Source organism: Mesorhizobium sp. M1227 (assembly GCF_040318315.1).
In the GTDB taxonomy this organism is placed as follows: Bacteria; Pseudomonadota; Alphaproteobacteria; order Rhizobiales; family Rhizobiaceae; genus Mesorhizobium.
This window is the reverse complement of record NZ_JAMYLZ010000002.1, coordinates 168893-223971: the sequence shown is the minus strand read 5'-3', so window position 1 is coordinate 223971 and position 55079 is coordinate 168893. Positions and strand designations below refer to the sequence as shown.

Sequence of the window (55079 nt, the reverse complement as noted above, 5' to 3'; positions counted from 1 at the left end):
ACGGGCGGCGATTTCGAGGAACGGCTGTTCGAACAGATGAAAGGCAGCCTGGCGCTCGGCATTCACCGCACCCCGATGCAGCGTCATGTCGGGCCAGGCGATCTCGCCTCGGCCCGGCGCACCTACAGGATCATAAAAGAATTGCGGCCGGACGTGCTGCACGGGCATGGCGCCAAAGGTGGCGCCTATGCCCGTCTGTTTGGCTCATTGTTGCGGGTATCCAGGTCTCGCGTAGCCCGCCTTTATTCGCCGCATGGCGGCTCGCTTCACTATGACGAGACCACCGCCATGGGGAAGCTGTTCTTCGCGCTCGAGCGCTTCATGGCTCGCTTCACCGATTGCCTGCTGTTTGTTTCCGATTATGAGCGGCGGACTTATCGCAGGAAGGTCGGCGAGCCGCCCATTCCGAACGCTCTCGTCCACAACGGCCTGCGCGCCGCCGAGTTCGAGCCGGTGCGGACCGAGCACAATGCGGTTGACCTCCTCTATATCGGCATGATGCGAGACCTCAAAGGCCCGGACATCTTCATCGATGCGCTGGGGCTAGCCGCGACACGGCTCGGCCGCCCATTGAAAGCGCTGATGGTCGGCGACGGCGACGACCTGGCGCGCTATCGCGCCCAGGTGAATCAGCTCGGCCTCGAGGTCAGCTTCCTGGCGCCGATGCCGGCCAGGCTCGCCTTCACGCTGGCCGAACTGGTCGTCGTTCCCTCGCGCGCGGAAGCCATGCCCTATATAGTTCTGGAAGCGCTCGCCGCCGGCAAGCCGATCATCGCGACGGCGGTCGGCGGCATACCGGAAATCTTCGACACCGGCTCACCTGTCCTGATCCGGCCCGACCCGCGCGAACTTGGCGACAAGATAAGCGCCGCATTGGCCGATCTCGACACCTACAAAGGCCTGATGCCCGGCCTCGCCGACCTCAAGGCACGCTTCGGCGCCGATGTAATGGCCGCCGAAATCGAAAAGGCCTATTTCGCCGCGCTCAAAAAATAGAACAACGGGTTTCCACCGGGCTGCTCCTGGTGAAAGCGTCTCCAAAGCCATCCGTTGTTTCAAGGGTTTCTTAGCTCTCTTTTGCTATTCACCTGAGGGAAACCTGCGGACGCCCCATGAACGAAATCGACCCAGCGCGCCGTTTTTCGCTAGACGCGGTGCGCAAATTCGACGCCCCTGCCGAGAACAATACGGCCGGCGGCATGAACGATGTTGCCCGCCAGGTCGCCTCGCAATACCGGCGCGATACGATGTCGCCGATCATGGTGAGCGGCGTCCTGCGCATGGTGGAATTCGCGTTGCTGTTGGTGTCAGGTCTTGCCGTCTATTTCTATTATGTCGGCTTTTTCAACTATCTTGCCTGGCAATACTCACTGACGATCGCCGCCACCTCGTTCCTCGCGGTCGTTCTGTTCGACGTCACCGACCGCTACCAGATCGTCGCGCTGATGCGGCCGATCGCCAATTTCGGCCGTCTCCTGCTGGTCTGGGCCGGAACATTCGCCTTGATGGCGCTCACCGCCTTCACCATGAAAATGTCGGAAGACTATTCGCGCCTGCTCTTCGGCACGTGGTTCGTCGTCGGTTTCGTGCTGATCCTGGGTCTCCGCCTGGTGATGTCGAAGCTGATCCGGCGCTGGGCGCGCGACGGGCGGATGGAGCGCCGGGCCGTCATCGTCGGCGGCGGCAAGGCGGCGGAGGTATTGATCCGCTCGGTCGAAAGGCAGCCCTACAACGACATCCGCATCTGCGGCATCTTCGACGACCGCGGCGACAAGCGGTCGCCGCCGGTTGTCGCCGGTTATCCCAAGCTCGGCACAATTTCCGAACTCATCGAATTTGCCCGCATCGCGCGCATCGACATGCTGATCGTATCGCTGCCGCTAACCGCTGAATCGCGCGTGCTGCAGTTATTGAAGAAGCTGTGGGTGCTGCCGGTCGACATCCGGCTATCGGCGCATTCGAACGCGCTGCAGTTCAGGCCGCGCGCCTATTCCTACATCGGCTCGGTGCCGATGCTCGATATCTTCGACAAGCCGATCAACGACTGGGATTCGGTCGCCAAGCGCGCCTTCGACATCGTCTTTTCGATCATCGGCATCATCGTGTTCTCGCCGGTGATGCTGGCGACCGCAATCGCGATCAAACTCGACAGCAAGGGGCCGGTGCTGTTCCATCAGAAGCGGCACGGCTTCAACAACGAGATCATCGACGTCTACAAGTTCCGTTCGATGTATACCGACAAGGCGGACCCGACGGCCAAACAGACCGTGACCAAGAACGATCCGCGCGTCACCCGCGTCGGCCGCTTCATCCGCAAGACCTCGGTCGACGAACTGCCGCAGTTCTTCAATTCGCTGTTCGGTTCGCTGTCGCTGGTCGGGCCGCGCCCGCACGCCATTGCCGCGCAGTCGCACAACCTCCTCTACAATGAAGTGGTCGACGGCTATTTCGCTCGCCACAAGGTCAAACCCGGTGTGACCGGCTGGGCGCAGATCAATGGCTGGCGCGGCGAGATGGACACCAACGAGAAGATTCGCATGCGGACGGAATACGACCTCTATTATATCGAGAACTGGTCGCTCTTGTTCGACCTCAAAATCCTGTTCCTGACGCCGATCCGACTGCTCAACACGGAAAACGCATATTGAGCGCGACGGCCTATGTATTGCCGGCGGCGGCGGTCAACGCCAAGCTGATTGCACTGATTGCGTCGGGGGCGGTTTTCCTCGGCGTTTTCCTGTCCGGTTTCGTCATTGCCGAGCCCGCGCCGTACGATCTCTACATGATCGGGCTGATCGTGGTGTGGCCCTTGTTCGGCATGCGTATACAGCGCGCGGCGGTGCCGCTGCTGGTGCTGCTGGTTATCGTGAACATCGGCGGCATGATCTCGATGACGCAGATGTCGGACCTCGCCGGCACGCCGCTCTATCTCGCCGTCTCGCTGTTCCTGGCCTTAACCGCGGTTTTTTTCGCTTCGGTAACGGCCGTCAGGCCCAGTCTCTACCGGGTGATCTTCGTCGCCTATGTGGTGTCGGCGGTGCTGACTTCGCTGGTCGGCATAGCCGGCTATTTCCATGCCTTTCCAGGAGCGGAGATCTTCACCAAATACGACCGTGCCGCCGGCGCCTTCCAGGACCCGAACGTGTTCGGTCCGTTCCTGGTGCTGCCGGGCATCTACCTGCTCTATCTGCTGCTTACCGGCTCGGTCGCGCGCATGCCTCTATTGGCTATGCCGCTGCTGATCATCACCGCCGGCATCTTCTTTTCCTTTTCGCGCGGCGCCTGGGGCATGTTCGCCGTTTCGGCGATCCTTTTGACCGGTGCCTTGTTCCTGCAGAGCGCCAGCGGCAAGTTCAAGCTGCGCGTCGTCGTCATGACCATCGCCGCCGTCGGACTGCTGGTCATCGCAATGATCGTCATCCTGCAACTGCCAGGCGTCGCCGAGATGTTCTCGAACCGCGCACAGCTCGAACAAAGCTACGACACCGCCCGGCTCGGCCGCTTCGCCCGCTATACGATCGGCTTTCAGATGGCACTGGAGCATCCTTTCGGCATCGGCCCGCTCGTCTTCGGCAAGATCTTCGGCGAGGACACGCACGACATCTGGCTGAAGATGCTGATGGATTACGGCTGGCTCGGCTTCGTGTCGTTCCTGACGCTGACGTGCTGGACGATCGCCGCCGGCTTCCGCATTCTGCTGCGCGACCGGCCGTGGCAGCCTTATCTTCTATGCGCCTACGTCGCCTTCATCGGCAATATCGGGCTCGGCACCTTCATCGACATCGACCACTGGCGCCATGTCTACCTGCTGCTCGGCTTGATCTGGGGTGCCATCGCGCTCGAATACCGCCACCAGTGGCAGCTGCGGGCGACGCAGCGACCGGCAATCCCCGTCGCGGTTGCTTCAGGCAAGACAGCAACCGAATTCGGTTGACCGGACCCGGTCTATCACGATACATCGCGACCGGTCCGGAGTGTAGCGCAGCCCGGTAGCGCACTTGACTGGGGGTCAAGGGGTCGTCGGTTCGAATCCGGCCACTCCGACCATTAAAATCCAAAGGCTTAGCCAGTTTTCCCCCAAAACTGGCTGTACAGACGATAGCCGCACTGCAGCAGCGCAACATACGCAGGCGTGATCTCATCGAGGGAACCGATCACGCATCACTCGTGCGCGAGGCACGGAGGCTGGCGTCTAGCCAGAAGCCCACCGAGAAACCGCGCGGTAATGGCTAGGTAAGCTTTGCTGCGTACGCCAACCTTTATCGTGAGAAAAGGTCCCGCCGCACATGCCAGAACGGCGGGACTCGATCAGGCGCCTTGCATCAGGCAGGGGTGACTCGGGGGTTGGGCATGCCCGGTGCGCGCGGATCGTACTGAACCCTAGGCGCATCAGCTGCAATGCGTCCACCAACCATCGGTTGGAAAGAACTAATTCAATCCCGACGGCTGGCCTGGCCTGAACAGGCGCGCGCTCAAGGCTCAGTTTCTTCCCGGGGAGGAGCTTTTTGGTCAGGACAATCAGGATAGGGCAATTCTTCACACGGAGAGGGCCTGTCGCCAACGCTGCGATAATGTTCCGCGAGTTTTGCGAAACCGTAGGCGAAGGCGAAAAGAAGCGCGAGGACAACCGCTATTCGGACGGCCATACCGTATTGTAGCAGGATCCTCGCATTGGAGCGCGCGGCGTTTTGGTACGTTTGAATGTTGAGTTCGAAAAAGGTTGGCTCTAGTTGAATTGCCGTCGTCCGCAGTTGTAAGGGCGAGCGGACGCTACGAAGATGCCACGCGCTTTCGCCCTTTTCGGGAGAGATGCAATGTCGCTTCAAGGAGTTGCCTGTCCTGCCGAGCTGACCATGTTGACCAAGGCACTTGATGCCCGATGCCGTGAACTAGGCCTCGCTGATGGAGATCCAGGCAGAGAAGTGCTCGGCCGCAGAGTGATGGATTTATTTGAAAGTGGTCAGCTCAGCGCCGAAGATTTGAGACTGGCTCTGAGCGGCGAGATCTTTAACGCCAAAAATCCTCCGGCCGGAGCCAGTGGGCCTTGATACGGCAAGCGGCTATCCGCGCAGCCATTTGAATCACTGGCCCAGCGTCGGCTTCCGTGTGCGCAGGAGCGCGTGTGAACAAATGTGATTTTGCGGTCGGTGCCAGACGGGCTAACTTTACCCATCGAACGAAAGAGGAGAATGATCATGAAGACATTCCTCGCAATAGCCGCGGCACTGACCATGTCCATATCAGCTGCCTCTGCGGATTGCCCCGCGCATTCCAAGGTTCAGGCATCGGTCGACACGCAGACGAAGACAGCAAGCGTCGAGAAGGCCGATATGTCGACTGTCACGGACGCTCAGACGATCAAGAAAGAAGAGCCACAGAAGACCGAGTAGCGGTTACGCTCAGCGGATTCCACGACCCGGATAAATCGCTACTGGCACACATCCACCCACTCGGCGTCGACGAGTTCGGCCAGGCGTTGCGGGCTGAGCCGCACGGCGGCATTCGTCGCGCCTGCCGCCGGGACGACCTCGTCAAAGGCGCGCAGCGAGATGTCGCAGTAGACCGGGAGCGGCGCCGGTAGGCCGAACGGGCACACCCCACCGACGGGATGGTTGGTCGCGGCGAGCACCTGGTCGGCGTCCAGCATTCGCGCCTTGCCACCAAACCGGTCCTTGAATTTGCGATTGTCCAGCCTGGAGATCCCGCTGGCCACGATCAGCATCGTCTGGTCGCCGGCGCGCAAGCAGATCGTCTTGGCAATCTGCGCCGGCGCTACGCCATGCGCTTCGGCGGCCAGAGCCACCGTCGCCGAGCTTGCCTCCGTGACGATGACGTCAATGTCGGCCGCGTGTGCGGCGAAGAAGGCGCGAACGGATTCGAGGCTCATCTCCAGCAATTTCCGTCTGGCGTCGCCGTGGCGGCCGGCAAGTCCACTACGTGGCCGAAAAAACGAAGCCCGCCAGGGCGACCCATGGCGAGCTCGTGGAATAAAAGCATGACACGTCACTACGACACGGATCGCCTTTTGGCAGGCAACACGGCTTCGTCAAACAGAGCGCTTTCCGGAAGTTGAAGCGCGGAGGCAATACGCCGACGTTTCGAGGGATCGGCATCCTTGCCGCTTTCAACGTCGGCAATCTCATAGGCTGCCAGCCCGCACGCCAGGGACAGCTCTTCGATGCTGTATCCACGGGCTTCCCGGGCGGTTCGGACGGCACTGCGTTCAGGCGTAACCGCGCTCGCCGCCAGTTCGGAATAAGGTTCGCGTTTTGCTATTTGGGGCATTGGCAACTCCGTGGGATGAAAGAGTTAGATCAAATCATGTTGTTGCCTGAGACGATCGGGAGAATGCCCGCTCGCCGGTGATTTGCCAAGCATCAAAGATAGCGTCACGGCATCGTGAACCGACGCCGGAATGGATGGCGGATGCCGGCGAGCTGACATCTGGCCGGATCCTCAGCAGACACAGTTCGGAAACAAAATTCTACAGGCCGGAGAAACTGCCGAAAAACTCCAAGGCGATAGTCCCAACCGCAGCGCTCGAGTCACCGACCTGAATCAGTGACGCTCAAATTCCGCCTGCGCAAAAAGGAAACGATGTCATGAAGAAGCCTCTTCTCTCCGCTCTTGGACTTGCAATCGCACTTGCCCTCTCGATGCCGATCATCGGCGCAAGCAGCGCGAATGCGACGACGATGCACACCATCGTCAAGAAGCATCACCGCCATCACTACCATCACCGCGTCCACCACTACCGCCACCATCACAAGAAGGTTGTCGCGAAGAAGTACTGAAAACACCCTCGGGCGAACAACCCGCAGTCAGCCGTTCTGGTCCTGGATCAAGGGCGGCGCGCTTGCCGGGTTTGCCGTGTCGGCGAAAAATGGCGGCGGTCCGCTGACCACCGCCATTTGCTTTTCTTAACGTGCCGACCTTGAACGCGCTCGCGGCGCGTTTTGCTGTCGGCCGCCGAGGAATAGACTGGCGACGAGCCCGACCAGAACCAGCCCGACAGCGGCCGCCGTCGCCGGGTGATCTCGGGCGGTCTTCTCGATCGCCCGGCCTTGCCTTCTGATTGCCGGCAAGGCGTTGCCGAGCCGCTCAGTGATATCCGAATAGTAATCCGACGCGGTATCGCGCCCGTCTTCGTAAAAGGCGCCGCCCTGCTTCAACACGGCTTTCTTCAAGGTGGCCAGTTCCCTGGCCAAGGCCGCGACCTGCTTGTTGAGATCGGTGTCGGAGATGCTCGAAAGCGATGCCATGACGTGCTTCCTTCATCTGCAGAAGGAAGCCTAACGCATGACCCTGAAGACCGTTCCGGTCAACCCGGCGGGCTCTAGCGAACCTGATCGAGCAGGCGCTTGCATTCCAGGAGGTCGAACAGCGCCTCCTGCAGCAACGCGCGATTGTCACGGGAAAGTTTTGACGTGTCCGGCGGAACCGGACCTTCCTCGTCGGTCTTGCCCATACCGAAAAAACGACGGCTGGGTTTCACCCTCGGCTGGCCAACCAGCATTTCGTCGTCCGGGCCGCGCGGCTGCGCCGCTTGCGTCAGCGGTACCGTGTCGGCCTGTCGGCGCTGCGAGATCGCCTCGACCGCCGCCATGTCGCCACTGCCGACGGCGATCAGAAACTGGTTGCCGTTCTCGCGCAACAGCTTCTGCACGCCCTTGATCGTATAGCCCTGGTCGTAGAGCATATGACGAATACCCTTGATCAGTTCGACGTCCTGCGGACGGTAGTAGCGGCGGCCGCCGCCGCGCTTCATCGGCTTGATCTGGTTGAAACGCGTCTCCCAGAAACGCAGCACGTGCTGCGGCAAATCCAGATCCTCCGCGACCTCGCTGATGGTGCGGAAAGCATCAGGGCTCTTGTCCATGGACGAATCCTCACGCTAGAGCATGATCGCGAAAGGCGGGAACCGGGTTCGGGCGACATCACGCTTAACAAAGAGAGCAGCTTTCCGTCCCGGCGGAACGGATCACACCCAATACCGATCCGGCCTACCGAATCGCATCTTATTTCAGCGGTTTATGAAACAATATTCAAGCCCGGCGCAAAAGCCGGGTTCATTTTTCAACCGAAGCCTGGAGCATGATTCTTGGCAAAGGGGGATTGGGCGGCTACTTGCTGCCCTTGGCTTTGCTGTTTTGATGGGAGCGCAGGATACGGTTCTTCAGTACGTTCGACGACTTGAAGGTCATCACCCGGCGCGGCAGGATCGGCACTTCCTCACCGGTCTTGGGATTGCGCCCGATGCGCTCGTTCTTGGAGCGGACGTGGAAAGTCGCGAAGGACGACAGCTTCACCGTCTCGCCGCGAACGATCGCCTCGCAGATCTCATTCAGCACCGCCTCGACAAGCTCGGCCGATTCAGTACGTGACAGCCCAACCTTGCGGTAAACGGCTTCGGCGAGGTCGGCGCGCGTAAGTGTCTTTCCCCCCATACGAACCGTCCCATCAGCTCAAAAACATAAATCGATACAAGCAACGGCAGAACCTAAGTAATTGATCCGTCAAGGTCAAGGACCCGAACCCGATAGTTCGGCACTTACCAGCGGAGCAGGACGGCACCCCAGGTGAAGCCGCCGCCCATCGCCTCGAGCAGTACCAGGTCACCCTTTCTGATGCGACCGTCGGCGACGGCTGCGGACAGTGCCAGCGGCACGGAAGCCGCCGAGGTATTACCGTGCAAATCGACGGTCACCACCACCTTCCGCTCCTCTATCCCGAGCTTTTTGGCCGAAGCGTCAATAATTCGTTTATTGGCTTGATGCGGCACGAACCAGTCGAGATCGGCGGCGCCGATGCCGGCCTGTGCGAACGTCGCCTCGATGACGTCGGTGATCATGCCGACCGCATGCTTGAACACTTCGCGGCCTTCCATCCTGAGGTGCCCGACCGTTCCGGTGGTCGACGGCCCACCGTCGACAAAAAGCTTGTCCTTGTGGATGCCGTCGGAGCGCAGGCTGGCCGCCAGAACGCCTCGGTCGGCGATGCCGCCTGCCCCCGTGCCTGCTTCCAGCACCATCGCGCCGGCGCCGTCGCCGAACAAAACGCAGGTCGAGCGGTCGTTCCAGTCGAGAATACGCGAAAATGTTTCCGAGCCGATCACCAGTACCCGTCTGGCCAAGCCGCCGCGGATATAGAGGTCGGCGGTCGTCACTGCATAGACGAAGCCGGAGCAGACCGCCTGCAGGTCGAAGGCAAAACCGTGGTGCATGCCGAGCCGGTTCTGGATCTCGACCGCGGTCGCGGGAAAGGTGTTGTTCGGCGTCGAGGTCGCCAGCACGATCAGGTCGATATCGTCAGCCGTCAGGCCGGCGCTGTCGAGGGCCGCGCGCGCTGCCGCCTCGCCCAGCGAGGCCGTCGTCTCGTCGTCGGCCGCAATGTGGCGCTGGCGAATGCCGGTGCGCTGGACGATCCACTCGTCCGACGTCTCGACCATGCCTTCGAAATCGGCATTCTTCATAATGCGGCGGGGCAGCGCGGCGCCCGTGCCACGCACGACGGATCTGATCAATGCTCTTTCCTATTCCTTTGCGTCGATGACGACGTCGGATTTCCGGATTGTCTGGGCATTCGGATTGCGGGCATGGAACAGGTCGAGATCGGCTTCGATGCGGTCAAGCAGATTGTTGCGCACCATGTCGTAGCCAAGCTCGATCGCCGCCGCGAAGCCATCCGAATCAGCCCCGCCATGGCTCTTCACCACGATGCCGTTCAATCCGAGGAAGACGCCGCCATTGGAGCGGCCGACATCCATCTTCTCGCGCAGGCGATCGAAGGCGGTCTTGGCGAAGATATAGCCGATCCTGGCCATCAGCGTCCGGTTCATCGCCGCGCGCAGATAGCCGGCGATCTGCCTAACGGTGCCTTCCGCCGTCTTCAGCGCGATGTTGCCGGCAAATCCCTCGGTAACGACGACGTCGACACTGCCCTTGCCGATGTCGTCACCCTCGACAAAGCCATGGTAGTTCATCGAGGCCATGTTGGCCTCGCGCAACATACGACCCGCCTCCTTGACCTCTTCCTGACCCTTGATCTCCTCGACGCCGACATTGAGCAGCCCGACGCTCGGCCGTTCGATGCCGAAAACCGAGCGCGCCATGCCGGTGCCCAGAATGGCAAAGTCAACCAGTTGATGCGCATCCGCGCCAATGGTGGCGCCGACGTCCAGCACCACGCTCTCGCCGCGCAATGTCGGCCAGAGCGCCGCGATTGCCGGGCGATCGATGGTCGCCATGGTGCGAAGGCAGAATCTGGACATTGCCATCAGCGCGCCGGTATTGCCGGCCGAGATGCAGGCGTCGGCAGTGCCTGCCTTGACCGCCTCGACGGCCTTCCACATCGATGACTTCCAGCGGCCATGGCGCAGCGCCTGGCTCGGCTTGTCGTCCATCCGCACTGCGATCTCGCAGTGCACGAACTCACTCACTTCCGCCAGCTTGGGGAATTTGGCGAGTTCGGGCCGTACCACTTCTTCGCGCCCATAAATGACGAAGCGTATATCCGGACGGCGGGTGGCGACAGTCATGAGCGCCGGGATCACCACGCTTGGCCCGTGATCGCCGCCCATGGCATCGATGGAAATCCTGATCACGCGGTGTTCATCTCACGGTTGATTGGCCAGCGGGCTTGCCAAGGTGCGGGGCTCGCGAAGGTTCGGCGAAAATAACGGTTTTGGGCTGCCGCACAACCAACTTTTCTCAAATTGGGTCAGCCATCAGGATTTTCCCAACAGTGATCTGAGCTTTTGCTGGAATTCATTCTCCACAGGCTCGGCATCGCCGGCGGCCTCCAGCGATACACCCGGCTTGCGCGGATATGGATCGATCGCCAAGCCAAAGAACTGCTCGGCAAGCGCCCCGACGTCGATCGCATCGCCGGAAAAGGTTTCCGGGCTGTCCGGGCCTTCGGCGTCGAGCAGGATCTCACCGCCGCCGTCGAAACCTTGCCGCCCGAGCTTGGATTGCTCCGGCAGGAACAGCGCTTCGACCGGCTCGTCGATATGCGCCTCGACCGGGTCGAGGGTGACGATGCAGGCCTGCGTTATATCGGCCTCAACATGGCCGCTGACTTTCACCCCGTTGCGTTTCCAGGGCTCGACCAGGAGTTCGGCGCGATAGTTCTCGACCGAAAGCAGCTCGTGCTCGACGGCCAGCAGGGCGCGCTGGCCAGCGTCGGCATCGATCACCACCGGCAGCCCCTTTTGCGGCAGCCGGGCGACATTTGCCAGGAATGACACTGGGCTGTGGGTATCAGGGTATTTCATCTTCGCCTCCACTTCGCCACCTTCATCGGCCTGCCGTCGCTCAAGCGTTGGCCACGGGAAATGACACCGTTCCGGAAACGATCGATTCGGTCGGCTGTTCCGCGAGTTGCCTTGATGCATCGGCGGCATAGAGTGCCAGTTGCGACGCTTGCGGCCAGGCGCCGGCATCCGGCCTGACATTGCGGGCAAGGGCGACGGCGAGTGCATCATGGTCATTTCTTTGCAGCGCATCATCATAGGCGGCGGTACGGCCATAGAACATTTTCGCCAGTTTCCGCATTCGCTTCGGCACGCCGACGTCGCCAATGCCCAATTCACGCAACGAATGTTCGACATCCATGAAGAACTCGTCGATCAGCACCTGCGCAACCTCTGCCGCAGCACCGCCCTCGCCTCGCAACCGGTGCTGAAACAGGAACATGTGCAACGACAGCATCTCGAAGCGGCCGAGCGGCGTGTCCGGTACGTTCCAGGCGGAATAAAACACCGTTTGCCGCGCCGCCGCCACGATTTGTGCGTAAAGCGCCTCGGTGATGGCGCGGTTGGCATGTCGTTCGCGGCCAAAGAGGCGCTGGAACATTTGAGGGTGGTCTCCCGGGACCGTTTGTTGAAGTGGCCTTGTTGCATCGGCAAGCAAGCTGGTTTACCGGTTTTGCGGCCCAGCGCAAGTTGCGGCCAGCTTATGGAGTTGTAGTTGCGCGCGCTGAAATTCAAGTCGACTTTCCTGCCCAAGCCCGGCGGTGCGGTTTCGCTGCTGGTGATCGCTGCGGCACTTTCCGCCTGCAATTCGTCCAAGATGATCGGCGATCTCAATCCGAGCGAGACGCTGACGCAAGGCTACGTCATAGACCAGCAGGCGATCGACCTGGTGCCGGTCGGCTCAAGCCGCGAACAGGTGCTGCTGGCGCTCGGCACTCCCTCGACGAAGGCGACCTTCGATAACGAGGCCTTTTATTACATTTCGCAGACGCGCAAGCGCTATGTCGCCTTCGACAAGCCGCGGCTGGTCGACCAGCATGTGCTGGCGGTCTATTTTGGCGATGACGGGCGCGTCACCCAGATCGCCAATTACGGCTTGAAAGACGGCAAGGTGTTCGACTTCATCTCGCGCACCACGCCGACCGGCGGCAAGGACCAGAACTTCCTCAGCCAGATCATCAGTGGCGCCAGCAAGCTGGCGCCTGGTATTCCCGGCGCCAGCGGCGGCAGCACGCTCGGCGGCAGCTGATCCACCCGAGGGTGTCGGCTTCCTTCCATTCCTTTCGCTTCCCTGTAAGCGGCATATCTCAGGCAATGAAGAACCCGCGGGAGCGATCCCGCGGGTTTTGTTTTAAGGCCATAGCGGCCGAGCTTAGCCGTGCGCGAGAACGGCCAGCAACAGCAGCGCGACGATGTTGGTGATCTTGATCGCCGGGTTGACCGCTGGGCCGGCAGTATCCTTGTAGGGATCGCCGACCGTGTCGCCGGTCACCGAAGCCTTGTGCGCTTCGGAGCCCTTGATGTGCTTGAGGCCGTCCTTGTCGACGAAACCATCTTCGAACGACTTCTTGGCGTTGTCCCAGGCGCCGCCGCCGGAGGTCATCGAGATGGCGACGAACAGGCCGTTGACGATGACGCCGAGCAGCGAGGCGCCGAGCGCGGCAAAGGCGGATGCCTTCGAACCGGAGATCAGGAGGACGCCGAAATAGACCACCAGCGGCGCCAGCACCGGCAGCAATGACGGAACGATCATCTCCCGGATCGCTGCCTTGGTCAGAAGGTCGACGGCTCGCGCATAGTTCGGCTTCGAGGTGCCTGCCATGATGCCCGGATCCTCCCGGAACTGCTTGCGCACCTCCTGGACGATAGCACCCGCGGCGCGGCCGACGGCGGTCATGGCGATGCCGCCGAACAGATACGGGATCAGGCCACCGAAGATCAGGCCGGCGACGACGTAAGGATTGGAGAGGTCGAAGGAGACGTCGCCCATACCCTGGAAGTAGGGGTATTTGTCGCCATTGGCGGCAAAGAACTTCAGGTCGTTAGAGTAGGCCGCGAACAGCACCAGCGCGCCGAGGCCGGCCGAACCGATGGCGTAGCCCTTGGTTACCGCCTTGGTGGTGTTGCCGACAGCGTCGAGCGCGTCGGTTGACTGGCGCACTTCCTTGGGCAGGCCGGCCATTTCGGCAATGCCGCCGGCATTGTCGGTGACCGGGCCGAAGGCATCGAGCGCGACGATCATGCCGGCGAGGCCAAGCATCGTCGTCACCGCGATCGCCGTGCCGTAGAGGCCGGCGAGCTGGTATGTCGAGATGATGCCGCCGACGATGACGATCGCCGGTAACGCCGTCGCTTCCAGCGAGACCGCGAGGCCCTGGATGACATTGGTGCCGTGACCGGTGACCGAGGCCTGGGCGATGGAGTTCACCGGACGCTTGTTGGTGCCGGTATAATATTCGGTGATCACCACGATGAGTCCGGTCACCGCAAGGCCGACAAGGCCGCAGATGAACAGGTTCGTGCCGGTGATGGTCATGCCGGCGACGGTGCCGATCTCACCCCAGCCGATGCATGCCGAGGTGGCCACGGCAAGGCCGACAATTGACAGCAGGCCGGTGACGATCAGGCCCTTGTAGAGCGCGCCCATGATCGAGCCGCTGGAACCGAGCTTGACGAAGAAAGTGCCGACGATCGAGGTGAGAATGCAGGCGCCGCAGATGGCCAGCGGATAGAGCATGGCCGCGCCGAGAACGTCGGTGCCACCGAAGAAGATGGCGGCGAGGACCATGGTGGCGACCACGGTCACCGCATAGGTCTCGAACAGGTCGGCGGCCATGCCGGCGCAATCGCCGACATTGTCGCCGACGTTGTCGGCAATGGTGGCCGGATTGCGTGGATCGTCCTCGGGAATGCCGGCTTCAACCTTGCCGACAAGATCGCCGCCGACGTCGGCGCCCTTGGTGAAGATGCCGCCGCCGAGACGGGCGAAGATCGAGATCAGCGAGGCGCCGAAGCCGAGCGAAACAAGCGAGTCGATGACGACGCGATCGTTTGGCTGCAGACCCATGAACTGGGTCAGGATCAGGTAGTAGATCGAGACGCCGAGCAGGGCCAGGCCAGCAACCAGCATGCCAGTGATGGCGCCCGACTTGAAGGCGATCTCGAGGCCGGCAGCGAGGCTGTTGGAAGCCGCCTGCGCGGTACGCACATTAGCGCGCACCGAGACGTGCATGCCGATGAAGCCAGCGGCACCCGATAGAACGGCGCCGATCAGGAAGCCGATGGCGGCGGTGATCGAAAGCAGCCACCAGGCAAGCAGCAGGACCACGACGCCGACGATGGCGATGGTGGTGTACTGGCGCGCCAGATAAGCCTGAGCGCCTTCGCGGATGGCCGCGGAAATTTCCTGCATGCGTGCATTGCCCTGATCGGCCGCGAGGACCGAACGTGTCGCCCAGATGGCGTAAAGGACTGAAAGCAGACCGCAGGCGATGACAGCTGAAATTATGGTCATTGCCGAATTTTCCTCGATTGGTGGCCCAAAAGAACCCCTCCCCGGGCCGTTGAGACAGGGGACGAATTTTCCGCAACCGGAATCCGTCCCTTCGCAGCGGCTTATGCGAAACAGGGCTCGGAACGTCAAGATATTGTTCCGTTCCTGTCCGGCTTTCGCCCAAAAGATCCCGGGTTTCGCCCAAAAGGCTGGACGGCAGCGCCTGTCGACACTGCCATCCGGTTAGATCGGTTGAAATCGGCGAACAGTGGTCAGGCTTTACGCGGGTCGCCGTCCGGCTGGACGACGAAGACCAGCACCAGCAGCATGGTGATGTAGAATTTGAACGCCGCCTCCTGACCATTCCAAGTCGAAGACTGCCACATGGCGAACCACTCGCCGCCAACGACCATGAAGCCGAAATACCAAACGAGGAAGCCCATTGTGGCGGCAATGATGGCGAACTTCTTGGCATCGTTGAAAGCCTGTCCGCTGGCGTTGCGCGCCTGCCAGAGTTGCCAGGCGGCGATTAGGTAAAGCAGGCAGGTCAGCGCCTCGCCAATGATGATCAGCCAGTAGCCAGCCGTCCACAGCGACGGGTTGGTGATCGAGCGGTACATCAGTGCATTGCCGGGAAAGGTCGTGTCCATGCTCAGCACATGCTGGACAAAGGCGAAGTTTGAGCCGTAATCGGTGATGTTGCCGAAGGCGACGAGGAAGGCGAAAGCCGCCAGACACAAACACATGACGATCTTGGAGAAACGCGCGGTCATGGCAAGAACTCCTGCTGAAAGATCGGGGCATCGCACTCATCAATCGCCGAGTCCCGAAGATCGCGCAACGGGTGGGCCAGTGATCATCGTGCTCACAGCCATCGCGAGACATTATGCCGGCAAGCAAGACATTGCCGAGACTGTCGAAGCCCTCGATCTCGACAGTGATTGCGCGGTGGGCGACTTGGTCTCTGTGGTTAGAGCCGACACACAGCACGATTTCGCCATCATCCGCCGCCGCTGGATCACCGGCGAGACTGGCACAACGCTGGAACTGACGCTCGATCATCCGACGCGGTCGACCGGCCACTGAAAAAAGAGCGAACTTCGCCCCGAGACGCTACTCGGGCTCGCGTCCCATGCGCCGGGCGGTGTAGCGCTCGACCGCCGACAGCCCGTCATAGATCAGCACGGCAAGGGCGGCGACGATCAGGCCACCCTGCAGGATGAAGGCGAGGTTGTTCGACAGCAGGCCTGCGATGATCACCTCGCCCAGTGTCCTCGCCGCTACCGTCGAGCCGATGGTCGCGGTGGCGAGGCTGATCACCACCGACAGCCGGATACCACCGAGAATGATCGGCGCGCTGAGCGGCAGCTCGACCTTGACCAGTCTTTGCCAGCCGGTCATGCCGGCGCCACGCGCCGCCTCGACTACGTTGGCCGGCAGCGTCGTCAGGCCGGTCAGCGCATTCTCGAAGATCGGCAGCAGTCCGTAGAGAAACAGCGCAATCAGCGTCGGCTTTTCGCCGAAGCCGACGGCCGGCACGGCAAGCGCCAGCACCGCCACCGGCGGAAAGGTCTGGCCGATATTGACCAGGCTGCGCGACAGCGGCAGGAATTCGGCGCCGGCTGGCCTGGTGACCAGAATGGCGAGCGCGACCGCAACGACCGTCGCGGCAACGGTCGCGATCAGCACGGTCCGCAGATGCAGCAGCGTCAACGTCAAAAGGCTGCCCTGATTGTAGATTACCGGCGCGTTGTTCTCTGTCAGCGGCTTCAGCAGCGGTTCGAACCAGCCGGGATTGGTGACGAAGGCAATAAGCACCACCACCAGGGCAAGCCTGAGCAGCAAGGGAGGCCAGGCTTTCATGCAGGCCTCGCCGCGCGCTTAACCAGCCCGTCCACAGTGACGCGGCCAAGCGGCTTGCCGTCGGCATCTTTCACCGGAAGTGCCGGGCGGCCCGACCACAGGAGTTCGGCGAGCGCGTCGCGTTGGCTGGCGTCACCGGGGATCGCCTCGCCTTCGGCCGTGCCTTTTTCCACCGCGTCGCGCACCCGGCCAAGCGACAACAGCCGGAACGGTTTTTCACTGGCGCCAACCAGGGTCTCGACAAACGCGCTGGCCGGTTTCGCCAGTATCTCGGCCGGCGCGGCATATTGCACTACTTTGCCGCCATCCATCACCGCGATCTTGTCGCCCATGTGAACGGCCTCTTCCATGTCATGGGTGACGAGGATGATGGTGGTGCCGAAGCGTTTCTGGATCGCCAGCAGATCCTCCTGCGCCTTGTTGCGGATGATCGGATCGAGCGCGCCGAAGGGCTCATCCATCAACAGCACGTTGGGTTCCGCGGCAAGCGCCCGGGCGACGCCGACGCGCTGCTGCTGACCGCCGGAAAGCTCATGCGGATAGCGTGGCCCGTAGGCTTGCGGGTCGAGCTGGTATAGCGTCATCAGCTCGTCGACGCGGGCCTTGATGCGGTTGGCGTCCCAGCCGAGCAATACCGGCACAGTGGCGATGTTCTGCGCCACCGTGCGATGCGGAAACAGGCCGTGGCCCTGGATGGCATAGCCGATGCTGCGACGCAGCTCATAATCCGGGACCGAGCGGTTATCGACGCCGTCGAGCTTGATCACGCCCGATGTCGGCTCGACCAGCCGGTTGATCATGCGAAGCAGCGTCGTCTTGCCGGAGCCGGAGGTGCCGACGATGACGGCGATGCTGCGCGGCTCGATTACTATCGACACGTCGTCGACGACTGTCGTCTCGCCGTAGCGCTTGTTGATGCCTTCGATCTCGATCATGCCGTTTCAACCCTGCGCTTGCTGGCGCTCATTTCGATCACTGCATCGAGGATGATGGCAGCGGCGAAGGCCAGCACCACCGTGGGAACAGCACCGAGCAGCACCAGGTCCATCGCCGTCTGGCCGACCCCCTGGAATACGAACACGCCAAAGCCGCCGCCGCCGATCAACGCGGCAATTGTGGCGAGGCCGATATTCTGCACCAGCACGATGCGGATGCCGGTGAGGATCACCGGGAAAGCCAGCGGAAACTCGACGCCGAACAGCCGCTGGCGGTCGGTCATGCCCATGCCGCGCGCTGCGTCGTTGGCGGCACGCGGCACACCGGCGAGGCCGACCACGGTGTTGGCCACCACCGGCAGCAGCGAATAGAGGAACAGGGCGACGAAAGCCGGCGCCGTGCCGATGCCGCGAATACCGAGCGCGGCAGCTCCCGGCACATGCGAAGCGACCCAGCCGAGCGGTGCGATCAAGAGGCCGAACAGCGCGATCGAAGGAATGGTCTGGATGATGTTCAGCACGTTGAGCACGCCGGCCCGCAATTTCTCGACGCGATGGCAGAGGATGCCGAGCGGCAGGCCGATAATCACCGCAGCCGCCAGCGAACCCAGCGCCAGCGTCACGTGCTTGGAGCCTTCCGCCCAAAAACTATCAGCGCGATTGAAATATTCCTTGAGGATCGACAGGCTGTTCCAGCTTCCCGAGACGAGCAGCAGCCCGATCGCCGCGGCGGCGACAACAAGCACGCCGATGCGTGCCTGCGGCGACAGGTTCAGCCGCGTAAGCACGTCGGCGAGCAGAAGCGTGAAGGCGAAGATAAGCAGCCAAAAGCCCGAAGCCGGCGAGATACGGGCGAAGGTGTTGCCGGCGGGTGTCAGGAAACTGCCGGCGACGCCGATCAGCAGCGCCAGCGCTGCAAGCGCAACCACACTGGCGGCGAGGCGCAGAGCAAGCGGCGTTTTCAGCAGCGCAATGAGCGCCGCTGCGACGACAATCGCCATCAACAGCGGACCGACCGTCGCAGGCAAAGATTCGAGGATCGAGCGCGCCTCGCCGGGTACGATGCGATTGGCGCGGAAGGTGGCGAATGGCGCCGCAAAAGCCGCATAGGCCGATATCGCCGCGATGACCACGCCGAGCTTGTCGAACCGGATGCGCACGCCCTCCCCCATCGGCCGATCCGGCGCACCTCGAAAGCGGAGCGCCGGAATCGCCTTACTTCAGGAAGCCGTTCTTTTTCAAAAAGTCCTCGGCGACGCCCTTGACCGGCTCGCCGCCAACCTGCACGCGACCATTCAACTCCTGCAACGTGACGAGATCGAGCTTGGCGAACACCGGCTTCAGCAGCGTCTCGATCTCCGGATGCTCCTTCAGCACCGCCTCGCGGATGATCGGCGCCGGCTGGTAGACCGGCTGCACACCCTTGTCGTCCTCAAGCACGACGAGGCCGGAGGGCGCGATGCCGCCGTCGGTGCCATAGACCATGGCGGCGTTGGCGCCGTTGGTCTGGTTGGCTGCGGCGGCAATTGTCGCCGCCGTGTCGCCGCCCGACAGCGTGATCAACTGGTCTGGCTTCAGCGTGAAGCCATAGGTCTTCTGGAAAGCGGGCAGCGCGGCCGCCGAATTGACGAACTCGGCGGAGGCCGCCAGCACCACCTTGCCGCCGCCCGAGACATATTTGCCGAAGTCGGAAAGGGTGACGAGCTTATTGGTATCGGCGACCTCCTTGCGCAGGGCGATCGCCCAGGTATTGTTCGCCGGTGACGGTGACAGCCAGACGATCTTGTTGGCGTCGTAGTCGAGCTTCTTGGCAGTCTCGTAGGCCTTGGCGGCGTCTTTCCACACCGGATCATCGGCCTTCTCGAAGAAGAAGGCGGCGTTGCCGGTGTATTCCGGATAGATGTCTATCTCGCCGGCTGTAATCGCCTTGCGCACCACAGGTGTGCCGCCGAGTTGGATGCGGTCGGTGGTCTGGATATCGTTGGCGTTCAGCACCAGTTGGATGATATTGCCGAGCACGCCGCCCTCGGTGTCGATCTTCGACGACACCACCACCTGGGCACTCGCCGAGGCCAACGCAACTCCGAGCGCCAGTACAGCGCCGGCCAGAACCTTGATTGAAAACATCTCACAAATCCCTTGCTGTGAACCGGAATACGGCTGCCGCATATGAGCATGGCTTCGATGCCCCGTCGGGGTACACGGTTTCATAAGAAAGGGGATGGGCGCAATAATTTTGTTCGGATGCGAGTGACTCCGCCGTTGCCTCGTCCCGACAGCGTGACGTCAGCTGGCCGCGCGCAAGCCCGTCATCTTCAACACGCCCAGTGCCACGAAGCACAGCACGACGACCGGGAAAATCATCCAGTTCAACATCTCCCAGCCCCAGGCATTGTAGACCGCCCCCGACATCAGCGAGGCGAAGGCGACGGAGCCGAACAGGACGAAATCGTGAAACCCCTGGACCTTGCCTTTTTCGGATGACTGGTAGCTGTCGGCCACCATGGCGGTGGCACCGATGAAGCTGAAGTTCCAGCCAAGGCCGAGCAGGATCAGCGCCGTCCAGAACTGCCACAGTGCCAACCCTGACAGCGCCACTGTGGCGCAGCCAATCAGCAGCACCAGGCCGATCGCCACGATCCGCTCAGCGCCGAAGCGATAGATCAGCGACCCCGTGAAGAAGCTCGGCGCGAACATCGCCATCACATGCCAGGAAATGCCGAGCGTGGCGTCGTCGGTCGAAAGGCCGCAGCCGACCATGGCCAGCGGCGCGCCCGTCATGACGAAGCTCATCAGCGCGTAGCTGCCGACGGCGCAAAACAGCGCTGCGACGAAGCGCGGCCTGGTGACGATTTCCGAGAGCGGCCGGGCGTCGCTGTCGGCGATTTCCACCTTGTCGGTTGCCTTGGCCGGGATGCGCAACAAAGAGAGAATGGCGGCGCCGACCGCCGCCAGCACCAGGATGGACGCAAACGAGCCGGCAAACTTCACCGGCGAGAACAGGTCGCCGGTGAAGATGACGATCTGCGGTCCAAGGATGGCGGTGACGATGCCGCCGGCCAGCACGAAGGAGATGGCGCGCGCCTTGAATTCAGGCGGCGCATTGTCGGCGGCGGCAAAGCGGAACTGCTGGACGAAGGCGCCTCCGATGCCGATCACGGCCAAGCCGAAAGCGAATAGCCAGAAGCTGGCATGAAACAGCGCCAGCGTGGCGACCAGCCCGCCAAGCGCCGTGACCGCTGTGCCGGTCATGAAGCCGTCGCGCTGGCCGAGCCGGCGGATGATCGCCGCGGCCGGCAAGGAACCGAGCGCCACGCCGACATTGAAACCGGTGATCGGCGCGGTTGCCAGCGACTTGTCAGCATCGAGCAGGTACTGCCCCGCCAATCCGCCCATGGAAATGGCGATGGGTGCGGCCGAGCCGATGATCGCCTGCGAGGCTGCGAGGATGAAGGCGGTGCGACGCGCTTCCTTGCCCGCCCCAACGGCGACGATAGCAGTCATGAGGCGTCCTTGCCGCGGCCCTCGCCACGCACCCGGCGCGACACGCGATCAAGCACCGCATTGACCAGTTTCGGCTCGTCTTCCTCGTAAAATGCCTTGGCGATGTCGACATATTCGGAGACGATAACCGCCACCGGCACGTCCTCGCGCTGCATCAGCTCGTAGACGCCGGCGCGCAATATGGCGCGCAATGTGGAATCGAGCCTCGACAGAGGCCAGTCCTCGGTCAGCGCCTGTCGGATGACTGGATCGATGGTCTTCTGGTGCTCGACAACGCCGGCAAGAATGGCGCGAAACCATTGCGCGTCGGCCTCGCGATAGAGCGCGCCGTCGACTTCCTTGCCGAGCCTGAACGCCTCGTACTCGGCGGTGATCTCGAAGACGCCGCTGCCGGCGACATCCATCTGGTAGAGCGCCTGCACGGCGGCCAGACGGGCAGCACCGCGCTTGTTGGCGTGGCGCACCGTGGGCTGGCCGGGCGAAGCGGGTTCGCTCACGAGGGCGCTCCCAGCTGTTCCTTTAGAGCGATCATGGTCAGCGCCGCACGCGCCGCAAAGCCGCCCTTGTCGCCTTCCGAACGCCTGGCCCGTGTCCAGGCCTGTTCGTCGTTTTCGGTGGTCAGGATGCCGTTGCCGATGCAGACCGCATCCTGCACGGACAGGTCCATCAGGGCACGGCTGGATTCATTGGCGACGATATCGAAATGATAGGTGTCGCCGCGGACCACCGTGCCGAGGGCGACGAAGCCGTCATAGTTCGTCCCGCCTTCGGAGGCACCGTCGAGCGCGAAGGAAATCACCGCCGGGATTTCGAGCGAGCCCGGAACGGTGACGACATCGTATGTCGCGCCCGCTTCCTCGAGGGCCTTTGTCGCGCCTTCGAGCAACGCGTCGGCAAGGTCGTCGTGAAAGCGCGCCTCGATGACAAGAAGGTGGGCCTTCTTCTTCGGACGGATGAACGCTTTGCCGTGTTGGGATGTGCCTGCCATAGATGTCTCCGGGGATCGCCGGTGACTTAGGCCGAAGCCGGTTTGATCGCAAGCGGAAGATTGCCGAAGGAACTTTCAAGGCCAACTCGGCGGCGGTCGCATCAGGGAATGGGCTTTATGGACGAGCGCCTCAAAGCCCCTCTTTAGCCGCCTCCACCAGTCGCGCCGCATAGCGGGCCATGGTGTCGATCTCGAGATTGACGCGATCGCCGACCTGGCGTTCGCCCCAGGTGGTGACCGTCAGTGAGTGGTGGATCAACAGCACGTCGAAGCGGCTGCCTTCGACCTTGTTGACGGTCAGCGAAGTGCCGTCGAGTGCGACGGAGCCCTTGGGCGCGATGAATTTGGCCAGCTCTCGCGGTGCATCCAGGGTGAAGCGAACGGCGTCGCCTTCCTCCTTGCGCCCCACGATCTCGGCCATGCCGTCTACATGGCCTGAAACGATATGGCCGCCAAGCTCGTCGCCGATCTTCAGCGCCCGCTCCAGGTTGATGCGCGTGCCGGATTTCCAGCCCATCGCGGTCGTCAGCCTGAGTGCTTCTTCCCAGGCCTCGACCTCGAACCAGCGTGCGTTGGCGCCGTCTTCCGGCAATCCCGTCACCGTCAGGCAGACGCCGCCACAGGAAATCGAGGCACCGATGGCAATGGTCTGCGGATCGTAAGCGGTGTCGATACGCAAACCGACGCCTTCCCTGAGCGGCTTCACGGCAGCGACGGTGCCGACATCGGTGACGATTCCAGTGAACATTAGTTTGGCCCCGTGAACATCAGGTCGGTCCTAGATGTCTCTTATCCATTCCGCATATGTATCTTCGCCGAAACGCATGTTGCGCAATTTGCGAAATCCCGGCGGGATATTGTTGGCATCGATCGGCGATACAATGCCGCCCTCGCCGATCGCGTCCGGCCCCTGAAACAGCACGATACGATCGACCAGTTGTTCGTCGAGGAACGCCTTGGCCACCCTCGCGCCGCCCTCGACCAGGACGCTTGCCATGCCGAGCGCCGCCAGATCCTCGAGCAGTTCCGGCAGCGCAATATCGCCTTCATACGTCTCAGTACCGATGAAGCGAACGCCGGCACGTTCGAGCGCGGCGCGCCGGTGCGGATCGGCCTCGGCGCAGGCAGCGACATAGAGCGGCACACGATCGACGCCGGCGACCAGTTTCGAGGTCTCGGGTAGCCTGATCTGACGGTCGAGTACGATGCGCGCCGGCGAACGGCTCTCCAGTCCCGGAAGCCGAACCGTCAGCGCCGGATCGTCCTCCAGTGCCGTGCCGATGCCGATCAATATGCCATCGGCTCCGGCGCGCATCAGATAGACTTCGCGTCGGGCGATATCGCCGGTGATGGAGACCTGTCCCTCGCCTTTCACGCCGATCTTGTTGTCGCTCGAAAGCGCAAGTTTCAGGATCACTTCCGGGCGTTTTTTCAGAGATCGAATCAAATAGCCGGCCATCTGCTCCGCAGCCTCGGCCGCCAACACTTTTTCCACCACTTCGACGCCGGCGGCACGCAAGATTGCATAGCCCTTGCCGGAAACACGCGGGTCAGGATCGCTGGCAGCGCCGACCACACGCGCCACGCCGACACTGACCAGCGCATTGGCGCAAGGCGGCGTGCGGCCGTGATGGGCGCAGGGCTCCAGCGTTACATAGGCGGTGGCGCCGCGCGCCAGTTCGCCGGCCTCTGCCAAAGCCTCGGTCTCGGCATGCGGCCGGCCGCCGACGGCGGTGACGCCGCTGCCGACGATCATCGGCCCGTCGCCGTCATCGCGCACGATCAGCGTGCCGACGGAAGGGTTGGTCGAGGTCCGCCCGGCATTCTTGCGCGACAGCCTGAGGGCTGCCGCCATATAGCGGCGATCGAGGACCTCTTGTTCAGCCGTGCTGCGTCCGGACCCTGCCATGCTCAGCTGGCGTCCTCTTCGCTCTTCAGCTCTTCGCCCCTGGGCTCGTCGGCTTTGAGCTCGTCGCCTTTGAGTTCGCCCAACACGTCGTGGAAATCCTTGGCCTCGCGGAAATTGCGGTAGACGGAGGCAAAGCGCACATAGGCGACATCATCGAGCGACTTAAGCGCCTCCATGACCAGCCGGCCGACTTCCCCCGAGGCCACCTCGGTCTCGCCCGAGCTTTCGAGCTGGCGCACGATGCCGGTCACCGCCCGATCGATACGTTCCGGGTCGACATTGCGCTTGCGTACCGCGATCTCGACTGAGCGCAGCAACTTGTCGCGGTCGAACGGCACCTTGCGCCCAGACTTCTTCACCACGACGAGATCGCGCAATTGGACGCGCTCGAAAGTGGTGAAGCGGCCGCCGCAATCCGGGCAGACGCGCCGCCTGCGGATCGCTGCACCGTCTTCGGCAGGGCGCGAATCCTTCACCTGCGTATCTTCGGACTGACAGTAGGGACAGCGCATGGAGAGCCTTCGGTTCGCGATTCTCGTAGTGCGAACGGCTTAGAGGTTTTTGCCACGATGGCAAAGTATGGCCGATGACCGATCGCGCCTCAGAGATAGCGAGGCACGAGGAAAATTGCGAGAGCGGCAATCAGTTGGACGGCAATACGCCAATCAGGGAGCGACGTCGCCGGTCGGGAAGCCGCAGGACGTGCCGAGATAGCGATAGGCCTTGGTGAAGCCGTCCATCGATATCGTCGCGACCGGCTTGTCGGCGAAGCTGACATCGAGGGCGCTGGTACGGCGCATGGCACGCAGTATGGCAACCGTGGTCTCGGGTTTGTTGTCCATCATCCACTGTCCGTCGGCGATAATATGAAAACCAGCCTTGATCTTGTCGTTGACGTCGCGGAACACCGCCGGGATGTTGTCCCCCTTGGGCAAGTCACTGTTTCTCACGGCGATGATGAGGCTCGGATAGCCCTCGGGTGGCAGTACGTCGCCATTCGAGATGGCCAGCGTGAGGGTGCCACTGGTGCCGTTAGCGTCGAAAAAGACCGTCGAGGCGGCGCAGGTCTTGCGCACGTCCTCACCGGTGTTGACCTCGTCCACCGTGGTGGACCACCTGCCGAAAGTCTCTGTCTTGGGTGCTGCCGGCGTCGGCTCGGTCTGCGCCAACGCCGCGCCGAGTAGCTGAGAGGTGGCTAAGGTGAGCAAGGCAGCGCCAACACTGGTGAAACGGAAAATTCGCATCATCATCAAGCGTCTCCGAGATGCAGCCGTGGCCAGTTGATCGGCGCCGTCACAGTTGGGGGACCGACGCCCTGCGTCAACCAAGATACGGGTAAAGCGGAAAACGATCCGTCAATGCCGCCACTTTGGCCTTCACGGTTGCCTCGACGGCCGCATTGCCCTCGTCGGAATTGGCGACCTTCAGTCCATCCAGCACTTCGGCGATCAGCTTGCCGATCTCGCGGAACTCGGCCTGACCGAAGCCGCGCGTGGTGCCGGCCGGCGTGCCGAGCCGAACGCCCGATGTCACGAAAGGCTTTTCCGGATCGAAGGGGATGCCGTTCTTGTTGCAGGTGATGTTGGCGCGGCCAAGGGCAGCCTCGGCGCGCTTGCCGGTTGCGTTCTTGGGACGCAGGTCGACCAACATCAGATGGTTGTCGGTGCCGCCGGAGACGATGTCGAGACCGGTTTCCTGCAGACTGGAGGCCAGCGCCTTGGCATTGGCGACGACGCTCTCCGCATAGATCTTGAAGCTCGGCTTCAGCGCCTCGCCCAGAGCCACCGCCTTGGCGGCGATCACATGCATCAGCGGTCCACCCTGCAGGCCGGGGAAGACGGCCGAATTCATCTTCTTGGCAATATCCTCGTCGTTGCAAAGGATCATGCCGCCGCGCGGCCCGCGCAGCGATTTGTGCGTCGTGGTGGTGACCACATGGGCATGCGGCAGCGGCGACGGATGCATGCCGCCGGCGACCAGGCCGGCGATGTGGGCCATGTCGACCATCAGATAGGCACCGATCGAATCGGCGATCTCGCGAAAACGCTTCCAGTCCCAGACACGTGAATAGGCTGTGCCGCCGGCCAGGATCAATTTCGGCCTGGTCTCATGGGCGGTCTTCTCGATCGCATCCATGTCGAGCAGATGATCGTCCCGGCGTACGCCATAGGAGACGACCTTGAACCATTTGCCGCTCATATTGACCGGCGAGCCATGTGTCAGGTGTCCGCCGGAATTGAGGTCGAGGCCCATGAAGGTGTCGCCGGGCTGCAGCAACGCTAGGAACACCGCCTGGTTCATCTGGCTACCGGAATTCGGCTGGACGTTGGCGAAGTTGCAGCCGAACAGCTTTTTCGCGCGTTCGATGGCCAGTTCCTCGGCGACATCGACGAATTGGCAGCCGCCATAGTAGCGCTTGCCCGGATAGCCCTCGGCATATTTGTTGGTCATGATCGACCCCTGTGCCTCGAGCACGGCACGCGAGACGATATTTTCCGAGGCAATCAGCTCGATCTCGTGGCGCTGGCGGCCGAGTTCGTTGCGGATTGCGCCGAAAATCTCGGGGTCGGCATCGGCAAGCGTGGTTTCGAAAAAGGATTCGAATTTGTTCGACACTGCCGCTGCTGTTGCCATGGGCTGAAATCCTCAAGGTTCGGGGTCTGTCGCGCCATTAACACAGTTGCTTTCGGCCCGCCACGTTTGCAGCGCGAAATTTGCTGGCCGGATTGCGCCAGAGAGACTGGCAGCCTCTATTTCCTTGCCTGCCGGCCCTTCAGCAGGGCCTCGGTGAGCGTGATCTCGGTGAACAGCGCCTGCATCGTATGGTCGTTAATCTGGCCGCTGCGAAACATTGCGCGAACCGCTGCGCGTTCGGCCTCAATGCCCGCCAGCCTCAATTCGAGCTCCAGCCGTCCGGCCTCGCGGGCCTCGGCGCGCGCCTCGTCGGCCTCGTCGGAGGCAGCGATGCGGCGACGGTAGCCGGCGACGATGCTGTCGGCGGCGGCAAGCCGGGCGCCGGGTATTTCCCCTTCATCGCCGTCGGTCGCGCCGGCCATGCTCTCGATGCGGGCGATGGCGGCGTTGGCCGCGCCCACGCGCGCAAGACGCTCCTCGGCAGCGCCAGGATCCTCGCCCGGCTCGACCAGCCCCCGTGCCACCTTGGGCAAGGCAAGGCTGGCTATGAGCAATGAGCAGATGATGACGCCTGCGGCGAGGAAGATCACCACGTCGCGCGCCGGAAAGGGCGAACCATTCGGCATGGTGAGCGGCAGCGACAGGATGCCGGCCAGCGTGATGGCGCCGCGCACGCCGGCAACAGAGCCGGCGATCCGGACGCGCAGCCCGAACGGCTCGGCCTTCTGCTCGCGTAATCGCGCTGAGACGCGCGTCGCGATGTCGCCGACCCAGATCCACAGGAAGCGCAGCCCGATCAGGCATAGTGTCAGCGCGACCACCGTGGCGATTGGCTGGATGACCGGATAGCGGCTGCCGAGCTCAGGCGGCACGTTGCCGATGATGTCGGGAAGCTGCAACCCGAGCAGGATGAACAGCGCGCCGTTGAAGACGAAGGATAGCGTCGTCCACAGCGATACGGTCTGTATGCGCGCCGAGACGCCGAGAAAGCGGAAAATCCCGGAGCCGCCGGTGAGCACTCCGGCCGTGACCGCCGCCAGAATGCCCGAGGCGCCGACATTCTCGGCGCCGAGATAGGCGATGAACGGCAGCAGGACCATGACCAGCACCTGCGCCTCGGACGGCACGCCGCCGATACGGTTCAGCAATTGCAGCACCTTGGCGGCGACGAACAAGGCAGCCACGCCGGCCAGGATGCCGGCAGCGACGGCATAGAGGAAAGTCACGGATGCCGCGACGAAGGAGAAGCTGCCGGTCAAGGCAGCTGCCACCGCAAAGCGGAACATCACGAGGCCCGACGCATCGTTGAGCAGCGCCTCGCCCTCCAGGATGTGCATCAGCCGGGCCGGGACCAGGCTCTTGTCGACGATCGAGGAGACGGCCACCGCATCGGTGGGCGACAGCACCGCAGCAAGTGCGAAAGCGACGACGAGCGGGATGCTCGGGACAAGCCAGTGCAAAGCGTAGCCGAAGCCGACAATGGTGAAGAAGACCAGCCCGATGGCGAGGTCGAGGATCGGCCCGCGCAGCGCGATCAGTTCGCGCTTGGGCGCACCATAGGCGTCGCTGAACAGCAGCGGCGGGATGAACACCAGCAGGAACAGCTCGGGATCGATCTCGACATGCATTCCACGCACCGGCCAGGCGAGCGCTGCACCGATGGCGATCTGCAGTACCGGCAGCGGCACCCGCACCAGCCGGACCAGCGCGCCCGAAACGGCGACGAAGATGAGCACGACCAGAATGAAAATTGCGACATGCATGATGCGATTTCCGACTACAGCGCCGCGCGTTCTTTGCCGGCAATCAGTCCAGCAAAGCTTGCCGCGAAAGACCCCGGCAACGAAAAAGGCCGCCCTTCCGGCGGCCTTTTTGCAAATGAACTCAGCTGCTTAGAGCGCGGATGTGATCTGCAGCTCGTTGGCCCCGTCGAGGCCGTAAATGTCGTCACGGAACTGGACCACGCCCGGCCCTGTCGACCAGGCCGAGACGTAGAGAAAATAAACCGGCACCGGATTGGTGACCTGCACCGGCGTGTTCTCCCCGGTCTTGATCGCCGCCTCGAAATGCTGGCGATCCCAGCCCGGTGTGTCGCGCAGAATCCAGGTGACGAGGTCGCGCACGTTCTGAACCCGCACGCAGCCAGAGGAATCGAAGCGCATCAGCTTGCCGAACAGGCTCTGCTGCGGCGTGTCGTGCATGTAGACGCCGTCCGGGCTGGGAAAATTGATCTTGACTGAGGCCATCGCGTTGCCGGAACCGGGATCCTGGCGGAAGCGGTATTTGGCGGCATCATCGGTCGACCAGTCGACCGTCATTGGGTCGACCTCGCTGCCGTCCGGCGCAAACAGGCGGATATGGCTATCCTTGAGATAGTTGGGGTCCTTCCGCATCAACGGAATGATATCCTTGCGCACGATCGAGACCGGCGCGTTCCAGTACGGATTGACGATGATTTCGTTGATCTTGGAATTGACGATCGGCGTCTGGCGATCGATCTTGCCGACGATTGCGGTGTGGCGCAGCACAACGCGGTCGTTCTCGACAGCCTCGATCTGCGCCGCCGGGATGTCGACCAGAACATAGCGGTTGCCAAGCGTGCCGGCCCGCTCACGCAGCCGTTGCAGATTGGTCTGGAGCTGACCAAGCCGAACCGGCGCCGACACGTTCATTGCCGCGAAAGTATATTTGCCCGTGGTTCCGTCGGCCGGCAAGCCGTGACGCAACTGGAAGCGCTTGAGCGCCGAGTCGACGTACGAATCGAACGCTTCCGAGAGCCCGGCGCTCTGCGCCAGATCGCCCGATATCATCAAGCGCCTGCGCAGCGGCACCACATCGGGATCCTCGACGCCAAGCTGCAGCTTCTTGGTGTCTGGAACCTGTTCCCAGCCGCCTTGCGCGACGATATTCTGATACTGCATGATCGCCTGCTCGGTGAAGGACACCGTCTGCAGGCTGAAGATCGGCAGCGTCGAGGCAACCTTGCCGCCTTCGCTGGCATGCGCATCGAATTGGTCGTCCCAATTGCCGCGCGCCGAGGATTTCAGGATATCCCCGATCACATCCTGTGCACTGGCGCGGCCGGCGACCATTGCGGCTGCGAGCGCGGAGGCTCCTGAAAGGAAGAAACGGCGGCTGGTTCTCATGGACGTTCCAGACATTCTTGCTACAATTCAACCCACCGGGCGGTCTCGCCCGCACTCTAGAGTTGGCTTCTTAACAATTAGCCAACCATGGCCCGCATCACTTCGGTGTAAAACCACATGGGAAGTGACTTGAGCACAGGACAAATGCACGGCTTTGGCCCCAGCATCACCCGCATCTTCGGTTCCATTGGAATATGGCGGCAACGTGGCTGTTGCTCGAATTTGGATCGGCCGGCCTGACGAAACGGCAAGACCGGTGCTTTTCGGCACCGGCCTTTGGTCCACTCCGCGGCAGCACTTCCGTAGTCCAGCTTCAAATCTAGATGCGGCGGATGCGATTACATCCGGTAGGCGATGGTATCGTTCCAGAACCGATCCAGGCGCTGCAGGGCGCGGTTCATCTGCTTGAACTCCTCCGTGTTGATGCCGCCAACCTGCTCGATCGAACCGACATGGCGCTCGTAGAGGCCGGCGACGACTTCCGCCACCTCATTGCCCTTCGGCGTCAGCGAAACCCGCACCGAACGGCGGTCGATGCGCGAGCGCTGGTGGTTGATGAAGCCGAGATCGACCAGCTTCTTCAGATTGTAGGAGACGTTCGAGCCGAGATAGTAGCCACGCGAGCGCAGTTCGCCGGCGGTCAGCTCCGAATTGCCGATGTTGAACAGGAGCAGCGCCTGGATGGCGTTGATGTCGGAGCGACCGTTGCGGTCGAATTCGTCCTTGATCACATCAAGCAGACGGCGATGCAGCCGCTCGACCAGCTGCAGCGATTCCATGTACAGCGAACGGATCGCCTCGCGGCGGTCATCGGATACGTTGGCGGTCTTCGCCGCCGGACGCGAATTGATCATTGTCTTTGCCTCTCGTTTGTCGCCCGGTGATTTTTTGTTCTTCACCTTGACCGCGACACTATCGAATACTCATAAAATTCGACTTAAACGCCAAGGCTAACAAGAGCTTACCGGTAAGGGGTTTCGAAAGAGGCTTAACGGACGGTCACCCGAGCAAGGATAATTAACCTAAAGATTTAGCCAACGATCCTGGCCGGAATTGCTATCGCCGGGGTTGCCGCTTCTGGATCCAGATCACCACGCGGAACACTATGTAGAGCAGCGCCACCGCAAGGTGCGAGGCGACGATCAGCGGCCGGTGGCCGAACAACTCGGGGAAGCCAGCATACATGACGCACTCGGTCACCGCGCAGATGAACCAGATCACCGGCCCCCAGGACGCCAGCATCCACAGGCCGGCGGCAGCGAACGGAAAAAACACCGCCAGCACCACCGCCGCCACCTGCCAGTGTACCGGCATCAGGTCGAAGCGCCACAACGGGCCGGGGTAAAAGCCGATCAGCCGGATCCAGTACAAGATGCCGAACAGCAGACAGTAGCCGGCGATGACGCGCTGGAACCAGGCGAAGATGACCTCGATCGTCGAGGGCTGCAGCACCACGCGTCTCGAGGCGACCTCGCTCACAGCTTCAGTTCCCGTTCGCCGAGCGATGCGAAATAGGCGTCGACGTTGGCGGCGCTGACGTCATCGATACCTGCCGGCCGCCATTGCGGCGTCGAGCCTTTATCGATGATGGCGGCGCGGATACCTTCATAGAAGTCGTGCCCGGCAAGCATGCGGTTGAGGATACGGAACTCCATTTTCATGCACTCGTCCATCGACAACGTCTGCCCGGCGCTAATCTGGCGCCATGCAACATGCAGGCTGGTCGGTGAACGTGTGCGGATGGTGGCCAGCGTCTTTGCCGCGAACTCGTCGGCAGCGGCTGCCCGCTCCAGACTGGCGACGATATCGGCCAGCGACGGCTGCGCGAAATGCCGGGCGATGGCTTCCAGCGTCGGCCTGTCGGTCTCGCGCCTGGCCGGGACGAAGCAGCCGCGCAGCACCGATTCCGGGTCGCCGCTTTCCGCCAGACGGTCGAGGAAGCCGGCCTGGTCCTCCGCCTTGATCGTATGGGTGGCGAGGCCCGAGCACAAAGCATCGCCATAGCGGATGCGGTTGCCGGTCAGCGCCAGATACATGCCGAAGCTGCCGCCGAGATCCGGCAACAGATGGCTGGCGCCGACATCCGGGAAAAAGCCGATGCCGACCTCGGGCATGGCAAACTGGGCGTTTTCGGTCAGCACTCGCTGCGAACCATGGAAGGAGATACCTACGCCGCCGCCCATGACGATGCCGTCGATCACCGCGACATAGGGTTTCTTGAAGCGGGCGATGCGGGCGTTCAGCCGGTATTCATCGGCGAAGAAATCGACCGGAGGCCTTCCTGCGCGGCCGGCTTCGTAGATGTGGAGGATGTCGCCGCCCGCCGAAAATGCCCTGCCCTCGGCCTTGACGACGACAACGTCGACGCCGTCGTCGCGCTCCCAACTGCGCAGCGCCTTGTCCAGCGCCTTGACCATGCGGTGGGTTACGGCATTGAGCGCCTGCGGCCGCGTCAGCGTGACGACGCCAGCCCTGCCCAATCTTTCGAAGCGAATCTCGTCGCCTCCGCCAAAATCCATCGCCAGAGAATCCCTCCCCGCGCCCGCCGGGAGTGAAGTGCTAAAGCGTGGCGCATGGCCGCGTCAATGGCGGCGGCCAATCCGCTGCATGGTCGTCGGCGTCACCCAGTGCTAATGCTGGCGCTTTGAACCGGAAGGTTGAACCATGCCTTGGTTGCCGCGCCTTGCTGTTATGGTGGTCGGCCTGATCGCTGCGAACACTCCTCCCGTATCGGCCGAAACCGTCGACGAGCTCTATCAATCGCAGACCATCGTCACCGGCCAGGGCGAGGTCAACAGGCAGATCGGCTTCAAGGCCTGCCTCGATGCGGTGCTGGTTCGTGTGTCCGGCGATCAGCGGCTGCCGAAGAGAACTGAGATGGCGGCGCTGCGCGACAAGGCCGGCAGCTTCGTTGCCGAATTCCGCTATCGCGACCGTCTCGAAGGCATTCCAATCCATGACGAACAAGGCACCCATGACCGGCCGCATGATCTCACTTGTCTGTACAGGCCTGACGTTATCGATCCGGTGCTTGCCGCGCTTGGCAGCAAACCATGGCTTGGCGAGCGGCCACGCCTGGCAATTTTCCTGGCGGCGGAGCAAGGCACAAGGCAGTTCGTGCTGACCGCCGACGATGAGCGCGGGGCGGCGATGCGCGAATCCTTCGTCAATGCCACCGGTCCGCTGGTCATGCCGATTGTGTTTCCCGAAGCGTCACTGCTGTCGGCCTCGAAGCTTGACGACCAGGCCCTGCGTCATGCCGATATCACGACGCTGGACCAGCTTGCCAGGAAGGCCGGAGCCGACCAGGCGCTCGCCGGCAGTATCGTCTGGAGCGACAAGGAACTGGGCTGGATAGCCGACTGGCGGCTTGCCTTGAATGGCAAGAGCTACAATTGGCAAGTGCGCGGCGTCAGCTTCGACGAGGCATTCCGCGTCGCCATGCGGGGTGCTGCGCAGATCCTGTCGGGCAATGGCCAACCAGAATAGCGCCCGACAGGACCCTGGCACAATCGTGTCGCATTGGTCAGCAGCGGAGGCTCGTGGTAAAAGCCGCCCGATCCGGAGTTTTTGCGATGAACAAATTCACCCCTGCAAAGCCTGCCGGCGCGCGCAGCGTCGACGAGATCACCGGCAGCCGGCGTCTGCGGCGCATGCGCAAGGCCGATTGGTCGCGCCGCCTTGTCCAGGAGAACCGGCTCTCGGTCGACGATCTGATTTGGCCGATCTTCGTCGTCGACGGCAGACAAGTGCGCGAACCGATCGCCGCCATGCCCGGCGTGTTCCGCCTGTCGCTCGACCTCGCCGTCAAGGAGGCTGAGCGCGCGGCCAAGCTTGGCATTCCGGCGATCGCCACTTTCCCCAATGTGGAGCTCGGCCTGCGCGATCAGACCGGTTCGCACATCCTCGATCCGGAAAACATCATCAACCGCGCCACCCGCGCCATCAAGCGGGCGGTGCCGGAGATCGGCATCATCACCGACGCGGCGCTTGACCCGTTCACCTCGCATGGCCATGACGGCATCTTGCGCGAGGGCATTATCGTCAATGATGAAACGGTGGAGCAAGTGACGGCGGCGGCCGTCATCCAGGCGGCGGCGGGGGCCGACATCATTGCCCCCTCGGACATGATGGACGGCCGGATCGGTGCCATCCGCGATGCTCTCGACGCCAATGGATTTCAGGATGTGGCGATCATGTCCTATGCGACCAAGTTCGCATCCGCTTTTTACGGCCCCTACCGTGAGGCGGTCGGCACCGCCGGCCTGCTCAAGGGCGACAAGAAGACCTATTATATCGATCACGCCAATTCCGACGAAGCGGTGCGCGAGGCCGAGCAGGATCTGGCCGAGGGCGCCGACATGCTGATGGTCAAGCCCGGCCTGCCCTATCTCGACATCATCCGCCGGCTGAAAGTCGAGTTGCAGATGCCGACCTTTGCCTATCAGGTCTCGGGCGAATATTCGATGATCAAGGCCGCCGCCGCCAATGGCTGGATCGACGGCGAAAAGGCGATGCTGGAATCGCTGCTCGCCTTCAAGCGCGCCGGCTGCGACGGCATCCTGACCTACTTCGCGCCGGAAGTGGCGGCGATGCTCAAGGGGTGATGCGCCTTTGTAGCGTCTACATCGAGTAGTGTTCGTTCGTCCAAAGCGCGACATGGAACGCCGCAGGACATCGCTTCAAGTTTACGCTGCCCCTCGTTGCCCTGCCGGGCATTTCTCCCTGTAAAGTGGCAGGGAGAAAGACGCGTTCGTAAAAGATTTCACCAATCTCCAGCGTTGCAAAAACATCGACGTTGCGGCCAGCCCCTTCTCCCCGTCACTATAGAGGGAGAAGCTGCCGGCAGGCGGATGACGGGCGGCGCCGACATTGAGATTGGTTATTCCAACATGATTTGGAAGCGATTGCCCCGCCGGCGATTCAAAATACCGCTTGCAAAATGCAATCAGTTAAGCTACCCCGATAACTGCTTGCATGTCACAATTGGTTATCGAGGAGGCTCCCATGTCCAAGCTTCGCGTCAGCGCCTTCACCCTGTCGATCGACGGCTTCGGCGCCGGTCCCGACCAAGACCTGAAGAACCCGCTGGGTGTTGGCGGAGAAGCCCTGCACGAATGGATGTTCGGCACCCGCACCTTCCGCAAGATGGTCCTCGGCAAGGATGGCGGGACCACGGACACCGACGAGGCGTTCGCGGGACGCAGCTTCGAAAATGTCGGCGCATGGATCCTCGGCCGCAACATGTTTGGGCCGATCCGCGGCGAATGGCCGGATGACAGCTGGAAAGGCTGGTGGGGTGACAACCCACCCTACCACGTGCCGGTCTTCGTGCTCACGCACCATGCGCGTGATCCTATTGTCATGGAGGGCGGCACGACCTTCTATTTCGTGACCGACGGCATCCACCCAGCGCTGGAGAAGGCGAAGGCAGTGGCTGACGGTAAGGATATACGGCTGGGCGGCGGCGTTTCTACGATCCGGCAATATCTCAAGGAAAAGCTCATCGACGAAATGCATCTGGCGATCTCACCGGTCCTGCTAGGCGCCGGCGAGAGCCTTTTTGCCGGCATCGACATGCCCAAGCTCGGCTATCGCTGCAGCGAGCAGGTCGCGACGCCGAAGGCCACGCATGTCATCATCGAGCGCACCTAGCTTGTTGCAGGGGGCCGCCATGGAGCGGCGCCCTCCTCGCCGCTTTAGTCAGTACTTCTCCGGCACATACAGTTCGCGCGGCAGTACCTGGCGCTCGTATTCGGGATTGAAGACGCGCTTCGGCAGTGTGATCTCCTCGTGCGGCACCTCCTCATAGAGCATCTGCTTAAGGAGATGGTCGATGCAGTTCAGCCGTGCCCGTTTCTTCTTGTCGTTGCCCTCGACGATGAACCACGGGGCTTCCGGGATATTGGTGCGGGCGAACGTTTCTTCCTTGGCCTTGGTGTACTGCTCCCAGCGCACGCGCGACTGGAGGTCCATCGGCGACAGTTTCCATTGCTTCATCGGGTCATGGATGCGCATCAAAAAGCGCATCTGCTGCTCCTCGTCGGTGATCGAAAACCAGTATTTGACAAGCGTAATGCCCGAGCGGACCAGCATGCGTTCGAAATCCGGAACGTCGCGGAAGAACTCCTCGACCTGATCCGGCTGGGCAAAGCCCATTACCCGCTCGACGCCGGAGCGGTTGTACCAGGAGCGGTCGAACAGCACGATCTCGCCGCCGGCCGGCAGATGCGGAACGTAGCGCTGGAAATACCATTGCGACTTCTCGCGCTCGGTCGGCGCCGGAAGTGCTGCGACGCGGCAGATGCGCGGATTAAGCCTCTGGGTGATGCGCTTGATAACACCACCTTGCCCGCCGAGTCGCGGCCCTCGAAAACCACGACGAGCTTCTTCTTGTGATAGGCGACCCAGGACTGCAGCTTGATCAACTCGGATTGCAGCGTGATGAGATCGCGAAAATACTGCAGGCGGTCGATCGATGGCGGATGCGCATTCTTGTAGATCTTGGCGATCTCCATCGACAGCGCCGGCTCCGAGATTTCCAGCTCATAGTCTTCATCCAGCGTGTCGGCGAGTTCCGCTTCCAGCCAGTCCCTGGCCGGGGAATTCTGTTTTATCTCGGTCATTTACGCTGCTCCGCTTACAGGCCTTGCCGGCCGCTGTCAGGCGCTCTGCCGCCCGGCCCGGCGGCCGGAAATCGAAGCGCTGGACCGATGTTAGTGTAGGCCGGCAATGACGGTTCTATTGCAGCCACTACTGAGCTGGCTGTGCGTTTCAATCCGCAAGATGTGATCGAGCTTGCCCTGCGGAACGGGCGACAAGCGGAACGAATTATCCTACAAATAGCTGGTTCATTGAGGGCTGTCGTCTGCAACGCCCTTTCCCGATAAATTGTGAGGATACGACATGGAATACCGCACTCTCGGCCGTTCCGGGCTGAAGGTTTCAACGCTGACCATGGGCACCATGACGTTCGGCGGCGGCGGCGCGTTTTCGGCGGTCGGCAAGACCGACCTCGACGAGGCGCGCCGGATGATCGACCTTTGCATCGATGCCGGCGTCAATGTCATCGACACCGCCAACGTCTATTCGAACGGCGTGTCGGAAGAGATCATCGGCGAGGCGCTCGGCGGCAAGCGCAAGGGCGACGTGCTGATCGCCTCCAAGGCGCGCATGCGGATCGGCAAAGGCCCCAATGATGAAGGCCTGTCGCGCTACCATCTGATCCGCGAATGCGAGAGGAGCCTGAAGCGGCTCAGGACGGATGTCATCGACATCTATTTCCTGCACGAGTGGGATGGCCTGACACCGCTTGAGGAAACCATCACCGCGCTCGACACGCTGGTCGCGCAGGGCAAGGTCCGTTATGTCGGCTGCTCCAATTATTCCGGCTGGCAAGTGATGAAGGGGCTGGGGATCAGCGACCGTCATCACCAGCCGCGCTTCGTCACCCAGCAGATCCATTACACGTTGGAAGCGCGCGAGGCCGAGTATGAATTGTTGCCGATCTCGGTCGACCAGGGGCTCGGCGTGCTGGTCTGGAGCCCGCTTGCCGGCGGGTTGCTGTCCGGCAAATACCACCGTGACCAGCCGACCGCCCGCCAGCTCAGCGGCTGGTCGGAACCGCCGATCCGCGACGAGGACCGGCTGTGGCGGATCGTCGACACGCTGATCGATATCGGCAATAATCACGGCGTGTCGGCGGCGCAGGTGGCGCTTGCGTGGCTGCTCGGCCGGCCCGCTGTCAGTTCGCTGGTGATCGGCGGACGAACCGAAGCCCATTTCAAAGACAATATCGCCGCTGCAAGCCTTGTGCTTGCCGATGAGGAGCGCACACGGCTCGATGTGGTCAGCAGGCCGCCCGTGCTCTATCCCTACTGGCACCAGCAATTCACGGCAAAGGACCGGTTCGGGCCGGCCGATCTCGTTCTCGACCGCGACGGCGCCTGAAAAGCCGGGCTCTCCGGACTGCGCCGAGATATGGAGCCCGATCGTGCCTTGCGGTGTTGTGTTTGCGGTCCAATGCTCCTAGGCAAAGGCCAAGCACAACGAAAGGAAACGATATGGCACGAGCACCGAACTACGGTCAGGAACGCAAGGAACGCGACCGGCAGAAGGCTGCCAAGAAGGCGGAAAAGCAGGCTGCCAAGGTCGCAGCCAAGGAGCGATCGAAGCCCGAGGGCGAGAGCGAGTCCCAAACCAAAACCGAAACGGCAGAGTGATGATATCCGGGCTGCCAGGCGGGCCGGGCCTCGGTCAAATCCCGCTATGCCTCAGGCAGGCGCCTTGTCGCTGACGAAGACGTTCACTTCACGAGCGGCGGCAATGAAGGCCCGTCTTGCGTTCATGGCCGGCTTGTCGCCGGCCAGCGCATCATGACAGGCTTGCAACGCTTCGCGGTGCTTGGGGCTGCGCTTGCCGGGCCAATTGTTGAGGAGGTAGTCGGAAGCCTCGCGGGCCGTACGCAAGAGCTGATTGCTTCCCGCCGCGCCCTTGACGGTCACGGGTGTGTCAAATCGGTTGTTTTCCATCGCCGCTCTTACGCCATCGGCATTTGCGAAGCGAGACCGAAAGTAGCATTCTTCGCTCATCTGCTCTTTTCGTGATCAATGGCAGCCGATCCTCACTCAAGCGACGACGGCAAATCCACGGGCGCGCAGGCCGCGCCGGTCGTTGCGCAGCGAGGTCACCAGCCGGTCGCGGCTGCCGATGATATGGGCCGAAAGCAGGCGGGCGGCGGTATCGGCATCGCCGGCCCGCACCGCCGACAGAATGGCATGGTGTTCGGCCCAGGCGCGGCCGAGCGCTGCCTCGTCGCGAACCTCGAGCCAGCGGGCGCGCGACAGGCGCGTCATCGCATCGCGAACCGCTCTGAACAGGAACTCGTTGCCTGACAGGCGTGCCAGCTCGATATGAAAATCCCTGCCGACGCGATGCCATTCCTCGCGCGGCGTCTTGTCGTCGCAAGAATCGAGCATCGCCTCGATGATTTCGACGGCACTTCTGTCCTGCAAGGTGCAAGTCAGCCTGACTGCCGCGACCTCGACCGCCTCGCGATAGACGGCGATCTGCTCCAGCTCGGCAAGATTGATTGGCGAGACCGTCCAGCCGCGGCCGTCGCGGCAGATCAGGCCTTCGGTCTCGAGCCGCAGCAACGCAGCCCTGACCGGCGTGCGCGAGGCGCCGAAGCGGCTTTCGACCCAGCGCTCCGTCAGCCGCTCGCCGGGACCAATCTCGAGCCCGAGGATCATCTCGCGAAGCTGCTTTTCGACGTTCTGCATCTGCGACATTGGCGTTCCGTTCAGGTCATTCGTTCCGGCAATCGGGTCACTGGCCGGCGTTGGCCGATCACGCCGGCCTTTGTCGATCATGTTTGAGAGGCCCGCATTGACAGCGACGGGGCTTGCGTTCATGACAGATACCAGCTTGGTATCCCAAATTGGTATCCACAGCAAGTTCCATGCAAGCTGGCCGGACAGGACAGACATGCCGCAAGACGCCAACCGCGCCACGCACAACGTCCACTGGCGCCGCAATCTCGCCGTGTGTTTTGCCGGCTCGTTCAGCACGCTTGTAGCGATGACGCTGCTGTTGCCCTTCCTGCCGCTTTACGTCGAGCAGCTGGGCGCAGAGGGCCATGCGGCGATCGTGCAGTGGTCGGGCGTCGCCTACGGCGCCACCTTCCTTGCCGCCGCGCTGGTCGCGCCCCTGTGGGGGCGGCTAGGCGACCGTTACGGCCGCAAACTGATGCTGGTGCGCGCCAGTTTCGGCATGGCGCTGTGCATGTCGCTGACCGGCATGGTGCAGACTGTCTGGCAATTGGTGCTCTTGCGCCTGCTGATCGGCTTTGCCGGCGGCTATTCTTCGGGTTCGACCATCCTGGTTGCCATGCAGACGCCGAAGGATCGCTCCGGCTGGGCGCTGGGCGTGCTGTCGGCCGGTATCACCGCCGGTGCCCTGGTCGGTCCGCTGCTTGGCGGCGCGCTGCCGCCGCTGATTGGCATCCGCGCCACATTCCTGCTCGCCGGCGGCGTCATTTTCCTGGCTTTTCTGGCAACCACCTTGCTGATCAAGGAGGCGCCTCGCCCGGTTGCCGCCAAGCCCGCGTCAGAAGAAAAAGTGAAAGACAGCTGGTCGCAGATTCCCGACAAGCGCCCCGTCGTCGCCATGCTCGCGACCGGCATGCTGTTGAGTTTCGCCACCATGTCGATCGAGCCGATCATCACCGTCTATGTCCAGCAGCTCATCGAAGATCAGAGCCAGGTCACGCTGGTCTCCGGCATCGTCATGTCCGCGGCAGCGCTCGGCGCCATCCTGTCGGCGTCACGGCTCGGCAAGCTCGCCGACCGTATCGGCCACTGGAACGTGATCGTTGCCGCACTCGCCGTCTCGGCGCTGCTGCTGATCCCGCAGGCCTTCGTTACCCAGGGCTGGCAACTCGTCGTCCTGCGTTTCCTGATGGGCCTGGCGCTTGGCGGTCTTTTGCCCTGCATCACCAGCGTCATCCGCCACAATGTGCCCGACGGGGTCGGCGGCAATGTGCTTGGCTTGTCGATCTCGGCGCAATATGTCGGGCAGGTCGCCGGACCATTGCTCGGCGGCTTCGCCGGCGGCCATTTCGGTATGCGCTCGGTGTTTCTCGGCACATCCATTCTGATGGCGGGCGGAGCGGCCTATAACTGGCTGGTCCAGTCGCGCCGCGAGCGCGACATGCTGGCGGAAGCCGGCAAATCCTGACACGGTTCGCAGCACTATCTCAGGCGGTCGCTAGGAATCACGGAGGCGTGGACATGAGCACGGATGAACACGCGGCAGGCGGCCGCATTCTGGTTTTTGCCGGCGGCCTATGCGGCGCGGCTGGCGTGGCGCTTTCGGCGGCGGCGGCGCATCTCGGCGGCGCTTTCGTCGGTACGGCCGCATCCTTCCTGCTCTTGCATGCGCCGGTCTTCCTTGCCGTCGGGCTGCTCGGTGGCAATAGCATCCTGCGAACCGGAAGCCTCATCCTTCTCGTCGGGCTTCTGCTGTTCTCGGGAGATCTTTTGGCCCGCGACTTCCTTGGCTCGCGGCTGTTCCCGATGTCGGCGCCGATCGGCGGCACGTTGCTCATCGGCGGCTGGCTGATGATGGCCGCCTCGGCGCTGGTGCGGCCGCGCCCTTGACGCGGCAGCCAGGTTCGCCGGTTCTGTCAGTCTTGGCGACGTTCGGGCCGGACTTGGCCGTCGCGTTTGGCCGTTTTGACCACACGCCGCCGCTCCGGCCGTTCGGTGGCCGGCGATATGCCCCAATAATTGCGATAGATGTCTTCGAACAGATGCTTGATCGGGTGCATGGCTTAATCTCCTTTTTGAATCGATCCAATCAGCGGGCACAAAAAATAGGCCGCCGATCAGCTCCGCTTGCGTCCTACGAGGAAACGCAGGTCGCGAATCCACGGACCGGTCCTGTCGCGCCCCTTGCGGGCCTCCGCGCTCGAGCGGATGCTCCAGTCGTTCCGGTAAATGTCCTCGAACAGATAATTGACGGGGTGCATGGCACTCTCCTCTTGTATCGATCCAGTCTGCGGGCAAAACCGCTCTTGGATCGATTCAAGAATATGCGTCACAGCACAAATGTCAAGCAAAATTTGAATCGATCCAAGGAAGATGTTAGTAATCGGCACTACTGTCGGACAGGAGTCCTGGAGACGAACAAATGACATCACCCACCGAGGGCAGCAGGAGGCCCATCCGGCTGGCGGACATCGCCAAAGCCGCGGGCGTATCGCACGGCACTGCCTCCAATGCCTTCAGCCGTCCCGAAATCGTGCGCGAGGAAGTCCGCGAGCGGGTCAAGGCGGCGGCCGAGGCGCTGGGCTATGCCGGCCCGGATCCCAAGGGCCGGCTGCTGCGCGCCGGCAAGGTCAATGCAATCGGCGTCGCCACAACCGAGCCGCTGTCCTATTTCTTCGACGACCCGTTTGCCCGCGTGATGATGGCCGGCATCTCGGAAGCCTGCGACGCCACCGGCGCGGGGATAGCCCTCGTGTCGGCTGGCAACGAGGAAAAACTTGCCTGGAATATCCAGAGCGCCCTCGTGGACGGCTTCATCCTTTTCTGCATCGAGGGCGGTCCGCGTCTCGTTGAGCTGACGCGCGAACGAAAGCTCCCCTTCGTCGCGCTCGAGCTCGGCTCGCAGGACGAGACGGTCTCGGCGATCAGTATCGACAATGTTGCCGGCGGCCGGCTCGCGGCGCGCCATCTGGCGGAACTTGGACATCGCCGCTTCGCCGTGCTGTCGCTGGCCTTCGCCGACGACAGCACCGGTCTTGTCTCGCCCGAGCAGGTCCGGACCGCAGTCTATACCGGAACCCGTGACCGCCTCCTCGGCTATTTCGAAGAGCTTTCCCGGTTTGGTGTCGACACCGCCAAGGTGCCGGTCTACGAGACGGAAAACGATAAGGCGAGCACAAGGGCCGGTCTCGAAACCATCTTCGCCTCGGCGGAACCGCCGACCGCCATCCTGGCGATGTCGGACCGGATCGCGATGGTGGCATTGGAATGGCTCAACGCACGGGGCATCGCGGTTCCCCGCGATATTTCCGTCGTCGGCTTCGACGGCGTGCCTGAAGCCGCAACTTGCGAGCCTCCGCTCACCACCATCGCCCAGCCGATCGCCGAGATCGGCCGCCGGGCAGCGCGAAGAATCCTCGACTTCGACGGCACCGTGCGGCGAGAAACGCTCGACGTCGAACTTGTCGTCAGGGCATCTTCCGGACCGCCGCCAAGTACAGGCTGACTGGGGCAGATCGGCTCCAAATCTTACCTGTTGGCCGCCATGGGACCGATGCCAAAGGATGGACGGACAGGCGGCGCCTCATTGCGGACCGGCTTGCCCTTGCCGGACCAGCCGATAGCGGACAGCCATTCCAGATAGAAGGCGAGCGCGAACTGCATGGCGATGCCGGCGGCGAGCAGCAGACTGTCATAGGCAAAGCCGCCCGGGTTGACCAGCTTCATCACCTGCGCCGCCATGGCAATCACCGTGCCGGCAATGAAAACCGGCAGCGAGCGTTTGCCCAATATGGCGAGCGGATTGTCGCGGCCGGTGCGGAACAGGTTCGAGACGAAAGGCAAGGCGACAACCAGGTAGCTCATCGCCAGGATGTGCAGCAGTCGCGGCAACGACAGGAACGTCTTGTCGAAACCGGTCAGCACCACCGGCAGGTCGAGCCACGACACATGCCCCCACAGCGGGCTGTGCACCCAGACGAGCGCCGTCAGCACATAGGCGGCGGCCGCGCCGACCAGCCAGCGATTGACCGGGATGGTGCCGCCGCGCCGCACATGCAACACGCTGGCCATGCCGATATTGAACAGCAATTGCCATGACAGCGGATTGAGGAACCAGAAGCCGGGCTCCGGGTAGTTCGGCGGCGCGATCTGGTAGATTCCGGCAATCAGCCAAAGGGCTGCGGACACAGCAAGCGCCGCCAGTGGCCGGTAGCTGATGAACAGCAGGAAGACCGGCGCCATCAACAGCAGCGCCGCATAGACCGGCAGTATGTTGTTGTAACCGAGCTGATGGCCGAGCGTGACGATGCCGACCAGGACTTGTGGCGGGTTCCTGACGAGCGGCTCGATGTTGATCAGCGTCAGAAGGTCCGGCCGTTTCGCAAACACCGCCGCCGCGCAGAAGATGGCCATGACCACCATCGTCGTGACGATGTGGGTGACGTAGAGCACGCCGGCGCGGCGCCACATTTTCAGCGTTGCAATCAGCCGGTTTCCCGGCTGGAACTTAGTGCCGTAGGCGAGAGCGACGGACATGCCGGAGATCAGCACGAAGGCCTCGGCCGCATCGGAAAACCCGAAATTCTTGTAGGTCAGGGTTTCGAAAACGGTGCCCGGCACGTGGTCGATGAATATGGTCAGGAGGGCGAGAGCCCGGAACACGTCAATACGCGTATCGCGTTCCGGCGAAACTGGCATGGTCATCGATAAAAGGCCTTAAAGCTGGTTGTTTATGCCCGGCATGCGATCACTCGGGCGACCACCCGGCGCACACTGCTTCGATCCCCCCGCGGGGATTATATGGGCAAAGAAACGGACTGAAATGCGCCCGGTTCAATCAACTTTCGCGGAGCTTGAAAATATTCCGTTTTGAAGCCGGCAAATTAACGAAAGTAACGCGGAATCAAAAGGATGTGCCTATGGCCGAGCAAAGCCTCGAAGACGGTATTTTGCAGGAGAATTCAGGCTTTTTCTACCGGCTCCATCGATCCGCCAATTTACCCGGTGACTGGCTGTTCCTGTTGCATGGATCGGGTGTCGACGAGACGACCTTGCTGCCGCTTGGTCGGCAAATCGCGCCGCATGCGGCGCTGGTTACGGTCCGTGGCCGCATCCCTCAGGAGGACGGTTTCCGCTGGTTCACGCGAATCAACCCGACGCGATTCGAGCAGGCAAGTGTCCGCGCGGAGGCAGATGCGTTTGCAGGCTTCGTCGCCGGCGTCGCGAAGCGCCACAGCCTCGATCTCCGCCGCGCGACCTTTCTCGGCTATTCGAACGGCGCCAATTTGGTTTCAAGCGTCATGCTGCTGCATCCGGGCGTGATCGAGCGCGCTGCATTGCTGCGTCCGATGCCGGTGCTCGACGAGGTGCCGCCGGCCGACCTGTCGAAGGCGCGGGCTCTGATCGTTGCCGGCGCCGCCGACCTGACCTACGCGCCATTCGCGCCGGTGCTGGCCGCTGTACTGAACTCGCATGGCGCCAAGGTCGAAACCCACACCATTGCCTCCGGCCATGAAATTGGCGATCCGGACGCCGACATCGTCAGGCAATGGCTGGCGGATCCTGCGGTCGCCGTTGCAGCGTCGGATCGATGAGCCCCGAAGCTACCCTCGCCCCATGCGGTTCCAGGCGTCCAGCCCGGCGATCTTGTAGGCTTCGGCCAGCGTCGGATAGTTGAAGGTGTTGTTGACGAAGAAGTCGACGGTGCCGCCGAGATTGATGACCGCCTGGCCGATGTGGATGAGTTCGGTCGCGCCCTCGCCGACAATATGGGCGCCGAGCAGACGGCGTGTTTCGATCGAGAACAGAAGCTTCAGGAACCCGGTGTTGACGCCCATTATGTGGCCGCGCGATGTCTCGCGGAACCGCGCCACGCCGACCTCGTAGGCGGCACCACTCTCGCGCACCTGCTCCTCGGATTGCCCGACGGTGGAGATTTCCGGCACGGCGTAGATGCCGTAGGGAAAGGTTTCGGGCGGGGGCGGCAAGGGCACGCCGAAGGCATGGCAGGCGGCCACCCTGCCCTGCTCCATCGAGGTCGATGCCAGGCTCGGAAAGCCGATGACATCGCCGGCGGCATAGATGTTGGGCGCGCTGGTCTGGAAGGTCTGCGGATCGACCTTGATGCGGCCTCGCGAATCAGCCTCGATGCCGACGGCGTCGAGCCCTAAATTGCCGACATTGCCGGTGCGTCCCGCGGCATAAAGCACGATCTCGGAACGTATGGTGCGGCCGTCGGCCAGCGTCACCTCAGCATAGTCGGGTTTCGAGGCGATCTCCTTGACGGCACTGCCCAATCGGATGGTCATGCCGCGGTCGCGCATCTGATGGATGAAGTCGTCGACGATCTCGCGGTCGACGAAATCCAACATCGTGTTGCGCGGCTCGACCAGTGTCACCGGAACGTCGAGTGCCGAAAAGATTGTCGCATATTCGACGCCGATGACGCCGGCGCCGATCACCGTCAGCGTGCGCGGTAGCCGATCGAGCTCCAGCATCTCGTCGCTGTCGAAGATCCGTGTCTTGTCGAACGGCACGTCGCGCGGCCGGTGCGGCCGGGTGCCGACCGCGATCAGCGCATGGGCGAAGCCAACCTCGCTGTAGTCGCCGGTGTCGGTGGTCAGGCTGACCTTGTTGGGGCCCAGGAATTTTACCGCGGCGCGCGCACTCTTGACCGTGTTGCGCATGAACTGGTGCTGCAGCACCTCGACCTCATGGTCGAGCGTCTTGTGCAGGCGCTCGACCAGATCGCCGACCGAAATGTCCTGCTTGACGCGGTAGCCGCGTCCATAAAAGCCGCGCTCGCGCCAGCCGGAGAGGTTGAGCACCGTCTCGCGCAACGTCTTCGACGGTATAGTGCCGGTATGCACCGAAACGCCGCCGAGACGCCGGCCCCTGTCGACCACCAGCACCGACTTGCCGAGCTTGGCCGACTGCACCGCGGCGCGGCGCCCGGATGGGCCGCTGCCGATGACCAGCATGTCGTAGTCCATGTCGCCCCGTCCCCTCGGCTCGGCGCGCTTTGTGCGCCGCAGCAAACTAACGCTATCCGCGCCGTGAATTCAACAAGTCAGACGGCCCCAGGCGCTCTGTCGCCATCTACACGGCGGCGAAAGGCTCGATCTTGATTCCGCCGCGAACCTTCACCATTTCATCAATACGCGGCCCGTGCATTAACCCGGGTTCGATTACGAGGAAATGACATGAACGCTCGCGTTCTCGACGGCGAAATCATCACCAGCAGGCTCGAAGATGTCCGCTCTTATGAGGGCGTGCGCACGCGGCGCATTCTCGCTTTCGTCATCGACTATTTCATCGTCGCGCTGCTCACCATTCCATTCGCGATCCTGGTGTTCCTGTTCGGGCTGTTGACGCTCGGCCTCGGCTGGATGCTGTTTTCCATTCTCGTGCCGACCGTCGCCATCCTCTACATCTGGAACACGCTCGGCAGTAAAGACCAGGCCACCACCGGCATGAAGATGATGGGCATCCGGCTCGACCGACTCGACGGCAGCCGCATCGACGGGCTGACCGCCGTCGTGCATTCGGTGCTGTTTTGGGCCGGTAATGTCATCCTTTCGCCGCTGGTCCTGCTGGTGAGCCTGTTTTCCGACCGCAAGCGCACGCTGCACGACCTGCTGCTCGGCACCGTTGTCAGCCGCAGTGGCCGCTGAGCAGACTTTTGAAGCGCGGCCGCAGCCTTTGCTCACAAATGTGAAGACGTCCAATCAACCAGGCTTTCACAATTCCTGTTGAATTTTTCGGCGTCCGCGCCAAAGGTAGAGCGATTCGCAGGAGTATTTCCAAGGCTCGATGACGCAGCACCCGACCCAGTCGCCGCAGTTCTTTCTGACCGCGCCCTCGCCATGTCCCTATCTCGAGGGCCAGTTCGAGCGCAAGGTGTTCACACACTTGGTCGGCGACAAGGCCCCCGAGATGAACGATCTGTTGACGCAGGGCGGTTTCAGGCGCTCGCAGAACATCGCCTACAGGCCGGCCTGCGAGACCTGCCGCGCCTGTGTGTCCGTGCGCATCCTGGCGCAGGAATTCACCGCCAGCCGCAACATGAAACGGGTCATACAGCATAATTCGGATCTGGTCGGCGCCATGCACGACGCCGAACCCTCCACCGAACAGTATTCGCTGTTCCGCAGCTATCTCGACGTCCGCCACCGCCGTGGCGGCATGTCTGACATGACCGTGCTCGACTACGCCATGATGGTCGAGGATACCCATGTCGACACCAAGGTCATCGAATACCGTCGCCGCGGACCTGACAGCTTCATTACCGGCAAGGGCCAGGGCGAACTGATCGCCGTGGCGCTTACCGACAAGATGGCCGATGGCCTGTCGATGGTCTATTCCTACTTCAACCCGGACTTCGAGGACCGTTCGCTCGGCACCTTCATGATCCTCGATCACATCGCCCGCGCCAGGGCGATGGGCCTGCCCCATGTCTACCTGGGTTACTGGGTCAACGGCTCGCGCAAGATGAATTATAAGATGCGCTTCCAGCCGCAGGAGCATCTCGGCCCGAAAGGCTGGGAACGCTACAATCACGAAGCGGTTTCGCGCTGATCTTCGCTTTCGGTATTCACTCTTAAATTGTTTCGAGGAGGATGCCGCTGGGCTTCCGGCCGATCGGCTGGGAAACCGGGCGGGTCAATTTTGCGCCTCCAAGCCTACGCGAGAATTGCCGCATGTCTTCCCACAACGACCACCAGAGAGGCCTTCTGATCACCGCCACCGGCGGGCTGACGCTGACCGTCGACATTCCGCTGATCCGGCTCGCCGACGGCGAGGCGTGGACGATCCTGCTGTTGCGCACCGGCACGACCTTCGTCGCCACGCTTATCATCTGGGCCGCCTGGCGATCGCTGAGCGCAAAGGCACCGCAGCTTGTGCCGGGCTGGTCAGGGCTCATCGTTGCCGGCCTCTACGGGCTCGGCTCGATCGCCTTCATCACCGGTGTCTACAATACCTCGACAGCCAACCTCGTTTTCATCCTGGCGTTCACAACCATGTTCGCGGCCCTTTTGTCATGGCTGTTCCTGAAGGAGAGGCCACGGCCCCTGACGCTTGCAGCGCTGGCACTTATGATCGTCGGCGTGACGATCATTGTCGGCGATTCCGTTGGAACCGGACATCTCTTCGGCGACCTGATGGCGCTATGCTCGGCTTTCATGATCGCCGCGGCCATCACCATCTCGCGCGCCAGCGGCAAGGATATGGGTTTCACGGCGCTGATCGGAGTGGTCCTGCCGCTGGCCGTCGCCACCCTGATGGTTTCCAAGGTGGGTTTTCACGTCAACGCGCCATGGTGGATCGTCTTCAACGGTGCCGTCATCATGCCGATCTCGTTCTTCTGCCTCGCCAACGGCCCGAAATACATCTCCGGGCCGGAGGTGGCGATGTTCTACCTGCTTGAAACCGTGCTGGCGCCGGTCTGGGTGTGGATGATCTTCGCCGAAACACCGACGCGCAACAGCCTGATCGGCGGCGCGATCCTCATCATGACCTTGATCGGCCATTCGCTCTGGCAGTTGCACGACGGGCGCAAGCGCCGCGCCACGTTCGCCGTCAGTCACCCGGCCTGATTCTTTTTCGCGGCGGCGCGTTCGGCAACAATTTCAATCTGCGGCGGTGCATCTTCCTGCTCCGCCGGTTCGGCGGCAGCGAGTTCATCGGTCAGTTCCACCTCGCGCAGCCATTCGCGCCAGATTGCGACCAGCAGGGCCATCAGCACCGGGCCGATGAACAGGCCGAGAAAACCCATTGTCTTGACGCCGCCGATCAGGCCGAAAAAGGTTGGCAGGAAGGGCAGCTTTATCGGCCCGCCGACCAGCTTCGGGCGCAATGTCTTGTCGACGATGAAGAGTTCGACCGCGCCCCAGACGAACAGCGCCAGCCCCGCCATCGGCGAGCCGCTGGCGGCGAGATAGATCGAGACCAGCGTGAACGACAGCGGCGCGCCGCCGGGGATAAGCGCCATGATGCCGGTCAGCGCGCCGAGCGTCACCGGCGACGGTACGCCGGCCAACCAGTAAGCGATGCCCAGCACCAGTCCTTCGCCGATGGCGATAACGGTCATACCGGTAACCGTCGACGAGATCGTCGCCGGCACCACGCGTGAGATCCGTTCCCATCGGGCCGGCAGGATGCGTTCGCCGAGGCGATCGACCTGCCCGGCGAAATGCTCGCCGTCGCGATAGGCAAAGAACAATGCGATCATCATGAACAGCAGCGTCAGCAAAAGTCCGAAGGCGCTGCCGCCGGCGGCAAGCGCGCCGCGATAGATGCTGCCGATATTGGCGCCGCTGATCAGCTGGATCAGTTCGCCGATACCGCCTGGATGGCCAACGTTGACCGTCCACTGTTCATTGAGCCATTCGCCTACTACAGGCAGCGTGGCGATCCAGTGCGGCGTCGGCGCGCCGTAGCGGTTGGTCTCGATAGCCCAGCCGACCCATTCGCGCACCTCGTTGATGGCGTAGGTGCCGGCAAGCGCGATCGGCACCACCAGGAAGGTCAGGATGAACAGGATCGCAAGCGTAGCGGCAATCGTGCGGTTGCCGCCGACGCCTGCGAGCAGCCGCCGATAGAGCGGCCAACTGGCGAAAGCGATAACCAGGGCGGCAAGGACCGGGAACAGGAAGCCGTGGAAAAAATATACGCCGGCGGCGACGATCAGCACCAGGAGCCAGCGCGCCGCCGACAGCGGCGGAATGACAGCGGCCCTGAGCGGCGTCGACAGGCCAAACAGACGCTGCTGCCGCTCCGGCTTCTGGATCCTGACTTCCTTCAAGCGGCTACCTCTCCCTGGCCCATCGTATCGCTTATGCCCTGATATAGTGCAGCAATCGTGACGACATTCCAAATGTTCGGGTGGCGCTGCTAATCTCCCCCCTTGAGGGGGAGATGGCCGGCAGGCCAGAGGGGGTCGCCGCGCGTGAGACGCCAGTCTCCTCTGTCTGCGATAAGGGTCGCGTCTGGACGTTCCGACCCCCTCTGTCGCCTTCGGCGACATCTCCCCCTCAAGGGGGGAGATTACCGCTTCACCCGAACTTGCCAGTCCTCGGGAAACCCTTCGGCACCATGCGGCCGGCCGAGGCGCGGGCGCCGATCCATTCGGCAAGCTCGTCACGCGATTTGGTGAAGGTGCGGTCTGCCGAATCCTGCCAGGACAGGCCGCTTGCGAGCGTGAAGGTCTTGAGGTCGAGGACGCCGCCATCCTTGTATTTCTGCAGGCGCACGCCCTTGCCGCGCCCCATCTCCGGGATCTCGGCCAGCGGGAATACCAGCATCTTGCGGTTCTCGCCGACAATGGCGAGATGGTCGCCGGCGACGCTCACGCAGCGCTGGGCTTCGTCGGGCGCCTTGACGTTCATCACCTGCTTGCCCTTGCGGGTGTTGGCGACGACTTCTTCTTCCGGCACGATGAAACCGTTGCCGTCATGCGACACCAGCAGCAGCTTGCGCTTGGGATCATGGACGAAGGCGGTGACGATATCCTGGTCGTTGTCCATGTCGACGATGATGCGGATCGGCTCGCCGTGGCCACGCCCACCCGGCAGCCGGTCGGCGCCGATCGTGTAGAACTTGCCGCCGGTGGTGAAGACCAGCACCTTGTCGGTCGTCTGGGCGTGGAAGGCGAGCTTGAGGCTGTCGCCTTCCTTGAAGGTCAGGGCCGAATGGTCGGTCAGATGACCTTTCATGGCCCTCAGCCAGCCCTTTTCCGAAACGACCACGGTGACCGGCTCGCGCTCGATCATGGCGTGGGCGATATCGGTCAGGTCATGCTCGGGTGCGTCGGCGAACTCGGTGCGGCGCTTGCCGATCTCGGTGTCGGGCCCGTATTTCTGGCGAACATTGGCGACTTCCCACTTGATCGTCGCCCACTGCTTGGCGTCGGACGCAAGCAGTGCCTCGATCTGCTTCTTCTCGCCGGTCAGGCCATTGAATTCCTCGCGGATTTCGAATTCCTCGAGCTTGCGCAGCGCTCTCAGCCGCATGTTGAGGATGGCTTCAGCCTGGGTGTCGGTCAGCGACCAGCGCACCATCATCACCTGCTTGGGCTCGTCCTCCTCGCGGATGATCCTGATCACCTCGTCGATGTTGAGGTAGGCGATCAGATAGCCGGCGAGGATCTCCAGCCGCCTTTCGATCTCGCCGAGGCGGTGCTTGGAGCGGCGGATCAGGACGTCGCGGCGGTGCTCCAGCCATTCCTTGAGCACACCTTTCAGCGACAGCACGTTCGGCACCTTGCCGCGCGACAACACGTTCATGTTGAGCGGAAAGCGGCTTTCGAGCTCGGTCAGCTTGAACAGCGATTCCATCATGATGCCGGGATCGACCGAGCGGCTCTTCGGCACCAGCACGACGCGGATGTCCTCGGCGCTCTCGTCGCGGATATCCTCGAGCAACGGAAGCTTGCGCGCCATCAAGAGCTCGGCGATCTTTTCGATCAGTCTGGCCTTCTGGACGCCGTAAGGGATTTCGGTGACGACTATGTTCCAGGTGGCCCTGCCCTGGTCCTCCTGGCTCCACTTCGCCCTGACGCGAAAGCCGCCGCGACCCGTTTCGTAGGCTTCGAGGATCGAGGCTCGGCTGTCGACGATGATGCCGCCGGTCGGGAAATCCGGACCTTGCACGAAATCCATCAGCTTGGTGACGGGCGCATCCGGATGATCGATCAGGTGAAGCGCGGCGTCGCAGAGCTCGGCCGCATTGTGCGGCGGGATCGAGGTCGCCATGCCGACGGCGATGCCGGACGAGCCGTTGGCGAGCAGGTTCGGGAAGGCGCCGGGCAGCACGGCCGGCTCCTCGTCTTCCTCGTTGTAGGTCGGGCGGAAATCGACGGCGTCCTCGGTGATGCCTTCCAGCAGCAGCGTCGACACTTCGGTCATGCGCGCTTCGGTGTAGCGCATGGCGGCGGCGTTATCGCCGTCGATATTGCCGAAATTGCCCTGCCCGTCGACCAGCGGGTAGCGCATCGAAAAATCCTGCGCCAACCGCACCAACGCGTCGTAGATCGACTGGTCGCCATGCGGATGGAATTTGCCCATCACCTCGCCGACGATGCGGGCGCATTTGGCAAAACCCTGGTCGGGGTTGAGCCGCAACAGGCGCATGGCATGCATGATGCGACGATGCACCGGCTTCAATCCGTCGCGCACGTCCGGCAGCGCCCGGTGCATGATGGTCGACAGCGCGTAGGCGAGATAGCGCTCTTCCAGCGCCTTCTTCAGATCGACCGGCTCAATATTGTCGCCGCCGCCACTCTCGGGCGGCAAAAGCCTTTTTCCCATGGGCTGGCACTAGCCGAGCGGGTGATTCGCGGCAAGAGGCACACCGGTATGCGTGCTCCTAAAGCGCATCGCGTTCGACCGGCCCCATGCGACGCTTTAGGTCCTTGTTTTGATGCATGTCGTTATCGCAAAACCGTTGCACATTTTTGCGCGACACCCATTATGCAACAGGAATTGGAAGCGTCGCGACGCCGGCCAACATCAATCCGTTACATCCTGCTTCTATCGCAAGGCTGATGGATCGGGTTTGCCTTTGGCCGCGATTTTCGACCATTGTGCCGAGGCCCGCCTTTTTCCGGTCCAGTTCGTCACCGAATGGTGACGACGCGACGATTTGAAAAGAATTTCAGGACACTCTCAGGGGAGCTCTCGATGACGATCAGACACTCGACACTTATTAAAAGACACTCGACACTTGTTAAGAGACTGGCTTTTTCGACCTTTTTGCTGACGCTGCCGCTGAATGCGGCGTTCGCGCAGGATACCGCGGTCGCCGACCGGCTGAAGGCGGCCCTCGCCGCGCAGGGTGTCGACCTCTCCTGGACCGGAGTAACCGGCGACACCTCCAGCATGGTTCTGCAAGGCGTAGCGGTCAAACCGGCGGCCGAAAAGGAGGCGCTCAAGATCGGCGACGTCAAGCTCGAAGGTGTGACCGAAGCCAATGGCGGCTATCAAATCGCGACCGTATCGACGTCGCCGTTCGAACACAGCGAAGATGGCGTCACGCTCAATCTCAGCCCCTTCGTCATCCACGACATGACGGTTCCGGCCGAAGGCGCAACCGGTCCGCTGGGCTCGCTGATGATGTACAAATCGGCCGAGCTCGACAACATGACAGTCAAAGTGGCTGACAAAACTGCTTTCTCGATGGACGGGCTTGCCATCGCAATCACGCCGCCGGCCGACGGCAAGGCCATGGCGTTTTCCGGCACTACGGAAAAATTCGCTGCCGACCTGACCCTGGTCGAAGATCCGAAGTCCAAGGAAGTCATCAACGCACTCGGCTACCAGAACATAACAGGCAATCTTGAGATGGAAGGCACCTGGCAGCCTACCGACGGCAGGATGGACTTGTCGAAATACGAAATATCGGTCGACAATGCCGGCACGCTCGGCATGACCTTCGATCTCGGCGGCTACACGCTGGACGTCATCAAATCACTGCAGGAGATGCAGAAGAAGATGGCAGCGCAGCCCGAAGGCGCGGACAATTCGGCGCAAGGCATGGCCATGCTCGGGCTGCTGCAGCAGCTTTCGTTCAACAGCGCCTCGATCCGCTTCGACGACGATTCGTTGACCAAAAAGGTGCTCGATTATGCCGGCAAGCAGCAAGGCATGTCCGGCAAGGACATCGCCAACCAGGCCAAGGCGATCGTGCCCTTCGGCATGGCGCAGCTCAACAATCCGGAACTGACCGCGCAGGTTTCGGCCGCGGTCAACAAGTTCCTCGACGATCCGCAAAGCATCGAGGTCTCGGCCGAGCCGCCGGCAGCGGTGCCGTTCGCGCTGATCATGGCGGGCGCCATGTCCAACCCGCTCGACCTGCCGAAAACGCTCGGCGTGACGGTTACGGCAAACGAAGACTGACCGAGACAGGCTTCAAGCAAAAAGCCCGGCAGCGATGCCGGGCTTTTTTATGAATCAACAGCACCGGTTCGGAGCGTTTTCTAAACCTCTTTCCTCGTCGCCACCACCCGCAGCGACAATTCGCGAAGCTGCTGCGGGCTGGCTTCCGACGGCGCGCTCATCAACAGGTCGTAGGCCTGCTGGTTCATCGGGAACATAGTCACTTCGCGCAGGTTTCTGGCGCCGACCAGAAGCATGACGACGCGGTCGATGCCGGCCGCCATACCGCCATGCGGCGGCGCGCCATACTGGAAGGCGCGATAAAGACCGCCGAAGCGCTCTTCGACCGTCGCGCGGTCCAGCCCGACGGTTTCGAACGCCTTGACCATGGTTTCGGGCAGATGGTTGCGGATGCCGCCGGAGGCGATCTCGAAACCGTTACAGACCATGTCGTACTGGAACGCCTTGATGCCGAGCAGATCCTCGCCGTTAAGCGCATCGATGCCGCCTTGTGGCATCGAGAAAGGATTGTGCGCGAAGTCGATCTTCTTCTCCTCCTCGTTCCATTCGAAGAACGGGAAGTCGACGATCCAGCACAATTCGAAGCGGTCGCGGTCGACAAGATTGAGCTCCTCGCCGGCGCGGGTGCGCGCCGCTCCCGCGAAGGAGACGAACTTCTTCGGATCACCGGCGACGAAGAAGGCGGCATCGCCATCGGCGAGGCCGAGTTGTTGTCGGATCGCCTCGGTGCGCTCCTCGCCGATGTTCTTGGCCAGCGGCCCGGCGCCTTCGAGCTTCTCGCCCTCCTTGCGCCAGAAGATGTAGCCGAGGCCGGGCTGGCCCTCGCCTTGCGCCCATGAGTTCATGCGGTCGCAGAAGGCGCGCGACCCGCCGGTCTTGGCCGGAATGGCCCAGACCTCGGCCTTCGGATCGTTGGCAAGGATGTTGGCAAATACCTTGAAGCCAGAGCCGCGAAAATGATCCGAGACGGCCTGCATCTCGATCGGGTTGCGCAGGTCCGGCTTGTCGGTGCCGTATTTGCGCATGGCGACATCATAGGCAATGCGCGGAAACTTCTCCGTCACCGGCTTGCCGGCGGCAAAGGTCTCGAACACCCCCCGCATCACCGGCTCCATGGTGGTGAACACATCCTCCTGCTCGACGAAGCTCATCTCAACGTCGAGCTGGTAGAATTCACCCGGCAGACGGTC

The 55079-nt window shown here is 62.4% G+C and carries 58 protein-coding genes, 1 tRNA gene and 1 pseudogene (2 of these 60 running past the window's edge); 22 read left to right on the top strand and 38 right to left on the bottom strand.

The features are described 5' to 3' along the window. The 6 genes from NKH28_RS04350 to NKH28_RS04325 all read left to right on the top strand — a co-directional run. Nucleotides 1-996: the 3' portion of a glycosyltransferase family 4 protein gene (locus NKH28_RS04350; protein ID WP_352491881.1), read on the top strand. 129 nt of this gene lie to the left of the window's left edge; 996 of the gene's 1125 nt are visible here — the last part of the coding sequence; the start codon falls outside the window, past its left edge; it ends in the stop codon at nt 994-996. 116 nt (nt 997-1112) lie between these two features. Continuing rightward, nucleotides 1113-2648 (top strand): undecaprenyl-phosphate glucose phosphotransferase, encoded by a 1536-nt coding sequence (locus NKH28_RS04345; protein WP_352542416.1) that lies wholly within the window; start codon nt 1113-1115, stop codon nt 2646-2648. Further along, the gene (locus tag NKH28_RS04340) at nt 2645-3934 is read left to right on the top strand and encodes an O-antigen ligase family protein (RefSeq protein ID WP_352977928.1); all 1290 of its coding nucleotides are present in this window, start codon (nt 2645-2647) and stop codon (nt 3932-3934) included. The genes NKH28_RS04345 and NKH28_RS04340 overlap by 4 nt, the downstream gene beginning before the upstream one ends. 36 nt (nt 3935-3970) lie before the next feature. Further along, nucleotides 3971-4047, top strand: a tRNA-Pro gene (locus NKH28_RS04335). Nucleotides 4048-4814: 767 nt separating this feature from the next. Next, nucleotides 4815-5048 (top strand): hypothetical protein, encoded by a 234-nt coding sequence (locus NKH28_RS04330; protein ID WP_352471996.1) that lies wholly within the window; start codon nt 4815-4817, stop codon nt 5046-5048. Nucleotides 5049-5195: 147 nt separating this feature from the next. After that, nucleotides 5196-5390: a hypothetical protein gene (locus NKH28_RS04325; protein ID WP_023674517.1), complete on the top strand. Its 195-nt coding sequence runs from the start codon at nt 5196-5198 to the stop codon at nt 5388-5390. A gap of 38 nt (nt 5391-5428) precedes the next feature. Here NKH28_RS04325 and NKH28_RS04320 read toward each other — a convergent pair whose 3' ends face one another. Next, nucleotides 5429-5887 (bottom strand): YbaK/EbsC family protein, encoded by a 459-nt coding sequence (locus NKH28_RS04320; protein WP_352471997.1) that lies wholly within the window; start codon nt 5885-5887, stop codon nt 5429-5431. 119 nt (nt 5888-6006) lie between these two features. Further along, entirely contained in the window at nt 6007-6285 is a 279-nt protein-coding gene (locus NKH28_RS04315) for a helix-turn-helix domain-containing protein (RefSeq protein WP_352471998.1), read from the bottom strand. A 317-nt stretch (nt 6286-6602) separates the two neighbouring features. Between NKH28_RS04315 and NKH28_RS04310 the strand changes: the two genes are divergently transcribed. Continuing rightward, complete coding sequence (locus tag NKH28_RS04310) at nt 6603-6794, top strand: hypothetical protein (RefSeq protein WP_352977926.1); 192 nt, start codon at nt 6603-6605, stop codon at nt 6792-6794. Between the two features lie 126 nt (nt 6795-6920). Here the strand turns inward: NKH28_RS04310 and NKH28_RS04305 are convergent, their stop codons facing one another. The 7 genes from NKH28_RS04305 to NKH28_RS04275 form a co-directional block, all read right to left on the bottom strand. Continuing rightward, nucleotides 6921-7262 carry a hypothetical protein gene (locus NKH28_RS04305; RefSeq protein WP_352501526.1) on the bottom strand — a complete coding sequence of 114 codons (342 nt, stop codon included), beginning with the start codon at nt 7260-7262 and terminating at the stop codon, nt 6921-6923. A gap of 74 nt (nt 7263-7336) precedes the next feature. Next, a complete protein-coding gene (locus NKH28_RS04300; protein WP_352682035.1) occupies nt 7337-7879 on the bottom strand; it encodes a MerR family transcriptional regulator in 543 nt (180 codons plus the stop codon). Nucleotides 7880-8123: 244 nt separating this feature from the next. Next, nucleotides 8124-8447: an integration host factor subunit alpha gene (locus NKH28_RS04295; protein WP_023717292.1), complete on the bottom strand. Its 324-nt coding sequence runs from the start codon at nt 8445-8447 to the stop codon at nt 8124-8126. Nucleotides 8448-8551: 104 nt separating this feature from the next. Next, nucleotides 8552-9523: a beta-ketoacyl-ACP synthase III gene (locus tag NKH28_RS04290; RefSeq protein ID WP_352682037.1), complete on the bottom strand. Its 972-nt coding sequence runs from the start codon at nt 9521-9523 to the stop codon at nt 8552-8554. A gap of 9 nt (nt 9524-9532) precedes the next feature. Further along, nucleotides 9533-10603, bottom strand: a complete 1071-nt coding sequence (gene plsX / locus NKH28_RS04285) for a phosphate acyltransferase PlsX (protein ID WP_352472001.1) — start codon at nt 10601-10603, stop codon at nt 9533-9535. Nucleotides 10604-10726: 123 nt separating this feature from the next. Continuing rightward, nucleotides 10727-11275 (bottom strand): YceD family protein, encoded by a 549-nt coding sequence (locus NKH28_RS04280; protein ID WP_352501524.1) that lies wholly within the window; start codon nt 11273-11275, stop codon nt 10727-10729. 40 nt (nt 11276-11315) lie between these two features. Next, nucleotides 11316-11855 carry a ubiquinol-cytochrome C chaperone family protein gene (locus NKH28_RS04275; protein ID WP_352501523.1) on the bottom strand — a complete coding sequence of 180 codons (540 nt, stop codon included), beginning with the start codon at nt 11853-11855 and terminating at the stop codon, nt 11316-11318. Nucleotides 11856-11969: 114 nt separating this feature from the next. On the opposite strand from NKH28_RS04275, the gene NKH28_RS04270 reads away from it, so the two are divergent. Then, nucleotides 11970-12503, top strand: coding sequence for an outer membrane protein assembly factor BamE (locus tag NKH28_RS04270; RefSeq protein ID WP_352472003.1), 534 nt, complete (start codon nt 11970-11972; stop codon nt 12501-12503). 123 nt (nt 12504-12626) lie between these two features. Here the strand turns inward: NKH28_RS04270 and NKH28_RS04265 are convergent, their stop codons facing one another. Further along, nucleotides 12627-14768 carry a sodium-translocating pyrophosphatase gene (locus NKH28_RS04265; protein WP_352501522.1) on the bottom strand — a complete coding sequence of 714 codons (2142 nt, stop codon included), beginning with the start codon at nt 14766-14768 and terminating at the stop codon, nt 12627-12629. Nucleotides 14769-15019: 251 nt separating this feature from the next. After that, nucleotides 15020-15520 carry a DUF2165 family protein gene (locus tag NKH28_RS04260; RefSeq protein ID WP_352472005.1) on the bottom strand — a complete coding sequence of 167 codons (501 nt, stop codon included), beginning with the start codon at nt 15518-15520 and terminating at the stop codon, nt 15020-15022. A 79-nt stretch (nt 15521-15599) separates the two neighbouring features. On the opposite strand from NKH28_RS04260, the gene NKH28_RS04255 reads away from it, so the two are divergent. Beyond that, a complete protein-coding gene (locus tag NKH28_RS04255) occupies nt 15600-15833 on the top strand; it encodes a hypothetical protein (RefSeq protein ID WP_023674502.1) in 234 nt (77 codons plus the stop codon). 27 nt (nt 15834-15860) lie between these two features. Here NKH28_RS04255 and NKH28_RS04250 read toward each other — a convergent pair whose 3' ends face one another. The 17 genes from NKH28_RS04250 to NKH28_RS04170 all read right to left on the bottom strand — a co-directional run bounded on the left by NKH28_RS04250 (nt 15861) and on the right by NKH28_RS04170 (nt 32245). Continuing rightward, entirely contained in the window at nt 15861-16610 is a 750-nt protein-coding gene (locus tag NKH28_RS04250; protein WP_352501521.1) for an ABC transporter permease, read from the bottom strand. Beyond that, the gene (locus NKH28_RS04245; protein ID WP_352977924.1) at nt 16607-17545 is read right to left on the bottom strand and encodes an ABC transporter ATP-binding protein; all 939 of its coding nucleotides are present in this window, start codon (nt 17543-17545) and stop codon (nt 16607-16609) included. Before NKH28_RS04245 ends, NKH28_RS04250 begins: the two co-directional genes overlap by 4 nt. Further along, entirely contained in the window at nt 17542-18717 is a 1176-nt protein-coding gene (locus NKH28_RS04240; RefSeq protein WP_352501519.1) for an ABC transporter permease, read from the bottom strand. Before NKH28_RS04240 ends, NKH28_RS04245 begins: the two co-directional genes overlap by 4 nt. Before the next feature lie 43 nt (nt 18718-18760). Continuing rightward, nucleotides 18761-19672 (bottom strand): glycine betaine ABC transporter substrate-binding protein OsmF, encoded by a 912-nt coding sequence (gene osmF / locus NKH28_RS04235; protein ID WP_352682048.1) that lies wholly within the window; start codon nt 19670-19672, stop codon nt 18761-18763. A 159-nt stretch (nt 19673-19831) separates the two neighbouring features. Beyond that, nucleotides 19832-21049, bottom strand: coding sequence for an MFS transporter (locus NKH28_RS04230; RefSeq protein ID WP_352501517.1), 1218 nt, complete (start codon nt 21047-21049; stop codon nt 19832-19834). Continuing rightward, on the bottom strand, nt 21046-21546 hold the full coding sequence (gene nusB / locus NKH28_RS04225; protein WP_023674496.1) for a transcription antitermination factor NusB: 501 nt from the start codon (nt 21544-21546) through the stop codon (nt 21046-21048). Before nusB ends, NKH28_RS04230 begins: the two co-directional genes overlap by 4 nt. Next, nucleotides 21543-22037 (bottom strand): 6,7-dimethyl-8-ribityllumazine synthase, encoded by a 495-nt coding sequence (gene ribH / locus NKH28_RS04220; protein ID WP_023674495.1) that lies wholly within the window; start codon nt 22035-22037, stop codon nt 21543-21545. Before ribH ends, nusB begins: the two co-directional genes overlap by 4 nt. Nucleotides 22038-22167: 130 nt before the next feature. Beyond that, nucleotides 22168-22785, bottom strand: coding sequence for a riboflavin synthase (locus NKH28_RS04215; protein WP_352501515.1), 618 nt, complete (start codon nt 22783-22785; stop codon nt 22168-22170). A gap of 30 nt (nt 22786-22815) precedes the next feature. Next, the gene (ribD, locus tag NKH28_RS04210) at nt 22816-23946 is read right to left on the bottom strand and encodes a bifunctional diaminohydroxyphosphoribosylaminopyrimidine deaminase/5-amino-6-(5-phosphoribosylamino)uracil reductase RibD (protein ID WP_352977922.1); all 1131 of its coding nucleotides are present in this window, start codon (nt 23944-23946) and stop codon (nt 22816-22818) included. A gap of 2 nt (nt 23947-23948) precedes the next feature. Then, on the bottom strand, nt 23949-24458 hold the full coding sequence (nrdR, locus tag NKH28_RS04205) for a transcriptional regulator NrdR (protein WP_352472013.1): 510 nt from the start codon (nt 24456-24458) through the stop codon (nt 23949-23951). Nucleotides 24459-24611: 153 nt separating this feature from the next. Next, entirely contained in the window at nt 24612-25196 is a 585-nt protein-coding gene (locus NKH28_RS04200; RefSeq protein ID WP_352472055.1) for an invasion associated locus B family protein, read from the bottom strand. 70 nt (nt 25197-25266) lie between these two features. Then, on the bottom strand, nt 25267-26580 hold the full coding sequence (gene glyA / locus NKH28_RS04195; RefSeq protein WP_352449301.1) for a serine hydroxymethyltransferase: 1314 nt from the start codon (nt 26578-26580) through the stop codon (nt 25267-25269). A 116-nt stretch (nt 26581-26696) separates the two neighbouring features. Further along, entirely contained in the window at nt 26697-28343 is a 1647-nt protein-coding gene (locus NKH28_RS04190; protein WP_352977920.1) for a Na+/H+ antiporter, read from the bottom strand. Nucleotides 28344-28472: 129 nt separating this feature from the next. Further along, nucleotides 28473-29726, bottom strand: coding sequence for a L,D-transpeptidase family protein (locus tag NKH28_RS04185; RefSeq protein WP_352977918.1), 1254 nt, complete (start codon nt 29724-29726; stop codon nt 28473-28475). 338 nt (nt 29727-30064) lie between these two features. After that, complete coding sequence (gene ldtR, locus NKH28_RS04180; protein ID WP_023674486.1) at nt 30065-30580, bottom strand: transcriptional regulator LdtR; 516 nt, start codon at nt 30578-30580, stop codon at nt 30065-30067. Between the two features lie 202 nt (nt 30581-30782). Continuing rightward, nucleotides 30783-31205: a DUF6163 family protein gene (locus tag NKH28_RS04175; protein ID WP_023674485.1), complete on the bottom strand. Its 423-nt coding sequence runs from the start codon at nt 31203-31205 to the stop codon at nt 30783-30785. Then, on the bottom strand, nt 31202-32245 hold the full coding sequence (locus NKH28_RS04170) for an enoyl-CoA hydratase/isomerase family protein (RefSeq protein WP_352542403.1): 1044 nt from the start codon (nt 32243-32245) through the stop codon (nt 31202-31204). Before NKH28_RS04170 ends, NKH28_RS04175 begins: the two co-directional genes overlap by 4 nt. A 145-nt stretch (nt 32246-32390) precedes the next feature. Here NKH28_RS04170 and NKH28_RS04165 point away from each other — a divergent pair, with 145 nt between their 5' ends. The 3 genes from NKH28_RS04165 (at nt 32391) to NKH28_RS04155 (ending at nt 35381) form a co-directional block, all read left to right on the top strand. Continuing rightward, nucleotides 32391-33215 carry a DUF8605 domain-containing protein gene (locus tag NKH28_RS04165; protein WP_352472018.1) on the top strand — a complete coding sequence of 275 codons (825 nt, stop codon included), beginning with the start codon at nt 32391-32393 and terminating at the stop codon, nt 33213-33215. Nucleotides 33216-33301: 86 nt separating this feature from the next. Further along, nucleotides 33302-34333: a porphobilinogen synthase gene (gene hemB, locus NKH28_RS04160; protein ID WP_352542426.1), complete on the top strand. Its 1032-nt coding sequence runs from the start codon at nt 33302-33304 to the stop codon at nt 34331-34333. 400 nt (nt 34334-34733) lie between these two features. Further along, on the top strand, nt 34734-35381 hold the full coding sequence (locus tag NKH28_RS04155; RefSeq protein ID WP_352977916.1) for a dihydrofolate reductase family protein: 648 nt from the start codon (nt 34734-34736) through the stop codon (nt 35379-35381). Nucleotides 35382-35429: 48 nt separating this feature from the next. On the opposite strand, the pseudogene ppk2 reads toward NKH28_RS04155, so the two are convergent. Next, nucleotides 35430-36352, bottom strand: a pseudogene (gene ppk2, locus NKH28_RS04150) (polyphosphate kinase 2). A 280-nt stretch (nt 36353-36632) separates the two neighbouring features. On the opposite strand from ppk2, the gene NKH28_RS04145 reads away from it, so the two are divergent. Together NKH28_RS04145 and NKH28_RS04140 are read left to right on the top strand one after the other, a co-directional pair. Further along, a complete protein-coding gene (locus NKH28_RS04145; protein ID WP_352977914.1) occupies nt 36633-37676 on the top strand; it encodes an aldo/keto reductase in 1044 nt (347 codons plus the stop codon). A gap of 113 nt (nt 37677-37789) precedes the next feature. Next, nucleotides 37790-37948: a hypothetical protein gene (locus tag NKH28_RS04140; protein WP_254817539.1), complete on the top strand. Its 159-nt coding sequence runs from the start codon at nt 37790-37792 to the stop codon at nt 37946-37948. A gap of 51 nt (nt 37949-37999) precedes the next feature. Here NKH28_RS04140 and NKH28_RS04135 read toward each other — a convergent pair whose 3' ends face one another. After that, nucleotides 38000-38257, bottom strand: coding sequence for a DUF982 domain-containing protein (locus NKH28_RS04135; RefSeq protein WP_023674477.1), 258 nt, complete (start codon nt 38255-38257; stop codon nt 38000-38002). Between the two features lie 96 nt (nt 38258-38353). Then, nucleotides 38354-39016 (bottom strand): GntR family transcriptional regulator, encoded by a 663-nt coding sequence (locus NKH28_RS04130; RefSeq protein ID WP_352472024.1) that lies wholly within the window; start codon nt 39014-39016, stop codon nt 38354-38356. Nucleotides 39017-39212: 196 nt separating this feature from the next. Here NKH28_RS04130 and NKH28_RS04125 point away from each other — a divergent pair, with 196 nt between their 5' ends. Then, nucleotides 39213-40463: a multidrug efflux MFS transporter gene (locus NKH28_RS04125; RefSeq protein ID WP_352977913.1), complete on the top strand. Its 1251-nt coding sequence runs from the start codon at nt 39213-39215 to the stop codon at nt 40461-40463. A 53-nt stretch (nt 40464-40516) separates the two neighbouring features. Continuing rightward, a complete protein-coding gene (locus NKH28_RS04120; protein WP_352472028.1) occupies nt 40517-40885 on the top strand; it encodes a DUF423 domain-containing protein in 369 nt (122 codons plus the stop codon). Nucleotides 40886-40911: 26 nt separating this feature from the next. Here the strand turns inward: NKH28_RS04120 and NKH28_RS04115 are convergent, their stop codons facing one another. Continuing rightward, nucleotides 40912-41055, bottom strand: a complete 144-nt coding sequence (locus tag NKH28_RS04115; protein ID WP_352472029.1) for a hypothetical protein — start codon at nt 41053-41055, stop codon at nt 40912-40914. Nucleotides 41056-41112: 57 nt separating this feature from the next. Then, nucleotides 41113-41256 carry a hypothetical protein gene (locus NKH28_RS04110; RefSeq protein ID WP_352472030.1) on the bottom strand — a complete coding sequence of 48 codons (144 nt, stop codon included), beginning with the start codon at nt 41254-41256 and terminating at the stop codon, nt 41113-41115. Nucleotides 41257-41417: 161 nt separating this feature from the next. Here NKH28_RS04110 and NKH28_RS04105 point away from each other — a divergent pair, with 161 nt between their 5' ends. Beyond that, nucleotides 41418-42500 (top strand): LacI family DNA-binding transcriptional regulator, encoded by a 1083-nt coding sequence (locus NKH28_RS04105; RefSeq protein WP_352682066.1) that lies wholly within the window; start codon nt 41418-41420, stop codon nt 42498-42500. 23 nt (nt 42501-42523) lie between these two features. Here the strand turns inward: NKH28_RS04105 and NKH28_RS04100 are convergent, their stop codons facing one another. Continuing rightward, complete coding sequence (locus tag NKH28_RS04100) at nt 42524-43699, bottom strand: OpgC family protein (RefSeq protein WP_352977910.1); 1176 nt, start codon at nt 43697-43699, stop codon at nt 42524-42526. A gap of 215 nt (nt 43700-43914) precedes the next feature. Here NKH28_RS04100 and NKH28_RS04095 point away from each other — a divergent pair, with 215 nt between their 5' ends. Next, the gene (locus NKH28_RS04095; RefSeq protein ID WP_352977908.1) at nt 43915-44589 is read left to right on the top strand and encodes an alpha/beta hydrolase; all 675 of its coding nucleotides are present in this window, start codon (nt 43915-43917) and stop codon (nt 44587-44589) included. Nucleotides 44590-44598: 9 nt separating this feature from the next. Here the strand turns inward: NKH28_RS04095 and sthA are convergent, their stop codons facing one another. Continuing rightward, nucleotides 44599-45987 carry a Si-specific NAD(P)(+) transhydrogenase gene (gene sthA, locus NKH28_RS04090; protein ID WP_352472033.1) on the bottom strand — a complete coding sequence of 463 codons (1389 nt, stop codon included), beginning with the start codon at nt 45985-45987 and terminating at the stop codon, nt 44599-44601. Nucleotides 45988-46197: 210 nt separating this feature from the next. Here sthA and NKH28_RS04085 point away from each other — a divergent pair, with 210 nt between their 5' ends. From NKH28_RS04085 to NKH28_RS04075, 3 genes are all read left to right on the top strand, one after another. Next, nucleotides 46198-46668 carry an RDD family protein gene (locus tag NKH28_RS04085; RefSeq protein ID WP_352472034.1) on the top strand — a complete coding sequence of 157 codons (471 nt, stop codon included), beginning with the start codon at nt 46198-46200 and terminating at the stop codon, nt 46666-46668. A 139-nt stretch (nt 46669-46807) separates the two neighbouring features. After that, on the top strand, nt 46808-47572 hold the full coding sequence (locus NKH28_RS04080; protein WP_352472035.1) for an arginyltransferase: 765 nt from the start codon (nt 46808-46810) through the stop codon (nt 47570-47572). A 122-nt stretch (nt 47573-47694) separates the two neighbouring features. Next, a complete protein-coding gene (locus NKH28_RS04075) occupies nt 47695-48591 on the top strand; it encodes a DMT family transporter (protein ID WP_352977906.1) in 897 nt (298 codons plus the stop codon). On the opposite strand, the gene NKH28_RS04070 is transcribed toward NKH28_RS04075, so the two are convergent. Both NKH28_RS04070 and parC read right to left on the bottom strand, forming a co-directional pair. Next, nucleotides 48579-49799: an AI-2E family transporter gene (locus NKH28_RS04070; RefSeq protein WP_352472037.1), complete on the bottom strand. Its 1221-nt coding sequence runs from the start codon at nt 49797-49799 to the stop codon at nt 48579-48581. The two genes, NKH28_RS04075 and NKH28_RS04070, sit on opposite strands and share 13 nt — an antisense overlap. A 250-nt stretch (nt 49800-50049) precedes the next feature. Further along, nucleotides 50050-52302 (bottom strand): DNA topoisomerase IV subunit A, encoded by a 2253-nt coding sequence (parC, locus tag NKH28_RS04065; protein ID WP_352977904.1) that lies wholly within the window; start codon nt 52300-52302, stop codon nt 50050-50052. A 372-nt stretch (nt 52303-52674) separates the two neighbouring features. Here parC and NKH28_RS04060 point away from each other — a divergent pair, with 372 nt between their 5' ends. Further along, on the top strand, nt 52675-53889 hold the full coding sequence (locus NKH28_RS04060) for an aq_1923 C-terminal domain (protein WP_352918876.1): 1215 nt from the start codon (nt 52675-52677) through the stop codon (nt 53887-53889). A gap of 80 nt (nt 53890-53969) precedes the next feature. On the opposite strand, the gene aspS is transcribed toward NKH28_RS04060, so the two are convergent. Beyond that, a protein-coding gene (gene aspS, locus NKH28_RS04055; RefSeq protein WP_352970558.1) for an aspartate--tRNA ligase crosses the window boundary here: on the bottom strand, nt 53970-55079 show its 3' portion. It continues 681 nt past the right edge of the window; only the last 1110 of its 1791 coding nucleotides appear in the window; the start codon falls outside the window, past its right edge; its stop codon occupies nt 53970-53972.

Bases quoted from the DNA above. Each gene is read 5' to 3' on its own strand.
- NKH28_RS04130 (WP_352472024.1), bottom strand. From the start codon at position 39,016: ATGTCGCAGATGCAGAACGTCGAAAAGCAGCTTCGCGAGATGATCCTC.
- NKH28_RS04100 (WP_352977910.1), bottom strand. From the start codon at position 43,699: ATGACCATGCCAGTTTCGCCGGAACGCGATACGCGTATTGACGTGTTC.
- NKH28_RS04140 (WP_254817539.1), top strand. From the start codon at position 37,790: ATGGCACGAGCACCGAACTACGGTCAGGAACGCAAGGAACGCGACCGG.
- NKH28_RS04250 (WP_352501521.1), bottom strand. From the start codon at position 16,610: ATGAAAGCCTGGCCTCCCTTGCTGCTCAGGCTTGCCCTGGTGGTGGTG.
- sthA (WP_352472033.1), bottom strand. From the start codon at position 45,987: ATGGACTACGACATGCTGGTCATCGGCAGCGGCCCATCCGGGCGCCGC.
- ribH (WP_023674495.1), bottom strand. From the start codon at position 22,037: ATGGCAGGCACATCCCAACACGGCAAAGCGTTCATCCGTCCGAAGAAG.
- ribD (WP_352977922.1), bottom strand. From the start codon at position 23,946: ATGGCAGGGTCCGGACGCAGCACGGCTGAACAAGAGGTCCTCGATCGC.
- NKH28_RS04200 (WP_352472055.1), bottom strand. From the start codon at position 25,196: ATGATGATGCGAATTTTCCGTTTCACCAGTGTTGGCGCTGCCTTGCTC.
- NKH28_RS04155 (WP_352977916.1), top strand. From the start codon at position 34,734: ATGTCCAAGCTTCGCGTCAGCGCCTTCACCCTGTCGATCGACGGCTTC.
- NKH28_RS04300 (WP_352682035.1), bottom strand. From the start codon at position 7,879: ATGGACAAGAGCCCTGATGCTTTCCGCACCATCAGCGAGGTCGCGGAG.
- NKH28_RS04105 (WP_352682066.1), top strand. From the start codon at position 41,418: ATGACATCACCCACCGAGGGCAGCAGGAGGCCCATCCGGCTGGCGGAC.
- NKH28_RS04310 (WP_352977926.1), top strand. From the start codon at position 6,603: ATGAAGAAGCCTCTTCTCTCCGCTCTTGGACTTGCAATCGCACTTGCC.
- hemB (WP_352542426.1), top strand. From the start codon at position 33,302: ATGAACAAATTCACCCCTGCAAAGCCTGCCGGCGCGCGCAGCGTCGAC.
- nrdR (WP_352472013.1), bottom strand. From the start codon at position 24,458: ATGCGCTGTCCCTACTGTCAGTCCGAAGATACGCAGGTGAAGGATTCG.
- osmF (WP_352682048.1), bottom strand. From the start codon at position 19,672: ATGTTTTCAATCAAGGTTCTGGCCGGCGCTGTACTGGCGCTCGGAGTT.
- NKH28_RS04215 (WP_352501515.1), bottom strand. From the start codon at position 22,785: ATGTTCACTGGAATCGTCACCGATGTCGGCACCGTCGCTGCCGTGAAG.
- NKH28_RS04135 (WP_023674477.1), bottom strand. From the start codon at position 38,257: ATGGAAAACAACCGATTTGACACACCCGTGACCGTCAAGGGCGCGGCG.
- NKH28_RS04115 (WP_352472029.1), bottom strand. From the start codon at position 41,055: ATGCACCCGATCAAGCATCTGTTCGAAGACATCTATCGCAATTATTGG.
- NKH28_RS04110 (WP_352472030.1), bottom strand. From the start codon at position 41,256: ATGCACCCCGTCAATTATCTGTTCGAGGACATTTACCGGAACGACTGG.
- NKH28_RS04315 (WP_352471998.1), bottom strand. From the start codon at position 6,285: ATGCCCCAAATAGCAAAACGCGAACCTTATTCCGAACTGGCGGCGAGC.
- NKH28_RS04320 (WP_352471997.1), bottom strand. From the start codon at position 5,887: ATGAGCCTCGAATCCGTTCGCGCCTTCTTCGCCGCACACGCGGCCGAC.
- NKH28_RS04165 (WP_352472018.1), top strand. From the start codon at position 32,391: ATGCCTTGGTTGCCGCGCCTTGCTGTTATGGTGGTCGGCCTGATCGCT.
- NKH28_RS04125 (WP_352977913.1), top strand. From the start codon at position 39,213: ATGCCGCAAGACGCCAACCGCGCCACGCACAACGTCCACTGGCGCCGC.
- NKH28_RS04120 (WP_352472028.1), top strand. From the start codon at position 40,517: ATGAGCACGGATGAACACGCGGCAGGCGGCCGCATTCTGGTTTTTGCC.
- NKH28_RS04275 (WP_352501523.1), bottom strand. From the start codon at position 11,855: ATGTTCCAGCGCCTCTTTGGCCGCGAACGACATGCCAACCGCGCCATC.
- NKH28_RS04245 (WP_352977924.1), bottom strand. From the start codon at position 17,545: ATGATCGAGATCGAAGGCATCAACAAGCGCTACGGCGAGACGACAGTC.
- NKH28_RS04305 (WP_352501526.1), bottom strand. From the start codon at position 7,262: ATGGCATCGCTTTCGAGCATCTCCGACACCGATCTCAACAAGCAGGTC.
- NKH28_RS04185 (WP_352977918.1), bottom strand. From the start codon at position 29,726: ATGAGAACCAGCCGCCGTTTCTTCCTTTCAGGAGCCTCCGCGCTCGCA.
- NKH28_RS04280 (WP_352501524.1), bottom strand. From the start codon at position 11,275: ATGAAATACCCTGATACCCACAGCCCAGTGTCATTCCTGGCAAATGTC.
- ldtR (WP_023674486.1), bottom strand. From the start codon at position 30,580: ATGATCAATTCGCGTCCGGCGGCGAAGACCGCCAACGTATCCGATGAC.
- NKH28_RS04075 (WP_352977906.1), top strand. From the start codon at position 47,695: ATGTCTTCCCACAACGACCACCAGAGAGGCCTTCTGATCACCGCCACC.
- NKH28_RS04145 (WP_352977914.1), top strand. From the start codon at position 36,633: ATGGAATACCGCACTCTCGGCCGTTCCGGGCTGAAGGTTTCAACGCTG.
- NKH28_RS04295 (WP_023717292.1), bottom strand. From the start codon at position 8,447: ATGGGGGGAAAGACACTTACGCGCGCCGACCTCGCCGAAGCCGTTTAC.
- NKH28_RS04170 (WP_352542403.1), bottom strand. From the start codon at position 32,245: ATGGATTTTGGCGGAGGCGACGAGATTCGCTTCGAAAGATTGGGCAGG.
- glyA (WP_352449301.1), bottom strand. From the start codon at position 26,580: ATGGCAACAGCAGCGGCAGTGTCGAACAAATTCGAATCCTTTTTCGAA.
- NKH28_RS04325 (WP_023674517.1), top strand. From the start codon at position 5,196: ATGAAGACATTCCTCGCAATAGCCGCGGCACTGACCATGTCCATATCA.
- NKH28_RS04260 (WP_352472005.1), bottom strand. From the start codon at position 15,520: ATGACCGCGCGTTTCTCCAAGATCGTCATGTGTTTGTGTCTGGCGGCT.
- NKH28_RS04190 (WP_352977920.1), bottom strand. From the start codon at position 28,343: ATGCATGTCGCAATTTTCATTCTGGTCGTGCTCATCTTCGTCGCCGTT.
- NKH28_RS04080 (WP_352472035.1), top strand. From the start codon at position 46,808: ATGACGCAGCACCCGACCCAGTCGCCGCAGTTCTTTCTGACCGCGCCC.
- NKH28_RS04265 (WP_352501522.1), bottom strand. From the start codon at position 14,768: ATGACCATAATTTCAGCTGTCATCGCCTGCGGTCTGCTTTCAGTCCTT.
- NKH28_RS04345 (WP_352542416.1), top strand. From the start codon at position 1,113: ATGAACGAAATCGACCCAGCGCGCCGTTTTTCGCTAGACGCGGTGCGC.
- NKH28_RS04330 (WP_352471996.1), top strand. From the start codon at position 4,815: ATGTCGCTTCAAGGAGTTGCCTGTCCTGCCGAGCTGACCATGTTGACC.
- NKH28_RS04060 (WP_352918876.1), top strand. From the start codon at position 52,675: ATGACGATCAGACACTCGACACTTATTAAAAGACACTCGACACTTGTT.
- NKH28_RS04085 (WP_352472034.1), top strand. From the start codon at position 46,198: ATGAACGCTCGCGTTCTCGACGGCGAAATCATCACCAGCAGGCTCGAA.
- parC (WP_352977904.1), bottom strand. From the start codon at position 52,302: ATGGGAAAAAGGCTTTTGCCGCCCGAGAGTGGCGGCGGCGACAATATT.
- NKH28_RS04240 (WP_352501519.1), bottom strand. From the start codon at position 18,717: ATGGGGGAGGGCGTGCGCATCCGGTTCGACAAGCTCGGCGTGGTCATC.
- NKH28_RS04230 (WP_352501517.1), bottom strand. From the start codon at position 21,049: ATGACTGCTATCGTCGCCGTTGGGGCGGGCAAGGAAGCGCGTCGCACC.
- NKH28_RS04095 (WP_352977908.1), top strand. From the start codon at position 43,915: ATGGCCGAGCAAAGCCTCGAAGACGGTATTTTGCAGGAGAATTCAGGC.